Genomic DNA, 48,596 nt, shown 5'->3' on the forward strand with positions numbered 1-48,596 from the left:
TCTGCTTCCGCTTCAATCGGCGCTTTGCCATGGCTGAGATGACCGAGCGCATCGCCAATGCAGTCTGCTGCTGCATGCCTTGCACGGAGCGGGATCTCAGGCTTGCGGAGGCTTATGGGTAATCAAGAAGGTCGTTGATTGCCACCCCCCTTCATGAGCTGGGATTTCACCGAAGACGCGGCCTTCATGGCCCTGTGCGACGCCTACAAGGAGAGCGGTGAACCCTCCGCCATGGAGTTCCTGGCCCACGGCGAAGGAGCGTTTCACTTTCAGGAACTGACTCAGAACGCTGCCGGTGAGGGGGTTGATCTGAGTGACTCGACCGAGCTCGAGGAGTTCCAGCAGGAGGTGATCGACACGCTCGAGGCCATGTGTGCCGACTGAGCTGACCCGATCGCGTCCCTGACCGCCAGGGCCAGGGATCCGAGGCTGGAGCCCCAGGAGCGGCGCTCAGGAATAGAAGAAGGCAATCTCCTTGTCCTTGAGGCCGTCCCAGCCGGCAGCCTTGAGACGGGCATCCAGAGAGGCCTGATCGAAGTGCTTGGAGCCGGTCTTGACGATGCGGTTTCGCATCGACTTCTTGACGCCGCTGCGGGAACGCTGGCTTTCGAGCTCCATCACCTCGTTGTAGAGCTCCACCATCTCGACGGGAATGGGGGTGCCATCGAGATCAAGCCCGGAGGCAATGGCGGCATCAACACCACCGGGTCCGGCAATGGCCATGGATCGCAAACAGAGAGGCGGCAAAAGCCTGCCATGACCCTGGGGCAGCAGGCACGGCCAAGGGCAGACGGCCGAGATCAGGCGCTGAAGTAGCGGGCCTTGCTGTGCAGTGCCACCAGGGCTGTGGTGCTCTGCTCAGGATCCAGCTGATCACTCTCATCCATGGACAGACCAATGCGCTCGGCACCGAGCCATGCCAGCTGGGGACGGGAATCGGCCACATTGGGACAGGCCGGATAGCCGAAGGAATAGCGGCTGCCTTGGTAGCGCTGCGCCAGCACATCCCGAAGGGCCGCGGGTTCCTCGGCGGCGAAGCCGAGCTCCTTTCGGATGCGGGCATGGACCCACTCCGCCAGGGCCTCGGCCATCTGCACGGCAAGGCCATGGAAATAGAGGTAATCCGTGTATTGATCCGCTTGGAACAGCTGCTGCGCAAACGTGGTGGCTCCCTCCCCCATGGTCACCGCCTGCATCGGCATCATGTCGGCAGGCCTGGGCTCTCCATCGGCACCGATCACCAGATCGCGGTAGAAATCGGCGATGCAGTAGCGGTTGCCAGCCCGCTGACGCGGCAGTTCAAAACGGCCCAGTTCGCGGCCCGCCTGGCTGGGGCTATCCGATTCAGCCAGACCCGTGGGATCAAAGATCACCACGGCATTGCCGCTGCGGCCGCAGGGGAAATAGCCATACGCCACCCGCGGGGTCAGCAGAGATTCGTTGATGCACCGTTGCTTCCAGTGCTGCAGCACGGGCTCAGCCTTCTCGACCAGCATGGCTTCGTAGTCGGCACGTGATTGCTGCTGGGTTTTGCGCAATTGCCACTGGCCAGCGAACAGGGCCTGACGATCGAGGTAGGCAAACACCTCCTCTAGATCGATGTCGTTTTCGTTGAGGACTCTGCTGCCCCAGAACGGTGGGGTCAGGGCCGGCTCCTCGGGCACCATCTCAGAACGATGGTCGTTGGGGCCAGGGGAGATGGAGCCGGCAGGCTGAACAGCACCGGAGTGAAGCTGGGACGCAATGTCCGCAGATGTCTCAGACGAAGATGTCTGACTTGAAGACGTTTCAGCGGGAGTGGTGGCACCATCCTCAGGGCCCGCATTACCATCGGCACTGGCCAGACCAAGCCCTTCGGGAACGCCCGCCAGGAAACCCTTCTGATCATCCCAGGTGCCGGCTGATTTCGCATCCATCAAGGCATCCATGAAGCGCAGATCGGCAAACGCATCGCGGCCATAGACCACCAGGCCGCGATAGGCGGCGCGGCAGTCACCGTTGACGAAGCGCGGCGTCAGTGCAGCACCACCGAGAATCACGGGCACACCGATGCCGGCCTGATTGAAGGCCTCAAGGTTGTCCTTCATGAAGGCCGTGGATTTGACCAGCAGACCACTCATGGCAATGCAATCGGCATTGTGTTTCTGCTGGGCCTCAATGATGGCATCACAACTCTGTTTGATGCCGAGATTGATCACCTCATAGCCATTGTTGGTAAGAATGATATCCACCAGATTCTTGCCGATATCGTGGACGTCGCCCTTCACGGTGGCAATCAGAAACTTGCCCTTGCTGCTGCTCTCCCCCTCCTGCTTCTCCATGTGGGGCTCGAGATAGGCCACCGCCGACTTCATGGTTTCAGCACTCTGCAGCACAAAGGGCAACTGCATCTGGCCGGAACCGAACAGTTCGCCCACCACCTTCATGCCATCCAGCAGGAAAGTGTTGATGATCTGCAGCGGCGGATAACTGGCCAGGGCTTCATCGAGGCTTGGCTCCAGGCCGATCCGTTCCCCATCAATGATGTGCTGTTTCAGCCGCTCTTCCACAGGAAGATCGGTCAGCGATGGCCCCGAAGCCCGCGCCTCACGGGCGCTCACCCCTTCGAACAGGGTGGTCAACACCGTGAGCGGGTCGTAGTTGCAGACCGCTCCAGCTTTTGCCGCCTCCGTCGCCGAGATGCCAGCTTCGCTGGCATTCACAAAGCGACGGCGATCGTGAATCAGATCGCGGCAGACCTGCTGGTGCTCCTCACTGATCTTCACCAGCGGCAGAATCTTGGCCGGGCTGACTATCGCGGCATCCATGCCGGCCGCGCAGCAGTCGTGCAAGAACACGGAGTTCAACACGATACGGGCAGCTGGTGACAGTCCAAAACTCACATTGCTGACGCCCAGCACCACGTGCACGCCCGGCAACTGCGTGCGGATCCGGCGGATCGATTCGATCGTGGCGGCAGCATTGAGCCGATCCTCCTCGATGCCGGTGGAGATCGGCAGGGCCAGGGGGTCGTAAAAGAGTTCATGGGCAGGGATGCCGAACTCCAGGGCATCGCGGTAAGCGCGTTGTGCAATGGCGAACTTGCGCTCCGCCGTGCGTGCCATGCCCTCTTCATCGATGGTGCCGACCACCACACCAGCGCCGTAGGCCTTGGCCAGCTCCAGCACCTTGAAGAAACGCTCGTCGCCGTCTTCGTAGTTGGTCGAGTTGAGGATGCACTTGCCACCGGCCACCTTGAGGCCGGCCTCCATCTTCTGCCACTCGGTGGAATCGAGCATCAACGGCAGATTGACATTGGTCACCAACCGGCTCACCAGCTGGTGCATGTCGCGTTCACCATCGCGGCCCACGTAATCGACGTTGACGTCAAGCACGTGAGCGTTCTCCTTCACCTGGTTGCGGGCCACGGCCACCAGACCGTCCCAGTCTTCCGCCGCCAGCAGTTCGCGCACCTTTTTGCTGCCACTGGCATTGAGCCGCTCGCCGATGATCAGGAAGGAGTTGTCCTGGTGATACGGCGTGGTGCCATAGATCGAGGCAGCAGCGGGCTCGTAGCGCAACAACGGCCGCGGGCCGCTGTGGGTGGCATCGCCATCGGCAGCCTGGAGTGCATCGGAGCGACGCACCTCGCGGGGGGCTGGGCTGAGCTCGGCCGCCAGCTCCACCAGGGCGCCGATGTGGGCGGGGGTGGTGCCACAGCAGCCTCCGATCACCTGGACGCCGAGATCTTCGACGAAGTGCAGCAGCTGCAGCTTCATCTCCAGCGGCGTCAGCCGGTAATGGGCCACCCCGCCGATGTTCTCGGGCAGGCCGGCATTGGGGATGCAGCTCACCACAAAGGGACTGTTGGCGCTGAGGTAGCGGATGTGCTCCTTCATCTGCTCCGGGCCAGTGGCGCAGTTGAGGCCGAGCACATCAATCGAAAAGGGCTCCAGGATCGCCACCACGGCGGCTATGTCCGAACCCACCAGCATCGTGCCGGTGGTCTCCATGGTCACGCTGACCATCAGAGGCCTTCGCTCACCTGTGGCCTTGAATGCCGCCTCCAGGCCCTGCAAGGCCGCCTTGATCTGGAGAACGTCCTGGCAGGTCTCGACGATGAACAGATCCACATCTCCCGCCAGAAGGCCCTCGGCCTGCTCCTGGAAGGAGGCCCGCATCGTCTCGAAGGCAACGTGGCCCAGGGTGGGCAACTTGGTGGTGGGACCCATCGAACCCGCCACGAAGCGCGGTTTGTCGGGGGTGCTGTAGGCATCGGCCATCTCACGGGCCAACGCGGCGGCCCGTTTGTTCAGGGCGAAGGCCTGATCGGCGATGTCGTATTCAGCCAACACCAGGGACGTGGCACCGAAGGTGTCGGTCTCGATCACATCGGCGCCAACTTCAAGGAACTGGCGGTGCACCGCCTGCACGGCATCGGGCCTGGACATCACCAGAACCTCGTTGCAACCCTCCAGGGCAGCCCCACCGAAATCCTCGGCCGTCAGATTCATCTGCTGCAGCGAGGTGCCGGTGGCGCCGTCGAACACCAACACCGGACGATGGGGGCCATGAAGGCGCTCCAGAAATCCAGTGCGCTGCTGACGGGGCCCTGCGTTGGCAGAACCTTCGGTCGGAGAGGAGGGGGCAGTGATGACCATCTGCGGGTGTTCCTGTCGCTCAGGCCTCGAGGCGAATGCGCGTCACCCAATGGTCATAGGCGGGATCCCGGCCCTCCGTGATCAGGGTGAGGCGTTCGCGCAGCCGTTCCATGATCGGTCTCTGCACGGGAAGGTCGGTGGTTTCCACCCGCCGAACCGGTGTGACCCGCGCTGCGGTTCCACTGAGAAACACCTCATCGGCCACAAAGAGCTCGGTCTTGTCGACCGGTCGCTCCAGGGTGGGGATGCCCATGTCGCGGGCCAGTTCCAGCACACTGGCCCGGGTGATGCCCTCAAGGATATCCTGATCCACGCCGGGTGTGATCAGCACACCATCGCGCACGATGAAGAGATTCATACCGCTGGCTTCGCTCATCTTGCCGCGGCTGTTGAGCAGCAGAGCTTCATCAAAGCCACTGCGCACTGCCTCTGTTTTCGCCAGGGAACTGGTGATGTAGGCGCCGGAGATCTTGCCGCGCAGCGGCAGAGAGCGATCTTCCTGGCGGGTCCAGGAGCTGATGCGGCAGCTCACCCCTTCGGGAGACAGATAGTCGCCCAGCTCAATGCCGTAGATCAGAAAGTCGGTCTGGATGTCGTGCAGGCGCGGGGCGATGCCCAGATCGCTGGTGTAGACGAATGGCCGCAGATAAACCGGACAGGTGGGTTTGTTCGCCTGCAGAAACGCGTGGATGGCTGCGTGGATCGTTTCCTCGCTCAGTTCCGTGAGCAGCAGCCGCGCGCTCTGACTGAGGCGGCGCGCATGGCGATCGGCACGAAACAGCAGAATCTCACTGGAATCGCTTGGATTGGGGATCGCCCGCATCCCCCCGAACGCGCCGGTGCCGTAATGAAGCGCGTGGGTGGCCACCGACAGGGTCGCCTCTGCAAATGGCACGCACTGACCGCCGAACCAGGCATAGGGGAGGAACTGATGCATCGGACCGGCGTTTCTGGAGCGATCTTCTCACTGCCAGGCCCCGGCCGTGCCCGCAAGCACCCAGGATGAGGCCATGCATCGATTGGCCACGGTTCCAGGTTCAGCCGAGGAAGCGGCGCAGGGAGCGTTCGTTGAGCAGCCAGCGGCGCCGGTGCTGCTGCTCACCAGTGCCGACACCGACATCGTGGCGCTGGAAGCCCTGCTGGTGGCTGAGCCGGATCTGCTCGGCAGTGACCTTCGCGCCCTCAACCTGGCGGCGCTGGTCCATCCGGCCGTGATCGATCACTACGTCGCCAGCACGGTGGCAGCAGCCCGGTTGGTGGTGGTGCGCCTGCTGGGGGGGAAGGGTCACTGGAGTTACGGCCTGGAGCGCCTGCAGGACTGGTGGCAGCAGGATCCAGTCAGGCGAACGCTGGTGGTGCTGGCCGGCACCGCCGACGAAGACCGTGCCCTGGCGAACCTGGGCAGCGTCCCACCAGCTCTGGCCATCGGCCTGGCCGGCTGCCTGCGGGAGGGCGGGGCGGAGAACCTGCGTCGGATGCTGCGCAGCCTGCGCTGTCTCCTGGAGGGGCGGGAAGTGGTCCCGCCGCAGCCCAGCCCGCTGGCCGATCCCCTGCCCCACGACTGGCAGAACGATCCGGGCCCGCGGGTGGGGCTGCTGCTTTACCGGGCCCTGCACCAGGCCGGCGATCTGGCCCTGGTGGAGGACTGTCTCAAGGCCTTGCGGGGGCAGGGGCTCTGTCCCCGGGCCCTGTGGGTCAGCGGACTGCGGGATGCGGTCGTGCAACGGGGCGTGGCCGACCTCCTGAGCCGCGAACAGGTGCAGGCGGTGCTCTGTGCCACCGCCTTTGCCTCGGTGAGCGTCTCGGAGGCAGGGCTGGGGGCGCCGCTGTGGGAGGCCCTGAATGTGCCGGTGCTGCAGCTGCTCACCAGCGGCCAGCCGCGCGCCACCTGGCAGGCCAGCAGCATTGGCCTCGGGCCGGTGGATCTGTCGCTGCAGGTGGCGTTGCCGGAACTGGATGGCCGGCTCACCACCCGCATCGGCGCCTTCAAGGAAACCGAGCAAGCCAGTGAACGGTTATCCGTGGCCTTGACGCGTTACCGGCCCGACCCGGAGCGGTTGGCCTGGATCGCCCAGCTCACGGCCCACTGGATCCGCCTGCGAACGACTGCGGCCGCGGAGCGGCGCGTGGCACTCGTGCTGGCCAATTACCCCACGCGCAACAGTCGCCTGGCCAACGGTGTCGGGCTGGACACGCCAGCCAGCGCCGCCCTGATGCTGCAGTGGCTGGCGCAGGCCGGCTACGACCTGGCGGATCCCGACCAGGACCTTGCCCTTGGTGCTACCCGTCACGAGCCGGCACTGCCCGCCGATGGCGACGCCCTGATCCAGCGCCTGCTGGCGGGCCGCAGCAACGACCCCGAGAGCGGTCACCGGCCGGCCCTGGACCATCTTCCCCTGGAGTGCTACGTGCAGTGGTACGCATCCCTGCCGCCGGCAGGCCGGGAGCGGCTGGAAGCCGTCTGGGGTCCGCCGGAGCGGGATGGCGGCCTGGAGGCGGCCGGCTTTCCGATCCGTGGATTGCGCTTCGGGCGGGTGGTGCTGCTGATCCAGCCGGAACGGGGCTATGACCGCGATCCCAGCCTCAGCTATCACAGCCCCGATCTGCCGCCCACCCATGCCTACCTGGCCCAGTACCTGTGGCTGCGGCAGAGCTTTGCAGCCCAGGTGGTGGTGCATGTGGGCAAGCACGGCAATCTCGAATGGCTGCCGGGAAAGGGCCTGGGCCTCTCGTCCGACTGCTATCCGGAATGGGCCCTGGGGCCGATGCCGCACCTCTACCCCTTCATCGTCAATGACCCGGGCGAGGGGTCTCAGGCCAAACGCAGGGCCCAGGCGGTGATCCTCGATCACCTCACCCCACCGCTGGGGCGGGCCGGGCTCCATGGCGACCTGCAGGAACTGGAGGCACTGCTCGACGAATACTGGGAGGCCTGCCAACTGGGCAGCGAACGCGCCATCTCCCTGCGTAAGCGGCTGGCCGAACGTCTGGAGGGACTGGAATTTCCCCTGGAGCCCGGCAGTTGCCAGGAAGAGGAAGAATCGGCTGCCATCCGGACTCTGGAGGAGCGCCTTGAGGCAGCCGATGGCTATCTCTGCGAGCTGAAGGAGGCTCAGATCCGCCTGGGGCTGCACACCTACGGCACCCTGCCGTCGGCCGGCAAATTGACCGAACTGCTGCTTTGCCTGGCCCGCGCACCGCAGGACCGCCAACCGGGTTTCACGCAGGCGCTGGCCCGGGACCTCAACCTCGACCTCGACCCCTGGAGCGATCCGGAGGAGGCGCGCCTGAGCGAGCTCGACCGGCAACGTCTGCAGGCGCTGCAGGCTCAGCAGTGCTCGGTACCCCTGCGCCACGTGGGCGATGGTGTGGTGTTGCTGGAGCAGGCCGCTCTGGCGCTGCTCCAACCGCTGCTGAAGGACCCTGAAGACAGCGATTCCGGGGTCACAGCTGCAGCCCAGCCGCCGGTGTGGGGCGCCAGCACGGCAGCCGCCCTGGACAGGGTCCAGACCGTTCTGCTGCCACGGCTGCTGGCCTGTGGCGATGCCGAACAGCAGGCCTTTCTGCGGGGACTGGCCGGCGAGCGCATCGCCGCCGGGCCTTCCGGTGCCCCCACCCGGGGCCGCCCCGATCTCTTGCCCACGGGCCGCAACTTCTATTCGGTCGATCTGCGGGGCCTGCCCACCGAAGCGGCCTGGGATCTGGGACGCCGCAGTGCCGCCCTGCTGCTGGAGTTGCACCTCCAGGAGCAGGGCGACGACCTGCGCTGCCTGGCCCTGTCGGTGTGGGGCACAGCCACGATGCGCAACGGTGGCGAAGACATCGCCCAGGCCCTGGCCCTGCTGGGGGTGCAACCGGTCTGGGACGGACCCACCCGGCGGATGGTGGATCTCGAGCTGATTCCCCTGCGCGTGCTGCAGCGGCCACGGGTGGACGTGACCCTGCGGATCTCGGGGCTGTTCCGCGACGCCTTTCCCCAGCTGGTGGGCTGGATCAACCGGGCCACGGCCATGGTGGCGGCGCTGGATGAACCCGAGGAGTCCAATCCCCTGGCGGCGGCGGCCCGCCGCGAGGGCCACAGCGGCCGTGTCTATGGATCGGCGCCAGGGGCCTACGGCGCCGGTCTGCAGGGCCTGATCGACAGCGGCCACTGGGAGGAGCGCCGCGATCTGGGGGAGGCCTTCCTCAACTGGAGTCAGTGGCGGTATGACGGGGACGCCGGTCTGGGCAGCTCAGCCGGCTCGACGGCTCTGGCCCCCGGGGCGATTGACGCCCGCATCGATCGCAGCGGGCTGGAGCGGCGGCTGCGCCACGTTGAGGTGGTGTTGCACAACCAGGACAACCGCGAGCACGACCTGCTCGACTCGGATGATTACTACCAGTTCCAGGGAGGCCTCAGCGCCGCCGCTGAAGCGCTCAGTGGCTCAGCTCCGGCCCTGTGGTTTGGCGACCACTCCCGTAGCCAGCGGCCGCGCCTGCATCGGCTGGAACGGGAATTCGACAAGGTGCTGCGCAGCCGCGTGCTCAACCCCCGCTGGATCGATGCCATGCGCGAGCACGGCTACAAGGGGGGATTTGAGATGGCGGCGAGTCTGGATTACCTGTTCGCCTACGACGCCAGCACCGGCCGTGTACCCGACTGGAGCTACGGAGCTCTCTGTGACCGCTGGCTGGGGGATGCAGCCGTGCGCCAGTTCCTGCAGGGCGCCAACCCCTGGGCCCTGCGAGATATGGCCGAACGACTGCTGGAGGCCCACCACCGCGGACTCTGGGAGAGCGCGAACCAGAACCAGCTGGACCAGCTACGCCAGCTGGTTCTGGACAGTGAGGCCTTGATCGAAGCCCGTTAGGGCCTGATCAAGCGCACCAGCCTGCCGCTCAGGCGTTGAGATCCTTGACCATGGACTTGAACGGATCGATCGATCCGGGCTTGCCCTGCTGACGGGTGATCGCCGGTTGGTCGTTGGTGTCGGTGTCGTTCTGCTTCCTGGCGGCAGCGGCCCCACCCGGGACGTTCACCCCGGTCACGGCCGAGCCCTTGAGCCGCTGCTCCAGCTCAGCGGCGGACATCTGCTTGGCAAAGGTCTTCTTGACCGGCTTGGGCACACCGCCGGTGAGATTCATCTCAGCGCTGGCGGAAGCCATGCCGGGGAGTCCTTCCGAGGCCCGTTCCAGACGCGCCTCCATCGAGGCCACCTCCTGCACCATCTCCTTGTTGCCGGGGTTATCAGCCGTACCCGGGAAGGTATGGCGAATCGTGTTGGAGCGCCGCATGAAGTTCACATCCCCCATGCTGGTGGAGGCGTCTGGCTCCAGGAAGAACGCTTCGGCTTCCTTCTTGGGTTTGGAGGCCGGCTTCGAGGCCGCCGCAGCGTTACGGGAACCGAGCAGACGATCGAAGAGGCCCATCGGCGTTGAAGAAAGGCGTCAACTGAGCCTAGCGGCCCCGCAGCTCCAACCCATGGGTATCGGTACCACAACTCTGCAAAAGGCCACGTTCAGCCAGAGCGCCGGCGATTGCTTCGCACACCAGCGGTGTCGGCGCCCAGCAACCCTGCATGGCGTAGTCGTACCAGGCTTCGGCCCCGTCAAACCCCTGGGCGGCGGCGGCCGTCAGCAGACGCTGGTGGCTCAGGCGATAGCGGGCCGGATGGGCCAGCAAGGCCAGGCCTCCAGCGGCGCGGATGGCCGCCACCACGGCCTCGGAGCGAAGCGCCGGTCCCACCACCGCCTCGCCGCGCAGGTAGATCGCCAGGGCGGGATGGTCAGGGTTGAAGCCCAGGGCCAGCACATGCACCAGACAACCCTCCAGCAGGCAGCTGATCTCGACACCACTCCAGAGGGTGGGAACGGTCACCCCTTCAGACGCCAGTTCATTCAGGGCCGCCTGCACCTGCGGACAGGCCTCCATGGTGTGGTGATCCGTCACCGCGAAATGCTCCAGACCGATCGCAGCGGCCTGGCGAGCCAGCTCGCGGGGATGCAGGCTGCCGTCGCTGCAGGTGGTGTGGCAATGGAAGTTGAGCCGACCTGGACAGCTGTCTGCCGAGACTGTTCGGAGCACCCTGGCCAGAGGGTGGTTGGCCGCCTCGTCACGCAGCTGGGGGAACGACGTCACCATCAGCAGCGGGGCCGCGATCTCGACGCGGCAGGAAGAACGCGGGGTTCGAGGCCAGGCTGGCAGCGCATACCGTCAGCCCACCAGCGAGTCGGCCGCCGCCAGCCGTTCGGCCCGCAGGCGACGCCAGCGGGCATAGAACTGAATCGAGGCGGCCATGAACACCACCAGGGCCACGATGAACCAGGTGGCGGCGCCGGTGGGGAACTGGTTCTTGAACACCACCAGCATCACCACCACCACCAGCAGAAGGGTGGGCAGCTCATTGAGGGCCCGCAGCTGCTTCGGGCTCCAGCCGCAGTTGCCCTGCTGCAACTGGCCCATCAGCCGATAACAGAAGGCGTGGTACGCGAGCAGCGCCGCCACAAAGGCGAGCTTGGCGTGCATCCAACCCTGATGTAGCCAGGCAGGATTGACACTCAGCAGGCCAACTGCACAGACCACCGCCACCACCATCCCGGGGGTGGTGATGATGTTGGCCAGACGCCGCTCCATCAAGGCGTATTGCTGCTGGAAGGCAGTGCGCAGGCTGGGTTCGAGCTCCTCAGCCTCGCGGTGGTAGATGAACAGTCGCACCAGGTAGAAGAGCCCGGCAAACCACACCACCACCCCCACGATGTGGAGGGTCTTGAACCACAGATAGGCCTCGGGCGGCCAGGCGAGGGCCAGGGGCATGCGGCAGGGCGGTCGGGTCGATACAGGCTAGGGCCGGGGGTTCGGGATGTTCGGATGGGGTGCCGGTTGCCGGCAAGGCAGGAAGCGGCGCCCTGGCAACCCGGCATTGTCGAGGCGGCATTGGCACGAGCCCTTGCTTCTTGCTGGGGTTTCAGATCGAGGCCTGCGCCCTGGACCTGATGTCGTCAGTCCCAGCCCTGCGTACCCAGGGAGGGACAGCGGAGGAGTGTCTCTGCCCATGGAGGCGTCAGCTTCGATTGGGCATCGGTGCTTCCTCGCTGATTTCGTCCCATGCATAGGACGCGAACAGGATGCCACCGTCCTGATGATGCGTCCTGATGATGATGGTTGGCTGCGGGGCCAGGGGGGTTCTGGAACGACCAGAAGCATGGCTTCAGACTGCAGCAGGAACCTGTCTTCAGGCTGAAGAAGAAGAACACGGGTCTGAAGGCACTGACTCAATGGCTTTCGATCTGAATGGCTTTCCATGGTCTGGCTTCGCAGATTGTCGATATGGAGCTACCCACAGCGGCTGTTCAAACCAGAGACAGGGGAACCCAATCGAGGGGATGGGGCACCTGCATCTCGCGCCCTGCTCCCGGCGGCGTGGTCAGCGCCAGGTCATAGGACACCGAATACCGGCTGCTGCGACCTTCATAGGGGGTGACGCGATGGCGCAGATCGGAAGGGAAGATCAGCAACCGATGGGTCTGCGCAGCAAACACTCCCCCACTGACGGCAGCCTCCGCATAGGGCAGCGTCATGCTGTGACTGTAATAGGTCTCCGGAGCTTGGAACTCCAATTGTCCGGTGGGATTGTCGGGCTCCGTGCGGACGTAGAACACGGCACTGAGCTGGGCATTGGGATGGGTGTGGGCATCCAGTTCACCTCCCTGGGACGGACAGATCACCGACCAGGCCTTCTGGATGTGCAGCTCCAGTCCGTGATCGGGGCCAATCAGTGTCTCCAGAAACAGGCCGGCATAGTGGGCCAGCTGGCGGTTGAGCCACTGGAATTCGCCCAGGCGGTGCAGTTGATCCATCCCGAGCTCCGCCAGCACATCACCGGTGAGATTGTTGCGGCTGGAGAATCGTTCGTGCTGATACACGGTCCGGTCCAACTGAGCAAGGAAAGCCTCCATGGCCGCTGCGGTGGAAGCATCCGGCTCGAGATCCTCCTGCAGGACCGGGGTAGGAAAGAGCCAGTGCAGGGGCATGGTGCACTCAGGCGCCGCTTGGCTCACCAGGAGAGGGCTGCAGGGGCGGCCCTTGCTCGAAGCGCTCCAGCAGAACCTGGACCGGAATCTTGGAGCCGAAGCGGCAGGCGTGGGTCTCACTCGCCCGCAGGCTGCCGTGCTCCCAGAACTTGTTGCTGCCGTTCCCACCGCCGCAGAAGCCGAAAGTCTCACAGCTCTGATGGCAGTTCGCCACACCTGCCGTCATGTCTCTCCAGAGGCGGTGGAAGCGGTCGGTGGTGGTGGATTCCACCAGGGACATCTCTCGCAGATTGCCGAGGTTGAAACCGCCATAGGTGTCGCTGGCCACCGAGAGCAGCTCGGGATCGAAGGTGGAGAAATTCCCAAGCGCATCGACACTCAGGATCGAGAAGGGCCGGTTGAGTTCGTTCTGCTGCATGCGGCGTTGATCCTGGATCAGCCCGATCACCTGATCAAACTCCCGCAGGATGACGGGAAAGCCGTCCTGCTCACTCAGATCCCAGAACGTTCGCAGAAAGTGTCGGTATTGCTCCTCCCGGTCCTGCCCCTGCATCGAGGAGCTGGTGTGAATCCCCTCCTGTTCCTCCACGTTGAACCCCACGGCGCTGATGCCGTTGTCGCGGAAGAAGCGGTAGATCCGCTCCGGTTGCTCCATCGCTGCCGCCGTGATCACGGAGATGCAGTGGAAGGGCAGGTCATGGCGATGCAGGGCCTCGATCCCCTTCATTGCCAGGCCATGGGACCCGAGGCCGTTGCGGAAACGGCGGTTGGCGTCATGAATGTCCTCAGGGCCATCCACACTGATGCCCACCACGATTCTGTTGCGACGGAAGCACTCACACCAGCCGTCGTTGATCAGGGTGGCGTTGGTCTGCACATGCTGCGTGAAGTCGATCTCCTCCGCCTGCCACTCCAGCAACGACCGGCGGATGATCGCGGTCGCTTCGTCGTACCAGCTGCAGGGCAGAGTGAGCGGCTCACCGGCATGCCACACCAGGGCAAGCTCCGGTCCGCAATAGGGGCTCTCCAGAATGCGCTGCATCAGCAGCGGCAGCAGGCTGAGGTCGAAGTCCCGTTTCTTCTGTCGATCCGGTAGGTAGCAGTAGGAGCAGTCGAGGTTGCACAACGAGGTCGACTGCACCACCACCAGGCCGATGGGGCCGAAGCGGCTGAGATCAGGCCCGGCAGAAGAGGCTCGGCTCACCAGTTGATGAACGTACGACCAGACCCATTGCGCCAGGCATCACCGCCACCGTTGCGCCAGGCGGAGCTGCCCCCATTCCCCCAGCCGCCGCGGTAGGACCCATTGCTCCAGGTGGGGCGGCTGTTGCTCCACTTGGCGCCGCCTTTGCCATTGCTCCACTTGCCGCTGCCACGGGTGTTCTTGAAGGCGTGACCACCGCCGTTCCCCCACTTGCTCTTGGCAATCTGCTCGCCCTCGACGGCAGTGGGTCGCAGCAGATTGCTCCAGTCGCCATTTCTGACGGTCTCAATGCGGCTGTCGAGACTGTTGGCAGGATCCGGCTGGCCGTAGACAAGCGAGGCTTCGGCGCTCTGGCAGAGAGCGGCACTGCAGGCCAGCAGAACCTGGAAGGCAATCAGGGAGCGTTTCATCAGGACAGAAGGGTGCGGACGGTGATGGCACTCAGAGGGGAGGAATCAGAACGGGAGCATCACTCGGCACCCTGTTGGTCCGGCGGCTTCACGGTGGTGGAGATCTCCGCCGTGGAAGTCAGGATCAACGCGTAAAAGTCGCTGATCTGCTCTTCGGAGAGTTTGATGGCGCTGCCCGGTCCCACCCAGCGATTCACCATCTCACGGGAACCGCTGTCGCCGTCCACATAGGCCTGCATCATCTGGGCGATGGCCAGGTTGCCGGCGGTCAGCAAGCCAGGATTGTTCTGCGCCACGATGCAACCGATGCCGGTTCGGGCATAGGGGTAGTCGGGCACTAGCTTCTTGTTGCCAGACCCCCTGTTGGCGGCCAGCCAGAGGCTTGAACCTGCCAGGATGTCCACCGTGTTGTCATTCAAAGCGGCCAGGGCCTCTGCCGGAGTCTTGAATCCCCTGAGCTTGGCCGCAGGCACCACACTGGCGATCACCTGGGCGGCGGCGGAGTTGTCCACCACCCCCACGGTTCTGCCGCTCAGGGAGTCAGGTGTGCCATCGACACCGGCGGGTGCCAGCAGGCGGGTGCCACCAATGGCGAAGGGAAGGGTGAAGAGCGCCTGCCGGGTTCGGGGCCAGGTGAAGGCCACGCCGCAGGCAATGTCGGCCTTGCCGGTGGTGATGGCGTCGAACCCCTGATCGATGCTGGCCACCGGAATGAAGTGAAGGCTTGTGGCCCCCGCCTCGTCTTTCACGGCGCTCAGCACATCAACGGCGAGACCCACATAGCTGTCGCCCCGTTTCTCGATGAACGGCAGAACGGCATCGAAGACCACGGCCCTCAGTTCGCCCGTCGCGGGGCGGGACTGGGCGGCAGGCGGCATCAGACCGGCCAGCAGCACGAGGGCACCCAGGACGGGGACGAGCCGGGAACGCATCGGAATCCGCTGAACGACCATCCATGGATATCCGGTACCGCTGGGGCCAGTCGGCAGGACATACATATTGAAAGGAAGACTGGCTGAGTCAGGCATCATCGGTCCTGGCCAGGGCGGGCATCCTGCGGTGTTGATCGCACTGGCAACCGCCAGGGGAACGTTGCCCTGGTTCCCGATGCAATGTCAGGGGCGTGCCAGGCCCCATGGGTGCCATCAGTGCCGGTAGCGTCAGCTGATTCCCCCGGTCCCATGGATGGTGAACGGCTCTGAACGACCTGAGCGCCCGGCGCCCCAGGCCCCGGCAGGGCATCTGCCGGTCCAGCTGATCCACCGCTATTTCCGCCTGTTTGCCTTCTACGACCGCGATGGCGACGGACGCCACACCCTGCGCGGCGATTTCGAGCCGGTGGCTGCTCAGCTCGCTCAGCGCTGGCAGGGTCGGAGGACTCCCTTCCCGAATCTGCTGCAGCTTCTTCTCGACACCTACAGGCACGAAAACGCGCGTCGAGACAGCGACCATGACGGACTGGTGACTCAGGTGGAGTTCGTGGCCTCCCACGCGCGGGTGTTCGCTGCCTTCCAGGCCGATCCGGATGGTGCACGGCGGTTCATCGCCCGGTCCGCCGGTGGTTTTTTCGACGTGCTCGACCTCGATGGCGATGGCATGCTCTGCCTCGACGACCTGGCGGCCTTCGCCTCCGCCTACGGCCATCCCACCGGCAGCATCGCCGCCAACCTCGATGCAATGCTCGCCGGCCTGGGTTTGCCGGCAGGCCTGCTGCCGCGCGAGGCTTTCCTGACGCTGGTGGAACAGTATTGGTTCGATCCCTCCCCGGAGGCGCCCGGCCGCCACCTCTTTGATGGCGTGGGCCTGTCCGATCCATCCGATGCCCACACCGCAAGCATTGCCCCCCCATCAGTGGATGACAAGCCTGGACTGGATGGGCCTGAACGCTGAACGGATTGGAGGGGTGCACTGTTTGTTCCCCGATCATTCGATTCAGACATCGCTTGCTGATCACAGCAAAAAACCTCGCCAGGGATTGATCCAAAACATCCTCAATGGCCGCATTCTTCGCCATTGCATGCCTGGTTTACGGGCAAGGCAGTTCAACAGCAGTTATCAGCAATGGTCATCCTTGTCGACAGCAGCCATACAATGAAGGTTAGACGCTCTTGACAGCTGATCGCCCAAGAAAAGGTATCCTTAGAACTCACTCCTCTTTTCAGATCCATTCTCCTTAAGATCCATATTTCCGAAATCCCTCCCATTTAGTGCTGTTTCTCATTTGAGAGATCCAAGCTCTTGAATCCGCTAGTTTCAGCCGATCCAATCCTCCCTTTCAGCAGGGGTTGAACCATGGCTCACCCATTGAAGCGTTCGTTCGATAGGTAACGCCTTCCTCCATAGGATGACGTTGTCGTTGTCAGGTGGGAGGCGCCCCCAATCTGTGGCTCAACAAACTGGATGATGGGTTGCATCTGGCGGTGCTGTTCGTGCCCGACGATCGCGGCACACCACCACGCTGCGCTCAGGGCACTGCGGGATCTCTCCAATCACAACAACGACGAGGGCCGCCCCTTCATCGAAGGCCAGGCAGAGCTGCTGGGTGGCGGCCGCATTCCGGTTGGTCATGCCAACGTCAATGACCCGCCGCTGTATCGCTTCTTCCGCTACCTGGAGGCGATCACCGCCAGCCCGATCGCCGTCGGCCACAAACCACACCCCCCGCGATCTGCTGGTTCAGCGCAACTGAAGCAGATCCATCAGTCGCTGGCGCATCAGGGCGATCGGCTGGTCGGCTTCGATCAGATGCTCTCCTGTCGGCCAGGGCTCGAGCACGGCGGCCACGGCGGTGAGAATCGCCCGGTCCTGATCGATCAGGCCCCGCTCGAACCGCACCATGGCAGCAGCCGACACCTGCTTTTCGGTGTCGTTGCGGACGTAGAAGCGGCTGACTCGCGTGTCCTGGGGATTGGTGGGCACGGCGTGGAACACGATCCGCTGCCGCAGGCCCTACGGCCATTCCAACTCCAGGCTGAGGCCGGGCGGCGCAATCCAGCTCACCTGCCGCTCCAGCGATCTGGATCCCGGCAGATGTGGCATCTCGCGGTCTCGGGAGGGGTGGCTTTCAGCCCCGACCGCGACTCTGATCGCCGAGAGGCCAGCCGTCACTGTGCAGCTCCGCCGTCGCCCGGATCTCCGTCAGTTCCTCCGCAGGGATCTTCTCCAGTTGGCGCAGCACGAGCGTCATGCGGCCGTTGCGGCTCAGGTCGTGCTGGTGGCGGGCGAGGAAATCCCAGTAGTGGGCATTGAGCGGGCAGGCCTGCGGGCCGCTGCGCTGGCGGGGGTCGTAGCGGCAGCCCTGGCAGTAGTTGCTCATGCGGCGGATGTAGTTGCCGCTGGCGGCATAGGGCTTGCTCGCCAGGCGCCCGCCATCGGCGAACAGGGCCATCCCCAGCACATTGGTCTGCATCACCCAGTCGTGGCCGTCGATGAACATGCGATGGAACCAGGCGGTGAGGGCCTGGGGATCGAGGCCGGCGATCAGGCCGTAGTTCGCCAGCACCATCAGCCGCTGGATGTGGTGCGCGTAACCGGTGGCCTTCACCTCCGCCAGCACCGTGTCGAGGCAGGCCATGCCGCTGCCGCCCAGCTCCTCGAAGAACGCCGGCAAGGGTCGCTGGTGGCCGAAGTGATTGCTGGTGGCATAGGCCTCACCGAACCAGTGGTAGAGGCCATGGGTGTACTCGCGCCAGCCGAGGATCTGGCGGATCACCCCCTCCAGCCCCGCCAGGGGCGTCCCCCGCTCCAGGCCCGCCGTCTCCAGCCGGCGGATCACCTCCAGCGGATGGAGCAGCCCCAGGTTCAGATAGGGCGAGATCAGCGCATGCCAGAGGGTGGGCTGCCCCTGCACCATGGCGTCCTGATACGGCCCGAAGCCATCGAGGCGGGTGGCAATGAAGTGTTCCAGCACTGCCAGGGCCTGCTGCCGGCTCACCGCCCAGCCGAAGGGACGGGGACTGCCCGGCAGTGGCGGCAGCCCTTCCGCGCGCCGCTGCTCCTGCAGCCGCTCCACCCGCTCGATCACCGCCTCGGTGATCGCATCCGGGGCAAAGACCAACGGTGCCGGACCCTCCAGCCCCCGCGGCGGTGCCTTGCGGTTGTCGGCATCGAAGTTCCACTGGCCACCCAGGGGACGGGCCATCTTGCCCTCCCCCTCCAGCAGCACGCCGAAACGGCGGCGCCCCTCGCGGTAGAAGAATTCCAGGCGCCACTGCTTCTGGCGCCCGGCCCACGCCGAGAACGCCTCCCGGCTCCAGAGGAAGGCGTTACTGGGCAGCCACACCAGGCGCACCGGGAGCCGCAGGGCATCGATGGCCTGGCGAAACTCCCGATCCGCCGGCTCCATCAGACGCAGTTCCTCGATCCGGTGCTCGGCGATCCAGCCCCGCACCGCCTCACCGGAGCTGGCCGCCTCACGGTGATCCACCTCCCAGCCCACCTGCCGCAGCGCGATGGCGAAGTGCCGCTGGGCGCTCCACTGCAGCACCAGCTTCTGGCAATGAGACGCCCGGCGGCGGAGTCCCGCGGCGCTCTCGACCAACAGCACCCGCGCCTGCCCCGGCCCGGTGCTGGCCAGGGCGGCCTGATCGGCGCTGAGCTGATCGATCAGCACCCATACCCCCAGCCTGGGCGCGAGGTCAGCCAATCGGCTCACCGCTGAGACGGCAGGCGCGCCGGGTCACCGCCGCCACATAGCCCCGCTCCACCGGTCCGGTCGCCGGGCTGAGGCGCCCATCACGGCAATCCACCACCAACCGCTCGTGGTGCCCCTGCTGATCGCTCACCCGCAGGCGCAGCTGGAAATGGTGCTTGGCACTGCGGGTGATCTGATCTGCGCAGACCGGTCCGATGCACAGGCCCGGCTCCGCCAGGGCCTGCGGCATCAGAGCCTGGGGTGCCAGGGCCAGCGGGACAGGCAGAGGCAGGAGCAGCAGGGGAAGTGCCACCGTCAGAAGGCTCAGCAGCAGGCCAGCGATGTGCCTCAACCGGCGAGCTCCAGAGGGGTTCCATTCTCCTGGCTGCCGCAGTCAGGAGCGGAATCGGTGAGGCGTGGATCCGGATCCGATGCTGGTGCCGTGTCGGTGTCGGTGTCGCTGTTGATGTCGGGGGTGTCAGCATCCGCATCCGGGTGGAAATAGGCCCAGATCTGCTGCGCCAGGGCCGGCCCCACCCCCGGAGCCTCGGCAATCCGCTCGGCACTGGCCAGCTGAATGGCATCGATCGAACGGAAGTGAGCCAGCAGCTCCTTGACGCGCTTGGGCCCCAGACCCGGAATATCGGAGAGGCGGGAGCGTTTCATTCGCTCCCCCCTCTGCTGCCGGTGGAAGCTCACAGCGAAACGGTGGGCCTCATCGCGCAGGCGACGCAGCAGCTGGACACCCAGCTGCTCGGGCTCGCTTTCGAGCGGCTCCCGGGCACCGGGCAGGAAGACCTCCTCCCGCTGCTTGGCCAGGGAGCAGACCACCAGGTCCTCGTCGAGATTCAACTCCCGCAGGGCCTCCATCACCGCCGAGAGCTGCCCCTTGCCGCCGTCGATCATCACCACATCCGGCCAGTCATTGAGCCCGCCGGTGTGCAGCGCCGAATCGGCCGCCCGCCGCAGCTCACGCAGATCCGCCCCCTCGGCCTTGGCCTGGGCCCAGCGGCGGAAGCGGCGACGCATGATCTCGGCCATGGCCATGAAGTCGTCGGAGTGGCCGGAGCGGATCGAACTGCTCTGGATCTTGTACTTGCGGTAGTGCTGCTTGGCCGGCAGGCCATCGAGAAACACCACCTGCGACGCCACCGCATCGCTGCCCTGGATGTGGCTGATGTCATAGCCCTCGATGCGGCGGGGTGGATGGGTCAGATCGAGCAGCTGGGCCAGATCTTCCGTCGCCAGCGTGTTCTGTTCACTGCTGCGCTGGGCCCGCTCCAGTTCATAGCCGGCATTGCGAACCACCAGCTCGATCAGCTCGGCCTTCTGCTGCCGCTGAGGCACCACCAGCTTCACCCGGCGGCCGCGCCGCTCCGCCAGCCAGTCCTCAATCAGGCTCTGCTGAGGCAGGGGGTATTGCAGCAGCAGCTCCGGCGGAATCTCCACTGGTTCCACCTGGCTGTAGTGCTCCTCGATCACCCGCTGCAGGATCCGGCCCAGGGCCTGCTGCCGCTCCAGCGCGGCTGGCAACTCCCCGCCAGCTCCTTCCTCCGCAGCGGGAAGGGCCACCGCATCGGCGGTGAAACCGAGTCGACCCACCAGCTTGCCGGCACGCATCTGGAACAGCTGCACCGCCGCCAGCCGGTCATTCGCCGCCAGGGCCAGCACATCGCGGGAGACGGAACTGTCCCCCAGGCTCATCTTCTGATCGGCGGTGAGGTTGGCCAGACCCTGCAGCTGGTCTCGTACCCGAGCTGCCGCCTCGAAATCGAGCCGCTCGGCATAGCGCTCCATCTGGACCTGCAGCAACTCCAGGAGCTCATCATTGCGTCCCTGAAAAATCATCGCCACCTTGCGCAGGATGTGGTGATAATCGTCCGAGCTGATCTTCTCCTGGCAGACACCAGGGCAGCGGCCGATATCAAAGTTCAGGCAGGTGCGATCCCGATGCAGTGGCTGGGGCCGTTGCCGCAGTGGAAACACCCGCTTGACGAGGCCCAGGGTGCGGCGCAGCAGTCCTACATCCACATAGGGCCCGTAGAAACGATCCAGCGGGCTGCGGAGGCGGCGGCGGCGGGTGATGAACAACCGCGGATAAGCCTCACTCCAGGTGATGCAGAGATAGGGATACTTCTTGTCGTCCTTGAGCAGCACGTTGAAGTGCGGCTGGTTCTGCTTGATCAGGTTCGACTCCAGCGCCAGCGCCTCCGCTTCGCTGTCGGTGACGATGAACTCGATCTCACACACCTGCCGCACCATCAGGCCGATGCGGGGGCTGTGCCCCTGGGAGGCCTGAAAGTAACTGCGTACCCGGTTGCGCAGCAGCTTCGCCTTGCCGATGTAGAGGATGCGATCGTCGGCGTCGCGCATCAGATAGCAACCCGGCTCCGCAGGGACCGCCTTGAGGCGGGCCCGCAGACGCTCAGGCTGTTGGATCAGGGGGCGCTGGGTGGCCCCGGCGGGCTCGGGGAGGGACTCAGCCACGGGGCAAACCACCGGGTGCTGCGTGGGATCAGCCGCCGTACTGCCAGCCGGTGCTGCTCAGCTCCAGGGCACTGGCATCGCGGTGCAGCACAGCGCTCTTCACCTCACCCACGAAGACGGTGTGATCGCCGTGGGCCACCTGCCCCACCAGCTCACACTCCACGCCGCCCAGGGCGTCGTTGAGGATCGGCAGGCCGAGGGGGCCAAGACTGAAGGGTGCCGCATCAAAGCGGCCACCCATGGCCTTCTGGGGCTTGAAGAACACGGCCGCCAGATCCTTCTGATCGGAGCTCAGCACGTTCAAGGAAAACCGTCTGGTGCGCTGGATGATGCCGTTGCTGGTGGAATCGGCCCGCACGGCCATCACCACCAGCGGCGGCTCGAACGATCCCTGGGTGACCCAGCTGGCGGTGAAGCCATTCACCTCCTCGCCTTCGGTCACGCCGCAGATGAACACCCCATGGGGGATCTTGCGCAGGAGCACCTTCTTGGCTTCGGCGTTCAGGCCGGGCTGGTCGGACATGGCAGGGGAGGGCGCGGACGCCCGCGGCTGTCCTGACTCTAGAAAGCCATCCGCAGGTGAAGCAGCCCATAGGCTGGCCGCCAGCAGGAACCGAGCGATGCGCGCCCTCTACCCCGGCAGCTTCGATCCCCTCACCCTGGGCCACCTCGACCTGATCGAGCGATCCGCCGGCCTGTTCGACGGCGTGATGGTGGCGGTGCTGCAGAACCCGGGCAAGCGCCCCGCCTTCACTCTGGAACAACGCCTGGAGCAGATCCAGGCCGCCACTGCTCACCTCGCCGGTGTGGAGGTGGGCAGCTTCGACGGGCTCACCGTCGACTTCGCCCGCCAGTGCGGCACCGCCGTGATCCTGCGGGGGCTGCGGGCCCTGAGCGACTTTGAGTTCGAACTGCAGATCGCCCACACCAACAAGAGCCTGGCGCCGGCGGTGGAAACCCTGTTCCTGGCCACTGCAGTGCACCACAGCTTCCTGAGCAGTTCGGTGGTGAAGGAGGTTGCCCGCTTCGGCGGGGATGTGCGTCACATGGTGCCGGCGGGAGTGGCGGAAGATCTGGCCAGGCTCTTTAATCGGACATCCACGACAGCCTGAGATGTCCGAGTTGCGCATCACCGTGCTCGATCAGCTGGAGCAGCTTGAGGAGCTCATTCTGGATGGCAGCCGCATCCCCTTCAGCGGCGGGCGGCTGGTCAACGAGCAGGACGCCATCGAGCTCATGGATGCGTTGCGTGACGCTCTGCCGAGCCAGATCGAACAGGCGGACGAGCTGATCCGTCAGCGGGAGAGCTTCATCGAGAAGGCACGCCAGCAGGCCGAGGAGATCGTCAACCAGGCGCGACGGGAGCGGGAACAGCTGATCCAGAACGCGTCCGTACGACAGGAAGCCGAACGGCAGAGCGCCGAGATGCGCGAACAGGCCCGCCAGCAGTGCGAGCAGGTGCTGCTGCAAGCCCGCCAGCAGGTTGCCCAGGCAGAACAGGAGCACCAGGGGCGTCTCGCCGGGATGGAACAGCAGTTCGCAGCCAGGCGCCAGCACCTCGAGCAGGAAGCCCAGGGCCGACGCCAGCAGATGGAGCAGGAAGCGGCAGAACGCAACCGCCAGCTGGTCGAACAGCACGAACGGTCCCGTCAGCAGAGCCTGCAGGAACTGGAAGGCATTCGCCAGGAAGGCCTGCGGATCCAGCGGGAAAGCCAGGCGGAAGCCGAACGGCTGCAGAACGACGCTCTGCAGTTCCGCCAACAGACCCAGCAGCAGTGTGAGCAACTGATCACCCGCAGCCGTCAGGAAGCTGCCTCGGTGCAGGAGGGGGCCAATCGCTATGCCGAGCAGGTGCTCGGGGAACTGGAAGGCCGCCTCAAGGACCTCAGCCAGGTCGTGCTGGCCGGCCGCCGGGAGCTGGTGCGGATGCAGACGGAGGAGTCCGTCACCTCCAGCCGGCCAGCTGCCTCTGCGCCCGCTCCAGCGGAGGGTCCTGAGGGCTCTGGCGGATCGGTCAGCAGGGCCCGCCGGGCCGCCGGTCGGCTGCGGCAGGTGGCCGGCGGCAGGGGCTGAAGCCCCCTCCGCCACCCCCTCCCAGCCGGACTAGACCGCTGGGCACAGTCCAGCTGTCTGCGCTTGGCGCAGCACCTGACCGATGGTGGTGTTCGGAGCTGCCGCACCATTGGAGATCGCACTCACGTAGCGGGTGCCATCCGCAGAATCGAGCACGCCACTGATCGAGCGCACCCCGCTGATCGTGCCGGTCTTGCCGTGGAAATGGCCCTGCAGCGGGGTGCCCACATAGAGATTGCGCAGGGTTCCGCGTTGGCCTGCGATCGCCATCGAGGCCACGTACTGACGGCCATAGGGGTGCTGATCCATGCGCAGCAGCAGGGCTGCAAGCATCCGGCTGGTGAGGCGGTTGGCCCGGTCCAGACCACTGCCATCCACGACCCGCAACCCCTCGGTCGGCAGGCCCTGCTCGGTGAGCCAAAGGGTGGCCGCCTGACGGGCCTGATCAAGATCCCAGGTGCCGCTGGCCTGGCGCAGCAGCACCTCGGCCGTGAAATTGTGGCTCTCGGTGTTGGCCAGGCTGAGCAGCCCGTACATCGGCAGCGAGGCCTCCTCATGCAGCAGCACCGCATCGGCTGGCAGGGGTGTGGTGGCTGACACCACGGCCAGTCGAGCCTTGCCTCCCTGCTGAACCATCAGTTTCTGCAACAGCGCCTGAAGACGGGCCGGCGGGTTGGCCACAGCATCGTGAATGGCGTTGCTGGTGACCGCCAGGCGCGTGATCGGAGCGCCATAGGCGTAGGCCCGATCGGCCGGATGCCAACCCTTGGGCCACCAGGCCTGGGCCGGTTCCTCGGCCAGTTGCAGGGTGACCAGCCCAGGCGCGACACCAGGTCCACCACCAGCACCGAGAGCCAGCTTGGCGAAGCGCTGAAGCTGCGGCACCGCCAGGTCGGGATCACCCTCGCCGGTGAGGCGCAGGGTGCCATCGGGCAGACGCCACAGGCGGGTGCTGAGGTGATAATCCGGACCGAGTCGATCAAGGGCGAAAGCCGTGCTGACCAGCTTCTGGTTGGAGGCCGGAATACGGGGAAGAGTGCCGTTCACATCCGCCAGCAGACGGCCACTGGCATCCGCCACGGACACGCTCCACACCGATCGCTCAGCACCGATGACGGCCAGAAGTCGTTGTTGCAGTGCAGGGCAACTCACCTGGGCCTGAAGTCGCGGCAGACCCACCGGCTGCGGCGTGGCGGGCAGGGTCAGCGGCAGGGCCGGTTGCAGAGCCACCGGAGGCGGCGAGGCCAGGACCGCCGGGCGCTGCTGGGCAAAGGCGCTGAGCGGCGTGGCCAGCAGACTGAAGGCCGTCAGGGCCAGAGCAGACCGGTGCGACAGGCTGTGGCGCCGGGAGGACTGCTGAACCCAGTGCAGCTTGGACGAGAGATGGGAACGCATCTCAACCCTCCCCGACCTGGAGGCCGGTAACGACACCCTGCACCCTGTATTGCTTGCCCTCCAGCTCCACCGGAGCCCCGATCTTGAGGTTCTGGTTGCCGAAGACCACCCCACCCTCACTCCTGCGGCCCTGTCCCTCCAGCACAAACCGGGCATCAAAACGGCCGAAGACGGCCTGGTTGGGATCAATCGCCGTGACCACCGAGCCATTCGGCTGCAATGCCACGAGGCGGCTCTGAAGTGGGATCAGCTTCTGGATCGCCACGGTGCCATGAGGCTGGTTACGAATCACGATCGCTACCTTGCGCTCCGTCTCGATGGCGGAGATCAGGGCGCCGGGGTCAGCCACAGGGACACCCCTGACGTCCACCACGACTTTGACGGGCCGCAGATCACCGGTGGCCTTCGCCACGGCACTGCTCAACTTGGGGCTCCAGATCACGCCAGCGGCGGCCAGCAGCACGGCAACGGCTGCACCTGCATCCACCAGGCTCCAGCCGCGGGGTCGGGATGCGGGGGAATCAGCCATGGGCCTCCTTCTTTGGGGGAAGTGTAAGGAGGGCAACCATGGCCCTCAAGCCCCAACGCGAAAGCGGGGGTGCTGACTTCCGAGATAGAGACCTGTCGCCCCTCAGTTGCGCAGGCCTTCGATGAACTGATCCAGCACCCGCATCTGTCCGCCCAGATCAAGGCCCTCCTCTCCGGCCAGGGCCATAGCCTGCTGCTCGGCATCAGGCTTCTGCTCGAACGTCGTGCAGAGGCGGTAGCCATCGGGATCGAGGCGGTAGAGCTCCCAGGGGCCGGGATAGGCCCGCTTCAGGGCTGCCTCCGCCTGGGGAAGCAGCGCGTAGGCGCTCTGCCAGCCCGCCAGGAAGCCCCGCCGCCGCTCCCGGGCGACGCTGCCGATCCCCACCGCCGCATCCTCCAGGGACCCGTTCACCAGCACCACGGCGCCGCGATGGCCACCGCAGACCTGCTCCACCAGCTCATAGTCCGCCTGGCTGGCGCCCACGAGCAGCAGCAGCTCGTTGCCCGAGGCCTCGCTCTGACGACGGACCTGGTCGCTGAAACTGGCGATGCAACCGGCGAGCTCAGGAGCATCCCGCTTCGCCAGAGCAGTGGCACCGGCATCGCTGAACAGCAGCCGCAGCTCCTGGCCCGTCTCCAGCAACGCTGCGGCCAGCCGCAGCACCACCGGCAGCACCCGCAACCCTTCAAAGCGCCACTCCACGGTCCAGCGGCCCTTGGGGTCGGCGAGGAACGCGGCCTTCAGCGCCTCGAGGGCCTGCGACTCGGCGGCGCGCAGATCGGCGGGAAGCATCGGCAAGGGGCGAGATCGGCGCGACCCTACCCATCCCGACCGTCACAGCCGGCTGAAACCGCTGCGAGGTCGGCACGGGCCTGCTGCAATGCCGCCGGAAATCCTTCCAGATCCGCCTCGCACAGCCACGGGCCGAGACTGAGACGCAGGCCGCTGGCCGCCTCCTCAGGGCTGTACCCCATGGCCAGCAGTACGGGGCTGGCATCCGGGCGCAGCCGCTGAGGATCCCCGCCGGGACCTGCGGTGCTGGCAGAGCTGATGCGCACAGAACTTCCGCGTGCGGAACTGCTGCAAGCCGAACCACTGCTCACCGCATAGCCGTGGCGCCACAGCGCCCGCACCAGAGCCCGGCCCGCCAGCGGGCGGCCAGCGGCATCGGAAACCAGGAGACTGATGTGATGGGGCAGGCGTCCATCGGGATCGGCGGGATCGGGTCCGCTGAGGCGCACCCCCTCCAGACCCAGGAGTGTCTCCAGCAAACGGTCGCGCAGGGGGAGAAGCGGGTCGAGTCCTCCATGGCCGTACAGCCGCGCGGCCGCCAGATCGAGTGCGGCGGCGAAGCCGGCGGCGAGGGCAACCGACTCAGTACCGCCACGGCGTCCCCCCTCCTGGCCGCCGCCGCCGATCAAGGGATCGATCTCCACCCCTGGCGCCAGGACCAGAGCACCGATCCCGCGCGGCCCCTGCAGTTTGTGGGCGGTGAGGCTGAGCAGGTCGACCGGCAGGCGGCCCAGATTGACGCTGCGGTGGCCCACCACCTGCACCGCATCGGTGTGGAACGGCACTCCAGCCGCTCGGCAACGGGCGCCGATCGCCTCGATCGGCTGCAGCGCCCCCACCTCGCTCTGGCCCCAGATCATCGAGACCAGCCGGGTCGGGGCCTGTAGCAGCTCTTCAAAGCGATCCAGGCGCACCACCCCACGCCGATCAACCGGCAGGGCCCGCACCTGCCAGCCACGGGCCTGGAGACCGGCCGCCGCCGCCGCCAATGCCGGGTGCTCCACTGCGGAGATCAGCAGCCGACCTGGCTGCATCCGAGCCGCCATGCCGAGCAGGGCCGCATGGTTGGCCTCACTGCCGCCGGAGACGAACACCAGTCGATCGGGCTCCACCCCCAGATGGGTGGCGATTGAGATCCGGCTGCGCTCCAGTCGCTCGGCCGCCGCCAGGCCAAACCCATGCAGGCTGGAGGGATTGGCCCAGGCCTCCGCGGCAGCGTCCGCCATAGCCGCCAGCACCGCCGGAGCCGGCGGACTGGTGGCACAGGCATCGAGGTAGACCTCAGCCGCCAAGGGGACCATTCGCTTCGATCCGGGCCCGGGTGCGGTCGTCCAGGGAATTGGTGGCGATCGCGACCAGGTCGTCGAGGGAGCGGCTTTCCAGCAGGGCAGCCACGCGGGCGCGGGCCTCGGCGCTGGGGCAGGCATCCGGCCGCACACAGCCGTTCACGCAGGCCACCGCACAGTTGATTTCGGGCAGGGCAGAGGCCGGGTTGGAGGCAGCAACCTCTGGATCTTGATCCGCAGCAGAATCCTTGAGTGCAGCGGAGTCCGCACGGGGGGCTGGGGCCGGTTCGACAGCACCCTGCTGGTCCGGCTCGTGCTGCTCAAGATCCAGCAGGGCCGGAGCCACCACGCCGTCGAAGACGGCCTCGGCCGGGCCGGTCATGAACAGGTGGCCCGTGGCCTCATCCCAGTCGATCTCCAGGGGGCCGCCGGGCAGATCGAGCCGGGCGCGACGTTCACTGAGGCCAAGCCGGTGGCAGACCACCAGGGTGGCGCAGGCACCGGTGCCGCAGGCCAGGGTGGGCCCGGCGCCGCGCTCCCACACCCGCATCACCAGATGGGTGGGGGAGAGCACTTGTACGAAGTGCACGTTGGTGCGGGCGGGGAAGGCCGGATGCACCTCCAGCGCCGCGCCGAAGCTGTCCAGCTCCACCAGCGCCACATCGGTGACCGGGATCACCACATGGGGATTGCCCATGCCGGCAGCGCCGACCGAAAAGGTGTAACCAGCTGCCTCCAGATCCCCCTGGGGGATGCCGGCCTCGCCCACGGGCAGGGTGGTCGGGACCGCCTCGGGGTCGAGCAGGGGCCTGCCCATGTCCACCCGGATCGTGCCGTCCTCCTGAAGCTCCGGCACGATCCGGCCCGCCAGGGTCTCGATCTGCCACTGGCGGCCCGGTTGATCGCCATCGCTGTCCGCCAGGAAGCGGGCCAGACAGCGGATGCCGTTGCCACACATCTCCGGTTCGGTGCCGTCGGCGTTGAAGATCCGCATCCGCAGCTCTCCCCCCTGGCCCGGAGGCAGGGCCAGGATCACCCCGTCGCCGCCCACACCGAAGCGCCGATCGCAGAGACGGCGCACCAGCTCGGAGGTGAGGCCCAGGCTGTCGTCCTCCTCGGGGGCGTTGCGCCCGTCGAGCATCAGGAAATCGTTGCCCAGGCCTTGGTACTTGCTGAACTGGAGCACGATGGTGCGCGACAGGAGCTGAGGGTGATCCTAGGAAGGGCGCCCCACCAGCCCGGCAGCCGAACAGCCCGTGCGCCCGCCATGGACAACCCGTACACCGACCGCCGCGGACCGATTCTCGACACCACCCAGCCGGGCATCCGCCACATTCAGGACATGATCCGGGAACACAAGCCCGTCAGCGTGCTGATCCAGAGCGGCAGCGAACTGGAGGGCGTCATCCTCTGGCAGGACCTCGAATACATCGGGCTGCAGCACGAGGACGGCCGGCCACTGATGCTGATCAACCGCCGCTCCATCAGCATGCTCCGCGCCCTCGGCTGACCCACGGGATCAGCAGGGACCACCAGGCTGAGCCAGCAGGCCTGTGGCACGATCACAGGCTGCCCTGCGGCCCGTCTTCCACGGCCGGGCCCGCGCCGTGACCGATCCCGCCGTGACCGATTCCTCCCGTTACCAGCCGCAGGCCCTCGAAACGCGCTGGCAGGAGCTGTGGGATCGCCACCAGCTGCACCGCACGCCGGAGCCAGGCAACGGTGAGAATTTCTACGCCCTGTCGATGTTCCCCTATCCCTCAGGGAATCTGCACATGGGGCATGTGCGCAATTACGTGATCACCGATGTGATCGCCCGGGCGGCCCGGATGCGGGGCAAGGCGGTGCTGCATCCGATGGGCTGGGACGCCTTCGGCCTGCCGGCCGAGAACGCCGCCATCGAGCGGGGCGTGGAGCCCGGCACCTGGACCGACCAGAACATCGCCTCGATGCGCGCCCAGCTCAACCAGCTGGGCCTCTCGATCGACTGGGAGCGCGAGGTGGCCACCTGCCACGCCGATTACTACCGCTGGACCCAGTGGCTGTTCCTGCAGTTCCTCGACGCCGGCCTGGCGTACCAGAAGGACGCCACCGTGAACTGGGACCCGATCGACCAGACGGTGCTGGCCAACGAACAGGTGGACGGTGAAGGCCGCTCCTGGCGCTCCGGCGCCCTTGTGGAGAAGCGCAAACTGCGCCAGTGGTTCCTGAAGATCACCGCCTACGCCGACCAGCTGCTGGACGACCTCGACACGCTGCAGGGTTGGCCGGAGCGGGTCCGAACCATGCAGGCCAACTGGATCGGCCGCAGCACCGGAGCTGAACTCAGCTTCGAGGTCGTGGACGCCAGGGGAGAGCCCAGCGGTGAACGGATCACCGTGTTCACGACCCGGCCGGACACGATCTACGGCGCCAGCTATGTGGTATTGGCGCCGGAGCATCCCCTGGTGGCCCAGCTCACCACTGCGGAGCAGGCGATCCACGTGGAAGCCTTCTGCGATCTGGTGAGCCGCCAGAGCGAACAGGAGCGCACCGCCGAAGACAAGCCCAAACGGGGCGTGCCGATCGGTGCCATGGTGCGCAACCCCGCCACGGGGGGCCTGATCCCCCTCTGGATCGCCGACTACGTGCTGGCGGAGTACGGCACCGGCGCCGTGATGGGCGTGCCCGCCCACGACCATCGGGACTTCGTCTTTGCGCGCCAATACGAACTACCGGTGCGGCAGGTGATCATTCCCGAAGGCAGCGATGAGCACGCCTTCGAGGGAGGCGCCTGGACCGAATCGGGGGTGCTGATCCATTCCGGCCCGTTCGATGGGATGCCGAGCCGCGAGGCCAAACAGGCCATCACTGCGGCGGCGGAGCAACAGGGATGGGGCACGGGCAAGGTGCAGTTCCGCCTGCGCGATTGGCTGATCTCGCGTCAGCGCTACTGGGGCTGTCCGATTCCGGTGATCCACTGCGAAACCTGCGGTGTGGTGCCGGTGCCAGCCGAGCAGCTTCCGGTGGAGCTGCCCCAGGGCATAGCGCTGGCCGGCAGGGGCGGCTCGCCCCTGGCCCAGCTGGAGCACTGGGTGACGGTGGACTGCCCCTGCTGCGGCAAACCCGCCCGCCGCGAGACCGACACCATGGACACCTTCATGTGTTCCTCGTGGTATTTCCTCCGCTACAGCGACGCCGGCAACACGCAGGTTCCCTTCAGCCGCGAGGCGGTGGATGCCTGGTTGCCTGTGGATCAGTACGTGGGTGGCATCGAACACGCCATCCTGCATCTGCTCTACTCCCGCTTCTTCACCAAGGTGCTGCGTGATCGCGGTCTGCTGGGCTTCCATGAGCCCTTCAAACGCCTCCTCACCCAAGGCATGGTGCAGGGGATCACCTACAAGAATCCCCACAGCGGCAAGTACATCGCGCCGGCGGATGTGGCTGACCCCACCGATCCGCGCGACCCGATCTCCGGCGAGGTTCTGGAGGTCTTCTACGAGAAGATGTCGAAGTCGAAATACAATGGTGTTGATCCGGCCGTGGTGATCGACCGCTATGGGGCCGACACGGCGCGGATGTTCATCCTCTTCAAGGCGCCACCCGAGAAGGATCTCGAATGGGACGACGCCGATGTGGAGGGTCAGTATCGCTTCCTGCAGCGGATCTGGCGCCTGGTGGATGCCGCTGCGGAGCGAGGTCTGAGCCTGGCCGCTGGGGCCGGCAACGCGGAGGCCGTGGCAGAGGCGATCGCGGCGGCAGGGGGCAGCCCTGGCCTCCTGGACGACGAACGGGAGCTGCGCCGGGCAGTGCATACCGCCATCGCCGCCGTGACTGATGACCTGACCGGCGAGGAGCTGCAGTGCAACACGGCCGTGTCGGAGCTGATGAAGCTCAGCAATGCCATGGCCAGCCATCTGGCGGCCAGTGGCGACGCCTTCGCCGCCGAAGCCCTGCGCACCCTGCTGCTGCTGCTGGCGCCGTTCGCGCCGCATCTGGCCGAGGAGCTGTGGCTGAAACTCGGCGGCCGCCGCGACAGCGATGACCTGGCCACCACCAGCATCCACGCCCAGCCCTGGCCGACTGCCGACGCCTCAGCCCTGGTGCGCAGCACCATTCCCCTGGTGATCCAGGTCAAGGGCAAGGTGCGCGGCAACCTGGAGGTGCCGGCGGATGCCGATGCCGCCACCCTGGAACGCCTGGCCCTGGCCAGCGACATCGCCGCCAGGTGGCTCCAGGGTCAGGCACCGCGTCGGGTGATCGTGGTGCCGGGCAAGCTGGTGAACCTGGTGCCCTGAGGCTCAGGCGCGACGGAACACCAGGGAGGCCGGCTCGCCCCAGTTCCCATCCGCCTGATAGCCGCGGTCGTTGCCGCAGAGGTGACGCAGGATCCAGAAGAGTGGTTCGGGACTGTCCGATCCGAGTTCGTTCTGGAGGGCAGCCAGGGAGCGGGGCTGGCCATCGGCAAGGCGGCCTTCGAGCTGCTCCTGCAGCGACAGAATCACCGCGGCCGCCTTCTTGCCGGCCTCGACACCGGGCTGGTCGTAGGCATTGATGTTGACCAGTTCGGCGTAGAAGCCCACGGCCCGCTCGAACAAGGCAATCAGGGCACCGAGAGCTCGGGCATCGAAGCGACGCAGGGTGATCGCCATGGATTGCCGTCCTCCTTCCATCAGTGCTGAGCGGGTGCCCTGCAGGAAGCCCTCGAGAAAGTCACCGGGACGATCTCCCTGCACCGGTTCGATGTCGGCCGGATCATCGAGCGCTTCGATGAAGGTGACGAAGAAGTTGTCGACCCCATCGCGGAGCTGCTGCACGTAGGCATGCTGATCGGTGGAGCCCTTGTTGCCGTACACGGCAATGCCCTGGTTGACGATCTGGCCGGCGCGATCGCGCTGCTTGCCGAGCGACTCCATCACCAGCTGCTGCAGATAGCGGCTGAACACCTCGAGGCGATCGCGGTAGGGGAGCACCACCATGTCGCGGGCGCCATGGCCTTCACCCGCCTGGTACCAGGAGGCGGCCATCAGGGCAGCGGGATTGCTCTCGAGGCGGGCCACCCGCGTGGCTTCATCCATCGCGGCGGCGCCGCCGAGGAAGGAGCGGATGTCTGCACCCGCCAGGGCCCCGGGCAGCAGACCCACGGCGCTGGTGATGCTGGTCCGCCCGCCGACCCAATCGAACATGTCGAAGCGCTGCAACCAGCCCTCCTGCTCGGCGAGGCGGTCGAGCTGGCTGCCCTGCATGGTCACGGCCACGGCCTGGGCGGCCCAGGTGCCGCCGCGGCTCTCGAGGCGGGCGCGGGCCTGCTGCATGCCCAGCCTCGGTTCCGGCGTTCCGCCGGACTTGCTGACGACGATCACCAGGGTGGTGGTCAGCCGCTCCTCCAGGGCCCGCAGGGTGCGGCTCATCCCCTGGGGGTCGACGTTGTCGAAGAAGTGGAAGGGCAGGCCCGCCTCCTGCTCCTGAAGGGCGCGGATGATCAGCAGCGGCCCCAGCCCCGAACCGCCGATGCCGATCCAGAGCACATCCGTGAAGGGGCGGCCGCAGGGGGCCATCAGCTCCCCGGCGAGGATGCGGCGTCCAAAGGTCTCAATCTGATCAACCTCGCTGGCGATGTGGGCGCCGCTCTCGGCATCGGGGGCCAGCTGCGGTGCCCGCAGCCAGTAGTGCCCCACCATGCGCTGTTCGTCGGGGTTGGCGATGGCTCCGGCCTCCAGGGCCGCCATCGCCTCAAAGGCCTGGGCAAAGCGTGGACGAAGAGCGTCAAGGCCGGGCTGATCGAGCGCCATGCGGCTCACATCCAGCCAGAAGCCCAGGGCCTCGTCGTGCCAGAGCAGGGCGCAGAAGCGGTCCCACTGGGTCGCCGGATCGTGGCCGTTGAAAGCGGGAAGCTGGGACATGGGGCCTGGAACCGCCTGCGGTGATCAAATCGACGGTATCGGGGGGGCGAGAAGAACCGCAACCGCACACTCCTGCTCAGAGATGGGGCCGAATCTCTTTAAACTTTCTGTCAAAGACTCCCAGTTCCCCTTCAGGACTCTCCCCCTTCGTGCTGCGTTTCCTGCACCATCGTGTCTCCGGAGAAGTCTCAGGTGCTCCTTCGCTCTGCTCAGGGCCAGGCACCGCAGAACATTCCGCGTCTCCCGCCACCGGACGACCTGGTCGGAAGCGTCGACGTGAGCTTGCAGCCGCCACAGTGCTGCTCGCCACCGCCTTGGGTGGTGTTGGCGAAGCGCAACACCCCCTGGAATCCCTGATCAACGCTCCGGATCAGAGCAGCACCATCAGCGGCGACAGTCGCGCTGCTGTCGGCTCAGTCACTGAGGGCCAGCGGGTCAATCCGATCGATTTCACCCCCGAGGAACTGCGGGAGTTGCAGAAGCGCTTCGGGGTCCATGGACCTCAGCCACGCCTGGCCCAATTGCTCACCGAAGGCCTCGACCAGCTCGAACCGCTCCGCTCCCACACCCTCACCCGCCTGGAGGAGCTGCGGCCGGTGATCCTGAGTGAGTCCCTGCGCCGCCGCGTCAATCCGATGCTCGTGGCTGCCGTGCTGTTCGATGAGATGCAGCACGCCAAGCCAGGCGAAAGCCACCCGATCGCAGCCCATTCCGGCCTGTTCAGCACTCTCGGCCCAGCCCAGCTTGGATTAGGGGAGATGGTGCACCAGGGCCTGCTCCCTGCCGATGCGACACCGGAGCAATTGGAGGCGGCTCGCGATGCGTTGCTGGACCCGGAGCAGAACGTGACCCTCTTGGTGGGCAAGTTCGAGCGCCTCCAGAAGGAACTGGAACTGACCACTCCCCTCCCGCCGATCGCGAGCCGCTCCCCCCACGAAGCCAAGGCTCTCGCCACCCTGGCCTACCTGCACAACGGCAAGCTGGACTATCCCGCACGGGTGCTGCGCTATATGCAGGACCCTGAGCTCCACGCCCTCCTCTACGGCAACCGCCGCAAGCAGCTCCCTCCGCTGATCTGATCCAGCAGCTCTCAGGTTCAAGACCGCTGGGCTGGCCTCAGCGGGATGGACAGAGCATCCCGAGAGCCGCCAGCCGGACCTCAAGTGCCCGCCAGTCGAAGCTGCGGGGATCGCCCCGCTCACCGCCCAGATCCACGTAGCGGTGAGTGGTGATGTTCTGGGCCGGAAAGCCAAACCGCCGCATCCAGTCGGTCAGCACCACGGCCATGGCGTCGTACTGGGCGGAGCTGTAGCCGCTGTGGGCTGGGTCGTTGTCTTCACCATCCAGCGGCGTTTCGAGGCTGAGATGCAGAGCGAAGTTATTGACCGAGCCACTCACCCTGGGATTGGTGATCACCCAGAGGCCATTGAAGGCGGAATTGCCGGCCCCGAAGGCCCGCTGGGACGGATCCACCGTGTTCAGCACCGCGCCATCACCGCCGATCAGGGTGTGGTAGCTGACCTGGTCATCGTCGTTCGGATGGGGGGTGAGGAAGGTGTTGAGGGCCGAGCCGATGCCGTAAACCGTCTCATGCAGCACCACCACCTTCGGGGTGGAATCCACCGGATTGCCGAAGGCATCGTGATCGAAACGTTGGCCGAAATTGCTGGGATCAATGGCCACGCGATGGGGCGTGTTCTGCAGAACAACCAGGCGATTCTCCAGGCGCTGGCGCAGGGCCTCGGCAGGTGGCGCGCAGGAGGGGCGCAAAGGCGAACGCCAGGCCTGCCTCTGGGGTGGTGGTGGAGCCTGACGCCGGCCTGCTTCCGGCGCCATCGGCGGCTGGCGGACCTCCTGAAGAATCTCCAGCAGAGAGGGGCGTCCCTCCGCGCCGCTGGCAGAGGCGATCAGCTGGCGCGCCATCCAGCCCAGTCCGCCCAGGCCAAGCAGCCCGGCAGCAGCGATGGCCACCAGGGCCGGAGGGGCGATCACGGTGGCAGAGGGAGAGCTCCAGCGGCGCCAACGCCGCCGCAGCACCACGCGGGCCCGCCTCATGGCACCACCCCGAACCAGGCGGTGCGTTGGGCAAGGGCAGCGGCCCCGGCGGAGGGATCCGCTTGCAAAGACCAGCTCTTCACCGCCGGCGGCCCCGGCTGCAGCCAACAGGAACGGACCAGTCCATCGCGGCAGACCAGCAACTCCAAGGCTGGGATCGCTGCGACCGGAGGCCCAGCCTCGTCCGCAGCTGCATTCCAGGCAGGACGCAGGGGATCGTTCCAGATGGTCTCCAGATCTGCGACAGCCCGGAGACGCTGGCCATCCACCGCCAGAAGCTCATCGCCCACATCAAGGCCGGCCTGCTCGGCCGCGCCGCCCCGCACCACCCCCTTGACGCGGATCACCCCGGGGCTCGCCTCATCAACAGTGATCCCGAGATCGGGGTGATCCTGCAGTTCCGGCAGCAGCTGCAGGCCCACACTGGCAAGGTAGCCATCCAGATCCGGTTCCTCCGCCTCGGTCGTGCCCTCAAGCCAGCGAGGCAGCAGGGCAGCCAGATCGGCAGCCTCAGCAGTGAAGGCTTCAAGCAGATCGGCCTCGCGGTATCCCCGTCCGCAGCGACCGAGCATCATCCAGAGCCTCCGAAGCACCCGGGCCAGGCAGGAGCCGGAGCGCCGCAGGTGCAGATCGAGCACCAGGGCGAGCACAGCACCCTTGAGGTAGTAGCTCACCTGGTTGTCGGGGGAATAGGCATCGGCTCGATAGAGCTTGACCCAGGCCTCCTCACTACTACTCCGCAGGCTTTGCACCCGCCGCCCTCGATTGAGGCGGTACCGGCTCAGGTCGGCACCGAGATCCTCCAGCAAGGCGGTTTCGTCGCTGCAGCCGGCCAGCAGGGGCAGGAATTGGTCGAAGTAACTGGTCACGCCCTCGGCAAACCAGAGGGTAGGCACGATTGCAGCAGTGCCGTAATCGATCGGCGTCAGTTCCGCCGGGCGCAGGCGCCGCACGTTCCACTGGTGCAGGTATTCGTGCGCCACGAGCTGCAGCAGCTTGCGCCGGCCATCGGGCCTGGCCAGGGCACGGCGGCCGTACTGCAGCACGGTGCTGCGGTCGTGCTCCAGGCCGCCATAGCCATTGTCCAGCAGATGGAGCACGAACAGATAGTCCGGCGCTGCCGGTGCCGCTTCGCCCATCAGGCGGCAGCAGGCCAGGCAGACCTTCTCCACATCGCTCAGCCAGGCCTGATCCAGTGCCGGCAGATCACCGCCCCAGCCCACCCAGCGGTGGGGCACCCCAGCCACCGTGAAACCATGGCAGGGGTGGGGACCGGCTTCGACCGGCGTGTCGATCAGCTGATCAGCATCGGAAGCGCACCAGTGGCCCCGGTCGTTGCGCGGCAGGGGCACAAAGGGCTCCCACCCGTCCGGCAAGCGCAGCTCCAGGTCATGGGGAGACCAGCGTTCGCCGTCCACCAGCAGGAGCACCGCCGCCAGAGCGAGAAAGCCGTGGTCGCCGGAGAGGTGACAGGTTCGCACCGTCAGCTCGGTGGCCTGGAGCGTGTACGCGATCGTCAGGTCTTCCGGACCCACCCCATCAAGCTGCCAGAGACTCGGCCCCAGCCGGCGGGGCTTCAGAACTCGGGCGGCCTGCAGCACCTGCAAGCCCTCCAGGTGGCGCACGTACTCCCGCAACAGATAGGAACCGGGTGTCCAGCGCGGCAAGCTGAAACGCAGGCAATCCGTTCGCGGTTTGAACGACAGCCTGGCCCGCACCAGGTGCTGATGGGGCTCCGAAAGATCCAGCGTCAGCAGAGGCACCGGCAGCCGCGGATCAGGGAACGAGCGTCACGCTGGCACCATCAAAGGAGGCCTGGGCTTCCAGCAGGGCCAGGCGGCTGGCGTAGTGGCGGGTGAGCTCGGAGAGCAGGCGCTGCAGCGTTCGCGAACGGCTGATCCGCTGGAGATCGCCCACAAGGGCGAGGCTTCCATCCGCAGCTGGAGCCCAGCCCAGAACGCCGTGAGGACCCAGCTTCACCTGCAGTTGCACTGGCTCACTCTCGCCGGCGAAACCCTTGAGAACACCCCCCCAGCGGGGCTCAAAACCCATGGAAGTCAGACTGGCTGCCAGGCAATCGACATCGCGCAGCACCGTGGGCAGGATGGAGAGATGGGACATGGACACCAGGCCCGCTTGGTCGAACACTAGCGATTCCGGACTGGCAATCCAGTGGCCATTGCCACAACCGCCGTCCCAATCCCAGCCCCGATCCGAGTCTGAGCGGCACCCTCCCCTGCGGCTGGGGGTGATGGCCTCGGGCAACGGCACCAACTTCGAGGTTCTGGTGCACGCCTGCCGCAGCGGGGTGCTGCACGGCACGGTGGAGCGTCTGGTGGTGAACAACCCCGGTTGCGGCGCGGCGCAGCGGGCTGAGCGGCTGGGCATCCCCTGCCACACCCTCGACCATCGGCTTCAGCCCAGCCGCGAAGCGCTCGACAGGGCCCTGAGCGAGAGCTTCCAGGACGCGCAGGTGGACCTGGTGGTGATGGCAGGCTGGATGCGGATCGTCACACCGGTGCTGATCGCCGCCTATCCCGATCGACTGGTCAACATCCACCCTTCACTGCTGCCCAGCTTCCGCGGCGTCGATGCGGTGGGGCAGGCCCTGGATGCAGGGGTGCGACTGGCGGGCTGCACCGTTCACCTGGTCTGCGAGGAGGTGGACAGTGGCCGGATCCTGATCCAGGCCGCCGTTCCGGTGCTCGACGGTGATGATCGCGCCAGCCTCGCTGCGCGTATTCAGATCCAGGAGCACCGCATCCTGCCGCTGGGGGTCGCCATCGCCGCCCAGCGTCTCAGGGGTAGAACGGCAGCAGGGGGAGCCCAGTGGCGGCCGGCAGGCCCGCCATCAGGTTGAGGCACTGCACCCCCTGGCCCGCCTGGCCCTTGATCAGGTTGTCGACGGCGCTCATCACGATCAGCTGGCCGGTGCGCGGATCCACCTGCACGCTGATCAGAGCTCGGTTGGTGCCCCGCACCCATTTGGTGGAGGGATAGGTCCCCACCGGCAGCACCTCGACGCAGTCGGCATGGCGGTAGGCGGCGGCCAGCACGGTGGTGCAGTCGTCGGCGGTGAGGCCCGGATCCCGCAGCCGCCCGTACACCGTGGCGAGCAGACCCCGCACCATCGGCATCAGGTGCGGCGTGAACTGCAGCTGGATGGCACGCCCGGCAGCTTCACCGGCCAGCTGCTCGATCTCACTGGTGTGGCGGTGACCCACCACGCCGTAGGGGGCCACCGCTTCGCTGGCCTCCGCCAGCAACAGGTGCTCCTTGGCGGCCCGACCACCGCCGGAGGTGCCCGTCTTGGCATCGATCACAATGCCGCGGGTCTCGATCAGACCCTGCTGCAGAAAGGGAAGCAGGCCCAGCAGGCTGGCGGTGGGGAAGCAGCCGGGCGCCGCCACCAGCCGGGCGCCGCGAATGCGCTCTTCCGCCCACTCCACCAGCCCATAGACCGCCTCCTGGCACAGATCGGTGTCGCTGCGGGGAACCTGGCGCGCTTCGGTGGCGTAGACCTCCTGCCATTGGCTGAGGGAGCGGTAGCGGTAGTCGGCGGAGAGATCGACCACCTTCACGCCCCGCTCCAGCAAAGGCGGCACCAGTTGGGCTGCCAGGCCATTCGGCAGGCTGAGCACCGCCAGATCCGCCGCCGCCGCGATCGCCTCGGGATCGGGTGACTGGACCACGGGATCCCCCGGCAAGGGAAGGAACGGCACCAGATCGCGCCAGCGCTTGCCGGAACTGCGTTCACCGCCGAGGTAGGTCACCTGCAGCTGCGGATGCTGATGCAGCAACCGCAGGGTCTGCAGACCGCCATAGCCGGTAGCTCCGATCACCGCCACCCGGGCAATGGTCGCGGCAGGGACTGAGGAGGGAGCCATGCCGAATCGGCGGGAACGCCAGATCGTACCGGGCTCTATAAAGGACTATTGCGACTCGGTCGCTGGCCTTGACCGCCCTTTCCGAACCGTTCCAGCTCGAGGCCATCGCCTTCGACGCCATCGCTGACGCCCTGGCGGCCATCCGCAACGGCGAATCGATCGTGGTGGTGGACGACGAAAACCGCGAAAACGAAGGCGACCTGATCTGTGCCGCCCAGTTCGCCACCCCCGAACAGATCAACTTCATGGCCACCGAGGCCCGGGGCCTGATCTGCCTGGCCATGGAGGGGGAGCGGCTCGATGCCCTCGATCTGCCCCTGATGGTGGATCGCAACACCGACAGCAACCAGACGGCCTTCACGGTGAGCGTCGACGCCGGCCCGGAGAACGGCGTCAGCACCGGCATCTCCGCCGAAGACCGGGCCCGCACCATCCAGGTGGCGATCCATCCCCACTCCCGGCCAGCGGATCTGCGGCGCCCGGGCCACATTTTTCCCCTCAGGGCCCGTCAGGGCGGGGTGCTGAAGCGGGCTGGCCACACGGAAGCGGCCGTGGACCTGGCCCGCCTCTCCGGCCTGTATCCCGCCGGAGTGATCTGCGAGATCCAGAACCCCGACGGCTCCATGGCCCGCCTGCCCCAGCTGGCGCGCTACGCCCGGCGGCATGGCCTGCGGCTGATCTCGATCGCCGATCTGATCCGCTACCGACTCGACACCGAACGCTTCGTCCGCCGCCAGGCGGAGGCCGCCCTGCCCAGCGCCTTCGGCACCTTCCGCGCGATCGGCTACCGCAACGAGCTCGACGGCAGCGAGCATGTGGCGATCGTCAAGGGCAGCCCGGAGACCTCCACTGGCCCGGTGCTGGTGCGGGTGCACTCCGAATGCCTCACCGGCGACGCCTTCGGCTCGCTGCGCTGCGACTGCCGGCCCCAGCTGGAGACCGCCATGCAGATGATCGAGGCCGCCGGTGAAGGCGTGGTGGTGTACCTGCGCCAGGAGGGCCGCGGCATCGGCCTGATCAACAAGCTGCGGGCCTACAGCCTCCAGGATGGGGGCCTCGACACTGTGGAAGCCAACGAACACCTGGGCTTTGCGGCAGACCTGCGCAACTACGGCGTGGGAGCCCAGATTCTCAGCGACCTGGGGGTGCAGCGACTGCGGCTGATCACCAACAATCCCCGCAAGATCGCCGGCCTGGGCGGCTATGGGCTTGAGGTGGTGGATCGGGTGCCCCTGGTGATGGATGCGGGCCAGCACAATGCCGCCTACCTCCAGACCAAGCGCACCAAGCTCGGCCACCTGATGGGCCGCGACTCCCACAAACCCACGGCGGTGCTGGCCTGGCGCGGACAGAGCGATGAAGCCGTCCTTGCCCGGCACATGGAGTCCCTGGAGGTCTGGGCCAGCCGCCGGGAGGTGCTGCTGGAACGGGAGGAACACGTGCGTCTGCTCGCCCTGCTGGATCAGCCGCAGCTGGCGGTGTTGCTCACCGCCACGGCGGGCGAAGCCCTGGAGGCAGGGGTGCTGATCGAGGCCTTACAACTGATGGCCAGCTGGGAGGCCACCGCGGCGGTGAGCCTTCTCCTGGCCCCGGACGCTCAGCGCACCGCCCACCCCAGCGCCCTGCTCGAGCCAGAGCATCGGGACCTGGTGGCCCTGCGCAACGCCCCGGCCCCCCGGCTGACGCTCGAACCCAATGCCTTCCTGCACTGGGCCGCGCCGGTCACTTCTGAATGGTGACCGTGTTGATGCGGCTGCCGTTGCGCAGCGCCATCACCACATCCATGTTGCCGGTGTGACCGAACACGGTGTGCACCCCATCGAGGTGGGGCTGGGCGCCATGGCAGAGAAAGAACTGGCTGCCACCGGTGTTCTTGCCTGCATGGGCCATCGAAAGGCTGCCGGCCTGGTGCTTGTTGCCGTTGATCTCGCAGGGGATCGTGTAACCGGGGCCACCGGTACCGGCCATGCCACGGGCACCTTCGCGGGAATTGGGGCAACCGCCCTGGGCCATGAAGCCATCAATGACGCGGTGGAAGGCAAGACCGTCGTAGAAGCCCTCTTCGGCCAGCTTGACGAAATTGGCGACGGTGCCCGGTGCATCGGCATCGAACAGTTCCAGCTCGATCGTGCCGGCGTCGGTCTCCATCACGGCTTTGGTCACAGGGAAGCAAGCAGAAAAGAGGACTGTATCGAGCTCGCCCTGCTCCGCCGGGTCGTCGCAGCGGGGGATCACCGCCCGGTCGCCGGACTCCGGTGCCGTGGGGTAGAACAGCCGGAGTGATTCTCCCAGTTTCGGCCCGCAGGGCTTGACGATTCCAGGCACTAAGGCCCTCCCCTCGCCAGATTTCTTTTCGATGGCCCCACTCTCTGCAAGCACCTCCTCACGGGACGATCTGGCCAGTGCCCGGATCGGCGTTCTGGGCGGCAGCGGGCTCTATGCCATGGATGGGCTGGAAGACGTGCGTGAGATCACGGTCGACACCCCCTACGGTCCCACCTCGGACGACCTTCGGCTCGGGCGGCTGGGCAACGCCGAGGTGGTGTTTCTGGCACGCCACGGCAGGCATCACACCTACACCCCCACGGAGGTGCCTTACCGCGCCAACCTCTGGGCCCTGCGCTCGCTCGGGGTGCGCTGGATCGTGTCGGTCTCGGCGGTGGGGTCACTGCAGGAGCACTTCCGCCCGCTCGACATGCTGGTGCCTGATCAGTTCATTGATCGCACCCACCAGCGGCCGCTCACCTTCTTCGGTGAGGGCGCCGTGGCCCATGTGGGCGTGGCTGATCCGTTCTGTCCCACCCTCAGCCGCCTGCTCTCCGATGTGGGTGACAGCCTGATGCCCGGTGGCCGGGCCCTGCATCGCGGCGGCACCTATCTGTGTATGGAGGGACCCGCCTTCTCCACCCGGGCTGAATCGGAGCTTTACCGCAGCTGGGGCTGCTCGGTGATCGGCATGACCAACCACAGCGAGGCCCGCCTGGCCCGGGAAGCGGAGATGGCCTACGCCACCCTGGCGATGGTGACCGACTACGACTGCTGGCACAACGACCATGCCTCGGTCAGCGTCGAAATGGTGATCGACAACCTGCGGGCTAACGCGACCCTGGCCCAGCAGATCGTGCGCATGGCCGTGGAGCGGCTCGGTGAACTGCGCCCGCCCAGCACCGCCCACCATGCGCTGCGGCATGCGCTGATGACGCCCGCCGATCAGGTCCCCCCGGAAACCCGTCGCCGGGTCGATCTGTTCACCACCCCCTACTGGGGAGCCTTCGAGGCGGCGGCCTGAACCTCAACCCCTGGCGCCAGGTCCACCCCTGCAACGGCCAGAGTGGCCCGCAGGGAGGGACCATGCTGATCCAGCAGGCCACGGGCCACCTCAAGGGTTGATGCTGCGGCAGAGGCGGCAGAACCCTGTTCAGGGGCGGCATCACCGGCTGCGTCTCTGTTGGCTGTGATCAGGGCCGCCAGCAGCAGGGCCAGCTTCACGGATCCACCGGTCAGATCCAGCAGCTCGGCACCCTGCTGCCGGTCGACGCCAGCCAGATCCCGCAGGATGCGCAGGGCCCGATCCTCAAGCTTGCTGTTGGTCACCGCCACATCCACCATGCGGTTGCCGTGCACCTTGCCCAGCCGCACCATCACGCCGGTGGAGAGGATGTTGAGCGCCATCTTCGTGGCTGTGCCGGCCTTGAGACGGGTGGAGCCGGTCAGCAGCTCCGGTCCCGTGAGCAGGCGGATATCGAGGTCGCAGGGCATGGGGGCCTGGGCGGCGGGCACGCAGGCCATGGCGATGGCCATGGCACCGATCTCGCGGGCATAGGTGAGGCCGCCATGCACGTAGGGGGTGGTGCCTCCCGCGGCGATCCCCACCAGGCAATCGGCGCCGCTGAAGCCGCGGGCCTCAAGATCCTGGCGGCCCGCCTCGGCCAGATCCTCCAGGCCTTCCGAGCTGCGCAGCAGGGCCGCGGCTCCGCCGGCCAGAATCCCCTGCACCAGCTCGGGCGGGGTGCAGAACGTGGGTGGGCACTCCGCCGCATCGAGCACACCGAGACGGCCTGAAGTGCCGGCACCCAGATAGAAGAGGCGGCCGCCGGCACGCAAACGATCGGTGATGGCATCGATGGCCTGGGCGAGGACCCCGGCGGCGCCGGCCACAGCCCGCTGAGGGCCGCGCTCGTTCTCGCAGAACAGGTCCACCAGGGCATCGGTAGACAGCCGGTCGAGCCCCTCGCTGGCGGGGTTGGGCTGCTCGGTGAGCAGATGACCCCGATCGCTGCCCGTGCTGGATGGCTCCAGACTCACAACAGCCCCTCCAGCTGGCGGCGGAAGGCCTCCAGGTCGGCATTACCGGAGCTGATCGGTTCTGGAATCGCCTGCTCCAGCGCCTGCTCCTGCCACTGGCTCACGTCCATGTTGCGTTCAGGTGGAGCGATCAGCAGCCGCTCCTCGGCGGACTGGGGCAGGAATCCGGCCGGAACGAAGCGGGCCTCGTAACCGGACTGGTCACAGAACAGTTCCATCTCCTCCCGATCCAGCGCTTCCACCGTGGGAGCGGGGAAATCCTGGGCTTCGAGCAAACCGGCATAGCGCTCAGCGTCGTCGCGGTCCTCAAACAGCAGCACCACGGTGCGACCGCTCACCTCCAGGGAGTGGATGCCTTCACTCTCGCTACCGGCATCGAAGAGCAGAACGTGCACCGCCATGGCAGGCCAACCAGAACCTGGTCAGTGTCTCACTGATCCGAATCTGCCTGATCGGCACTTCAGTGATCCGAGGCGGCCTCGGCGGCCAGCTCCCGCAGCCGGCGATAGAGCGCCTGCTCCGCATCGCTGAGCAGCTCGGGCACCAGCACCCGAACCTCCACGATCTGATCGCCGCACTGCTCCCCGAGGCGCAACCCCCGGCCCCGCAGGCGCAGCAGCCGCCCCGACGACGACCCGGGCGGAACCCGCAGCTTCACGGGTCCGTTCAGGGTGGGCACGACCGCCTCACAGCCCAGGGCGGCATCGGGCGGCTGGAGCTCCAGGGCGTAGGACACGCGCAGCCCATCGACCCGTAACCCCTCGGCGGTGCGAACGCGCAGCTGCAGGAAATGGTCGCCGCCACCGGGAGCCACTCCGGCCAGCCGCAGCCGCCAGCCATCCCCGGCCAGGGGCGGCGTGCTCACCTCCACCACCGTGCCGTCTGACAGCTCCAACTGCACCGGTGCCCCGCTGAGGGCCTGTTCAGGGGTGAGATCGAGCACCGTTTCCTGATCTTCGGCAAACAGCACCGGCGGCGGCGACGCGGCGGCGGCCGTCACCTCACCGCTCTGGCCATCAAGACCGGGATCCTCGGAATCGAGATCCCCATCCCTGCTGCGACCGGCACCGAACGGCCCTCCCCATGACGCGACCGAATCGGAAGGTTGGGGACCCGGAGCGTGGGCGGGGCCTGGAGCGTCCACAGGTTCCATGTCCTCAACCTGCCTGCGCCGGTTGCGCCCACGACCGAACAGGGTCTCAAGGTAGTCATGGAATTCCGGAAAGCCCGTCGCAAAGGGATCAGATGACGACGCCCCGGCCGCATTTCCCTCGCCGGCTTCCCAGGCCCGGCGGCGCTGCGGATCGGACAGCACCGCGTAGGCCTCATTGACCAGCTTGAATCGCTCCTCGGCCACCGGATCATTGCCGTTCAGGTCGGGATGCCAACGGCGCGCCTGAGCCCGGAACGCCCGCTTCAGGCTGGAGGCGTCGCTGCCAGGCTCCAGCCCGAGCACCGCCCAGTGGTCAGGGGCGCTGCCGGCACCCATCATTGGCATCCCCATCGCTGGCATCCCGGTCTGCGCGTCTCCCAGGCTCAGATCTCGCCCCAGGGGTCATCGTCGCGCCACTCGGAGCGCGGCGGCCGGCCGGGGGGACGGGGTGCAGCGCGCCGGCGGCTCTCGTCCAGGCGGTTGTCTGGATCCTGGCGGTCGGGATCGCGATAGGCAGGTTCGCGGAGGTCATTGCCGCGGTACGGGGGAGGCTCTGGGTAGGCGGACTGGGAGTAGCCGGTCTCGGAATACGAGCGGTCCCTGGGAGCACGATCCATGCGCAGGCCCTGCTCACTCGGGAAGCCGCCGGAACCCCCCCAACGGCTCTCGCGAGGCATGGCCGGTTCCCGATCGAGCCCCACGCCGCCAAGTCCGCCATAGGCGCCGGAGCCCCAGCGATCGGCATCGGAGCGGCCAGCACGGCCGGGACCATCCCAGTCGTCCCAGTCGTCATCGGAAAACAGCTCATCCTTGAGGGAGCCGAGCGTGTTCTTGAGGCCCTGCAAGGGGCCGCTCTCGGCCTTGCGTTCACTCAGCAGACGGCGATTGAGGCCGAACAGGGCCTCCTGCAACTGGCTCACCGCCAGATCCAGTTCGCCGAGATCACCACCCGCCAGCAGATCCTGCACATCGCGAACCGCCAGCTCCACAGCCCGTTGCTGCCGCTCCGCCCCATAGGGCCCAAGCTCCAGGGCCGCATCCCGCAGTCGCCGTTCGGCCTGGGCCACCAGGGTCTGGGCGCGGTTGCGGCGATCGACCTCGGCCCGTTTGCGGCGATCCTCGCCAGCCTTCTGCTCGGCCTCCGCCAGCAGGCTCTGAATCTCATCCTCGCTGAGGTTGGAGCCCCCCTGGATCGACACACTCTGCTTGCGGCCCGTGGTGCGGTCGGTGGCTGACACCTGCAGCAATCCATTGGCGTCGATGTCGAACGAGACCTGCACCTGGGGCACCCCCCGCGGCGCTGGCGGAATGCCGGAGAGGCGAAAACGCCCCAACGACTTGTTGCCCTCGGCCATCTGCCGCTCCCCCTGCAGCACGTGGATCTCCACGGAGCTCTGGTTCGATTCCGAGGTGCTGAACACATCGCTCTTGCGCACCGGAATCGGCGTGTTGCGCGGGATCAGCACCTTCATCACCCCGCCGATCGTCTCGAGGCCAAGCGACAGCGGCGTGACGTCGTTGAGCATCAGATCGCGCAGCTCACCGGTGAGGATGCCGGCCTGAACAGCGGCTCCGATCGCCACCACCTCATCGGGGTTGACCGACTGGCAGGGTTCCCGCGGGATCAGGGTGCGCACCATCTCCTGCACCATCGGCATGCGGGTGGAGCCCCCCACCAGCACCACGTCGTCGATATCTTCTGAGGCAAGGCCGGCATCCCGCAGAGCCCGCTGCACCGGTCGTAGCAGGCGATCGAGCAGATCCGGGCAGAGGCTTTCGAACACCCGCCGCTCCAAGGTGGTCTCGATATGGAGGGGGCCATCCGGGCCCGTGGCAATGAAGGGCAGGGAGATGGGCGTGCTCTGCACGCCGCTGAGCTCCTGCTTCGCCTTCTCTGCCGCCTCGGTGAGCCGCTGCAGCGCCTGACGATCGCGGCGCAGGTCGATGCTGTGATCGCTCTGGAAGGCATCAGCGAGCCAGTCGACGATGCGGCGATCCCAGTCGTTGCCACCCAGCTGGGTGTCGCCGCTGGTGGCCTTGACATCGAAGACCCCGTTGGCGATCCGCAGCACCGACACATCAAAGGTGCCGCCTCCCAGGTCAAAGACCATAACCCGCTTGGCACTGCTGCGATCGAAGCCGTAGGCGAGGGCAGCGGCGGTGGGTTCGTTGAGGATTCTCTCCACGGCGATGCCCGCCAGCCGGCCGGCATCACGGGTGGCCTGGCGCTGGGCGTCGTTGAAATAGGCGGGCACGGTGATCACCGCCGCCTCCACCGGCTCGCCCAGGTAGGTGGCGGCATCGTCCACCAGCTTGCGCAGGATGCTGGCAACCAGCTCTTCAGGGGCGTACTCCCGCTCGGTGGCAGGGCAGACAACCCGCACATTGCCGGCCTCGTTGGCCCGCACCGTGTACGGCACCGCCAGGCTGCCCTCATCGAGCTCATCCCAGCTGCGTCCCACGAAGCGCTTGAGGTTGGCAAAGCTGTTGCGCGGGTTGAGCACCAGCTGACGCCGCGCCAGCTGGCCCACCAGCAGCTCCTGGTCCCGGCTGAAACCCACCACCGAGGGGGTGGTGCGACCGCCTTCGGCACTGGCGATCACCTGGGGACGGCCACCTTCCAGCACCGCCACCACCGAATTGGTGGTGCCCAGGTCGATGCCCACGATGCGGCCCATGAATTCCCGTTGCGTGCCCCAAAGCTACCGACTCCCGCTGTGGGCACTCCGTTCAAGGGGAGCCGGGCCGTTAATCGGGCTTTAAACGGTGTGGACAACCCATTTCCTTAGATTCGAGGGGCGGTGCCGTTCGCACATCACCGTGATCTGCTCCGCCCCCCCATGACGACGGATTCCAGTAACGACGCCTTCACCCTCCGTCGTCGTCCGGCGTTCGAACGGTTTCTGGACATCGGCTTCCGCCAGCTCACCCTGGCCCTGGCTTCCGTGGTGGCCCTGTTGCTCCTGGGCATTTTCCTCACGATCGCCGAGGGCGCCCACGAGGCCATTGCCACCTTCGGCGCGAGATTCCTGGTCAGCTCCGCCTGGGATCCGGTCAACAATCAGTACGGAGCATTGGTGGCCATCTACGGCACGATGGTGTCGTCCCTTCTGGCCCTGGCCATTGCCGTGCCACTGGGCGTGGGAACCGCGATCTTCATCACCGAAGACCTGATCCCCACCGGGCTGCGCAGTGCCATTGGTCTGATGGTCGAGCTCTTGGCTGCCATCCCCTCGGTGGTCTTGGGGCTGTGGGCGATTTTCGTGATGGAGCCAGCCATCCGCCCAGCCCTGCAGTTGCTGCATCGGCTGCTGGGTTGGACGCCGTTTTTTGACACGGTTCCCCAGGGACCGGGCATGGCTCCAGCGATCCTGATTCTGGTGGTGATGATTCTGCCGATCATCACGGCCATCTCTCGCGATGCGCTCAACCAGGTTCCCCTTGAGCTGCGTCAGGCCGCCTACGGCATTGGCAGCACCCGCTGGGGCGCGATCTTCAACATCATTCTTCCAGCAGCGATCTCGGCCATCGTCGGGGGGGTGATGTTATCGCTGGGCCGGGCCATGGGCGAAACCATGGCCGTGACGATGATCATCGGCAATTCGCTCAACTTCAGCTTCTCTCTGCTCGCTCCCGGCAACACAATCTCCGCCATGCTCGCCAACCAGTTCGGTGAGGCCTCCGGCATTCAGGTTTCGGCACTGATGTATGCGGCCCTGGTGCTGATGGTGCTCACCTTCGCTGTGAACGTCCTGGCGCAGTTGCTGGTACGACGCCTCAGCCTTCGCTACTGAGCGTCCTGCTTCGGCTTGATTCAGTGGTTTTCGCCCCAGCTCCCCCCACCCCCCTTGC

The 48,596-nt window shown here is 66.5% G+C and carries 42 protein-coding genes; 12 read left to right on the forward strand and 30 right to left on the reverse strand.

Features of this window, described 5'->3' with window-relative positions:
* Positions 1-153 precede the first annotated feature (153 nt).
* Positions 154-384: a hypothetical protein gene (locus VB716_RS12145; RefSeq protein ID WP_197159286.1), complete on the forward strand. Its 231-nt coding sequence runs from the start codon at positions 154-156 to the stop codon at positions 382-384.
* A 66-nt stretch (positions 385-450) separates the two neighbouring features.
* Here VB716_RS12145 and VB716_RS12150 read toward each other — a convergent pair whose 3' ends face one another.
* The 3 genes from VB716_RS12150 to VB716_RS12160 all read right to left on the reverse strand — a co-directional run bounded on the left by VB716_RS12150 (position 451) and on the right by VB716_RS12160 (position 5,577).
* Positions 451-723 carry a DUF4090 family protein gene (locus VB716_RS12150; RefSeq protein ID WP_197155811.1) on the reverse strand — a complete coding sequence of 91 codons (273 nt, stop codon included), beginning with the start codon at positions 721-723 and terminating at the stop codon, positions 451-453.
* A 77-nt stretch (positions 724-800) separates the two neighbouring features.
* A complete protein-coding gene (gene metH / locus VB716_RS12155) occupies positions 801-4,640 on the reverse strand; it encodes a methionine synthase (RefSeq protein WP_323270620.1) in 3,840 nt (1,279 codons plus the stop codon).
* A gap of 19 nt (positions 4,641-4,659) precedes the next feature.
* Entirely contained in the window at positions 4,660-5,577 is a 918-nt protein-coding gene (locus tag VB716_RS12160) for a branched-chain amino acid transaminase (RefSeq protein WP_197155815.1), read from the reverse strand.
* A 73-nt stretch (positions 5,578-5,650) separates the two neighbouring features.
* On the opposite strand from VB716_RS12160, the gene cobN reads away from it, so the two are divergent.
* Entirely contained in the window at positions 5,651-9,490 is a 3,840-nt protein-coding gene (cobN, locus tag VB716_RS12165) for a cobaltochelatase subunit CobN (protein WP_323270633.1), read from the forward strand.
* A 28-nt stretch (positions 9,491-9,518) separates the two neighbouring features.
* Here cobN and VB716_RS12170 read toward each other — a convergent pair whose 3' ends face one another.
* The 7 genes from VB716_RS12170 to grrP all read right to left on the reverse strand — a co-directional run bounded on the left by VB716_RS12170 (position 9,519) and on the right by grrP (position 15,196).
* Positions 9,519-10,049 carry a hypothetical protein gene (locus VB716_RS12170; RefSeq protein ID WP_322758728.1) on the reverse strand — a complete coding sequence of 177 codons (531 nt, stop codon included), beginning with the start codon at positions 10,047-10,049 and terminating at the stop codon, positions 9,519-9,521.
* Positions 10,050-10,077: 28 nt separating this feature from the next.
* Entirely contained in the window at positions 10,078-10,761 is a 684-nt protein-coding gene (locus VB716_RS12175; protein WP_323270621.1) for a PHP domain-containing protein, read from the reverse strand.
* 72 nt (positions 10,762-10,833) lie between these two features.
* The gene (gene hemJ / locus VB716_RS12180) at positions 10,834-11,433 is read right to left on the reverse strand and encodes a protoporphyrinogen oxidase HemJ (RefSeq protein ID WP_322758726.1); all 600 of its coding nucleotides are present in this window, start codon (positions 11,431-11,433) and stop codon (positions 10,834-10,836) included.
* A gap of 536 nt (positions 11,434-11,969) precedes the next feature.
* Complete coding sequence (locus tag VB716_RS12185) at positions 11,970-12,650, reverse strand: TIGR02466 family protein (protein WP_322758725.1); 681 nt, start codon at positions 12,648-12,650, stop codon at positions 11,970-11,972.
* A gap of 7 nt (positions 12,651-12,657) precedes the next feature.
* Complete coding sequence (gene grrM, locus VB716_RS12190) at positions 12,658-13,854, reverse strand: cyclophane-forming radical SAM/SPASM peptide maturase GrrM/OscB (protein ID WP_416223878.1); 1,197 nt, start codon at positions 13,852-13,854, stop codon at positions 12,658-12,660.
* Positions 13,851-14,264: a GrrA/OscA1 family cyclophane-containing rSAM-modified RiPP gene (gene grrA, locus VB716_RS12195; RefSeq protein ID WP_197155825.1), complete on the reverse strand. Its 414-nt coding sequence runs from the start codon at positions 14,262-14,264 to the stop codon at positions 13,851-13,853. Before grrA ends, grrM begins: the two co-directional genes overlap by 4 nt.
* Positions 14,265-14,323: 59 nt before the next feature.
* Complete coding sequence (grrP, locus tag VB716_RS12200) at positions 14,324-15,196, reverse strand: extracellular substrate binding-like orphan protein GrrP (protein WP_322758724.1); 873 nt, start codon at positions 15,194-15,196, stop codon at positions 14,324-14,326.
* A 253-nt stretch (positions 15,197-15,449) separates the two neighbouring features.
* Here grrP and VB716_RS12205 point away from each other — a divergent pair, with 253 nt between their 5' ends.
* Positions 15,450-16,154 carry an EF-hand domain-containing protein gene (locus VB716_RS12205; protein ID WP_323270622.1) on the forward strand — a complete coding sequence of 235 codons (705 nt, stop codon included), beginning with the start codon at positions 15,450-15,452 and terminating at the stop codon, positions 16,152-16,154.
* Between the two features lie 786 nt (positions 16,155-16,940).
* Here the strand turns inward: VB716_RS12205 and VB716_RS12210 are convergent.
* The 5 genes from VB716_RS12210 to VB716_RS12230 all read right to left on the reverse strand — a co-directional run bounded on the left by VB716_RS12210 (position 16,941) and on the right by VB716_RS12230 (position 21,907).
* A complete protein-coding gene (locus VB716_RS12210; RefSeq protein WP_197170255.1) occupies positions 16,941-17,195 on the reverse strand; it encodes a hypothetical protein in 255 nt (84 codons plus the stop codon).
* Positions 17,196-17,328: 133 nt separating this feature from the next.
* Positions 17,329-18,918, reverse strand: a complete 1,590-nt coding sequence (locus VB716_RS12215; RefSeq protein WP_323270623.1) for a cryptochrome/photolyase family protein — start codon at positions 18,916-18,918, stop codon at positions 17,329-17,331.
* Positions 18,902-19,147, reverse strand: a complete 246-nt coding sequence (locus tag VB716_RS12220) for a hypothetical protein (protein ID WP_197172467.1) — start codon at positions 19,145-19,147, stop codon at positions 18,902-18,904. The genes VB716_RS12215 and VB716_RS12220 overlap by 17 nt, the downstream gene beginning before the upstream one ends.
* A gap of 98 nt (positions 19,148-19,245) precedes the next feature.
* Positions 19,246-21,384 (reverse strand): excinuclease ABC subunit UvrC, encoded by a 2,139-nt coding sequence (uvrC, locus tag VB716_RS12225; RefSeq protein ID WP_322758720.1) that lies wholly within the window; start codon positions 21,382-21,384, stop codon positions 19,246-19,248.
* 28 nt (positions 21,385-21,412) lie between these two features.
* Positions 21,413-21,907 (reverse strand): flavin reductase family protein, encoded by a 495-nt coding sequence (locus VB716_RS12230; protein ID WP_322758719.1) that lies wholly within the window; start codon positions 21,905-21,907, stop codon positions 21,413-21,415.
* Positions 21,908-22,004: 97 nt separating this feature from the next.
* On the opposite strand from VB716_RS12230, the gene coaD reads away from it, so the two are divergent.
* Complete coding sequence (coaD, locus tag VB716_RS12235) at positions 22,005-22,496, forward strand: pantetheine-phosphate adenylyltransferase (protein ID WP_197170258.1); 492 nt, start codon at positions 22,005-22,007, stop codon at positions 22,494-22,496.
* Between the two features lies 1 nt (position 22,497).
* Positions 22,498-23,457, forward strand: coding sequence for a hypothetical protein (locus VB716_RS12240; RefSeq protein WP_197170259.1), 960 nt, complete (start codon positions 22,498-22,500; stop codon positions 23,455-23,457).
* 30 nt (positions 23,458-23,487) lie between these two features.
* Here VB716_RS12240 and dacB read toward each other — a convergent pair whose 3' ends face one another.
* From dacB to dapF, 5 genes are all read right to left on the reverse strand, one after another.
* Positions 23,488-24,852: a D-alanyl-D-alanine carboxypeptidase/D-alanyl-D-alanine-endopeptidase gene (gene dacB, locus VB716_RS12245; RefSeq protein WP_323270624.1), complete on the reverse strand. Its 1,365-nt coding sequence runs from the start codon at positions 24,850-24,852 to the stop codon at positions 23,488-23,490.
* 1 nt (position 24,853) lies between these two features.
* Positions 24,854-25,381 (reverse strand): DUF4330 domain-containing protein, encoded by a 528-nt coding sequence (locus VB716_RS12250; protein WP_197170261.1) that lies wholly within the window; start codon positions 25,379-25,381, stop codon positions 24,854-24,856.
* Between the two features lie 102 nt (positions 25,382-25,483).
* Entirely contained in the window at positions 25,484-26,173 is a 690-nt protein-coding gene (locus VB716_RS12255; RefSeq protein WP_323270634.1) for a DUF1995 family protein, read from the reverse strand.
* Positions 26,174-26,199: 26 nt separating this feature from the next.
* Entirely contained in the window at positions 26,200-27,474 is a 1,275-nt protein-coding gene (locus tag VB716_RS12260) for a cysteine desulfurase family protein (protein ID WP_322758717.1), read from the reverse strand.
* Positions 27,455-28,645, reverse strand: coding sequence for a diaminopimelate epimerase (dapF, locus tag VB716_RS12265; protein ID WP_322758716.1), 1,191 nt, complete (start codon positions 28,643-28,645; stop codon positions 27,455-27,457). The genes VB716_RS12260 and dapF overlap by 20 nt, the downstream gene beginning before the upstream one ends.
* Before the next feature lie 81 nt (positions 28,646-28,726).
* Between dapF and VB716_RS12270 the strand changes: the two genes are divergently transcribed.
* Both VB716_RS12270 and leuS read left to right on the forward strand, forming a co-directional pair.
* Positions 28,727-28,969, forward strand: coding sequence for an Hfq-related RNA-binding protein (locus tag VB716_RS12270; RefSeq protein WP_197155852.1), 243 nt, complete (start codon positions 28,727-28,729; stop codon positions 28,967-28,969).
* A 64-nt stretch (positions 28,970-29,033) separates the two neighbouring features.
* The gene (leuS, locus tag VB716_RS12275; RefSeq protein WP_416238111.1) at positions 29,034-31,739 is read left to right on the forward strand and encodes a leucine--tRNA ligase; all 2,706 of its coding nucleotides are present in this window, start codon (positions 29,034-29,036) and stop codon (positions 31,737-31,739) included.
* Between the two features lie 3 nt (positions 31,740-31,742).
* Here leuS and VB716_RS12280 read toward each other — a convergent pair whose 3' ends face one another.
* Positions 31,743-33,344, reverse strand: a complete 1,602-nt coding sequence (locus tag VB716_RS12280; protein WP_323270627.1) for a glucose-6-phosphate isomerase — start codon at positions 33,342-33,344, stop codon at positions 31,743-31,745.
* 296 nt (positions 33,345-33,640) lie between these two features.
* On the opposite strand from VB716_RS12280, the gene VB716_RS12285 reads away from it, so the two are divergent.
* Positions 33,641-34,423: a helicase DnaB gene (locus tag VB716_RS12285; RefSeq protein WP_370594764.1), complete on the forward strand. Its 783-nt coding sequence runs from the start codon at positions 33,641-33,643 to the stop codon at positions 34,421-34,423.
* 37 nt (positions 34,424-34,460) lie between these two features.
* Here VB716_RS12285 and VB716_RS12290 read toward each other — a convergent pair whose 3' ends face one another.
* From VB716_RS12290 to VB716_RS12300, 3 genes are read right to left on the reverse strand one after another with little or no spacing between them, the layout of a single operon-like run.
* On the reverse strand, positions 34,461-35,399 hold the full coding sequence (locus VB716_RS12290) for a peptidoglycan recognition family protein (protein WP_323270628.1): 939 nt from the start codon (positions 35,397-35,399) through the stop codon (positions 34,461-34,463).
* The gene (locus VB716_RS12295; RefSeq protein ID WP_323270629.1) at positions 35,396-37,162 is read right to left on the reverse strand and encodes a M61 family metallopeptidase; all 1,767 of its coding nucleotides are present in this window, start codon (positions 37,160-37,162) and stop codon (positions 35,396-35,398) included. The genes VB716_RS12290 and VB716_RS12295 overlap by 4 nt, the downstream gene beginning before the upstream one ends.
* Before the next feature lie 13 nt (positions 37,163-37,175).
* On the reverse strand, positions 37,176-37,520 hold the full coding sequence (locus tag VB716_RS12300) for a DUF1257 domain-containing protein (protein ID WP_323270630.1): 345 nt from the start codon (positions 37,518-37,520) through the stop codon (positions 37,176-37,178).
* A gap of 130 nt (positions 37,521-37,650) precedes the next feature.
* On the opposite strand from VB716_RS12300, the gene purN reads away from it, so the two are divergent.
* Positions 37,651-38,259 carry a phosphoribosylglycinamide formyltransferase gene (purN, locus tag VB716_RS12305; protein ID WP_323249864.1) on the forward strand — a complete coding sequence of 203 codons (609 nt, stop codon included), beginning with the start codon at positions 37,651-37,653 and terminating at the stop codon, positions 38,257-38,259.
* Here the strand turns inward: purN and argC are convergent.
* Positions 38,198-39,286 carry an N-acetyl-gamma-glutamyl-phosphate reductase gene (gene argC / locus VB716_RS12310; RefSeq protein WP_197155862.1) on the reverse strand — a complete coding sequence of 363 codons (1,089 nt, stop codon included), beginning with the start codon at positions 39,284-39,286 and terminating at the stop codon, positions 38,198-38,200. The two genes, purN and argC, sit on opposite strands and share 62 nt — an antisense overlap.
* A gap of 68 nt (positions 39,287-39,354) precedes the next feature.
* Between argC and ribBA the strand changes: the two genes are divergently transcribed.
* On the forward strand, positions 39,355-41,025 hold the full coding sequence (gene ribBA / locus VB716_RS12315; RefSeq protein ID WP_231597917.1) for a bifunctional 3,4-dihydroxy-2-butanone-4-phosphate synthase/GTP cyclohydrolase II: 1,671 nt from the start codon (positions 39,355-39,357) through the stop codon (positions 41,023-41,025).
* Here the strand turns inward: ribBA and VB716_RS12320 are convergent.
* The gene (locus VB716_RS12320; protein ID WP_197155864.1) at positions 41,009-41,449 is read right to left on the reverse strand and encodes a peptidylprolyl isomerase; all 441 of its coding nucleotides are present in this window, start codon (positions 41,447-41,449) and stop codon (positions 41,009-41,011) included. The genes ribBA and VB716_RS12320 overlap by 17 nt on opposite strands.
* 193 nt (positions 41,450-41,642) lie before the next feature.
* Here VB716_RS12320 and mtnP point away from each other — a divergent pair, with 193 nt between their 5' ends.
* On the forward strand, positions 41,643-42,575 hold the full coding sequence (gene mtnP, locus VB716_RS12325; protein ID WP_197170269.1) for an S-methyl-5'-thioadenosine phosphorylase: 933 nt from the start codon (positions 41,643-41,645) through the stop codon (positions 42,573-42,575).
* Here mtnP and murQ read toward each other — a convergent pair.
* The 4 genes from murQ to dnaK are packed head-to-tail and all read right to left on the reverse strand — an operon-like array spanning position 42,545 to position 47,422.
* Complete coding sequence (gene murQ / locus VB716_RS12330) at positions 42,545-43,591, reverse strand: N-acetylmuramic acid 6-phosphate etherase (protein ID WP_323270632.1); 1,047 nt, start codon at positions 43,589-43,591, stop codon at positions 42,545-42,547. The genes mtnP and murQ overlap by 31 nt on opposite strands.
* Positions 43,588-43,992: a DUF3110 domain-containing protein gene (locus VB716_RS12335; RefSeq protein WP_197155869.1), complete on the reverse strand. Its 405-nt coding sequence runs from the start codon at positions 43,990-43,992 to the stop codon at positions 43,588-43,590. The genes murQ and VB716_RS12335 overlap by 4 nt, the downstream gene beginning before the upstream one ends.
* 59 nt (positions 43,993-44,051) lie before the next feature.
* Complete coding sequence (locus tag VB716_RS12340; protein WP_322758820.1) at positions 44,052-45,080, reverse strand: DnaJ domain-containing protein; 1,029 nt, start codon at positions 45,078-45,080, stop codon at positions 44,052-44,054.
* Positions 45,081-45,127: 47 nt separating this feature from the next.
* The gene (dnaK, locus tag VB716_RS12345) at positions 45,128-47,422 is read right to left on the reverse strand and encodes a molecular chaperone DnaK (RefSeq protein ID WP_197170271.1); all 2,295 of its coding nucleotides are present in this window, start codon (positions 47,420-47,422) and stop codon (positions 45,128-45,130) included.
* Between the two features lie 162 nt (positions 47,423-47,584).
* Here dnaK and pstC point away from each other — a divergent pair, with 162 nt between their 5' ends.
* The gene (pstC, locus tag VB716_RS12350) at positions 47,585-48,538 is read left to right on the forward strand and encodes a phosphate ABC transporter permease subunit PstC (RefSeq protein WP_197170272.1); all 954 of its coding nucleotides are present in this window, start codon (positions 47,585-47,587) and stop codon (positions 48,536-48,538) included.
* The last annotated feature ends 58 nt before the right edge of the window (positions 48,539-48,596 follow it).

Source organism: Synechococcus sp. CCY9201 (assembly GCF_034931105.1).
GTDB lineage: Bacteria > Cyanobacteriota > Cyanobacteriia > PCC-6307 > Cyanobiaceae > CBW1002.

Excerpts from the sequence above, each read along its gene's own strand:
- VB716_RS12145 (WP_197159286.1), top strand. The coding sequence starts at position 154 with ATGAGCTGGGATTTCACCGAAGACGCGGCCTTCATGGCCCTGTGCGAC.
- VB716_RS12255 (WP_323270634.1), bottom strand. The coding sequence starts at position 26,173 with ATGCTTCCCGCCGATCTGCGCGCCGCCGAGTCGCAGGCCCTCGAGGCG.
- purN (WP_323249864.1), top strand. The coding sequence starts at position 37,651 with ATGGCCTCGGGCAACGGCACCAACTTCGAGGTTCTGGTGCACGCCTGC.
- VB716_RS12185 (WP_322758725.1), bottom strand. The coding sequence starts at position 12,650 with ATGCCCCTGCACTGGCTCTTTCCTACCCCGGTCCTGCAGGAGGATCTC.
- VB716_RS12250 (WP_197170261.1), bottom strand. The coding sequence starts at position 25,381 with ATGGCTGATTCCCCCGCATCCCGACCCCGCGGCTGGAGCCTGGTGGAT.
- dacB (WP_323270624.1), bottom strand. The coding sequence starts at position 24,852 with ATGCGTTCCCATCTCTCGTCCAAGCTGCACTGGGTTCAGCAGTCCTCC.
- VB716_RS12240 (WP_197170259.1), top strand. The coding sequence starts at position 22,498 with ATGTCCGAGTTGCGCATCACCGTGCTCGATCAGCTGGAGCAGCTTGAG.
- hemJ (WP_322758726.1), bottom strand. The coding sequence starts at position 11,433 with ATGCCCCTGGCCCTCGCCTGGCCGCCCGAGGCCTATCTGTGGTTCAAG.
- VB716_RS12270 (WP_197155852.1), top strand. The coding sequence starts at position 28,727 with ATGGACAACCCGTACACCGACCGCCGCGGACCGATTCTCGACACCACC.
- VB716_RS12150 (WP_197155811.1), bottom strand. The coding sequence starts at position 723 with ATGGCCATTGCCGGACCCGGTGGTGTTGATGCCGCCATTGCCTCCGGG.
- grrP (WP_322758724.1), bottom strand. The coding sequence starts at position 15,196 with ATGCGTTCCCGGCTCGTCCCCGTCCTGGGTGCCCTCGTGCTGCTGGCC.
- pstC (WP_197170272.1), top strand. The coding sequence starts at position 47,585 with ATGACGACGGATTCCAGTAACGACGCCTTCACCCTCCGTCGTCGTCCG.
- VB716_RS12300 (WP_323270630.1), bottom strand. The coding sequence starts at position 37,520 with ATGTCCCATCTCTCCATCCTGCCCACGGTGCTGCGCGATGTCGATTGC.
- VB716_RS12175 (WP_323270621.1), bottom strand. The coding sequence starts at position 10,761 with ATGGTGACGTCGTTCCCCCAGCTGCGTGACGAGGCGGCCAACCACCCT.
- VB716_RS12280 (WP_323270627.1), bottom strand. The coding sequence starts at position 33,344 with ATGTCCCAGCTTCCCGCTTTCAACGGCCACGATCCGGCGACCCAGTGG.
- mtnP (WP_197170269.1), top strand. The coding sequence starts at position 41,643 with ATGGCCCCACTCTCTGCAAGCACCTCCTCACGGGACGATCTGGCCAGT.
- VB716_RS12220 (WP_197172467.1), bottom strand. The coding sequence starts at position 19,147 with ATGCCGCAGGCCCTGGCGGAGCCGGGCCTGTGCATCGGACCGGTCTGC.
- metH (WP_323270620.1), bottom strand. The coding sequence starts at position 4,640 with ATGGTCATCACTGCCCCCTCCTCTCCGACCGAAGGTTCTGCCAACGCA.
- VB716_RS12260 (WP_322758717.1), bottom strand. The coding sequence starts at position 27,474 with ATGGTCCCCTTGGCGGCTGAGGTCTACCTCGATGCCTGTGCCACCAGT.
- dnaK (WP_197170271.1), bottom strand. The coding sequence starts at position 47,422 with ATGGGCCGCATCGTGGGCATCGACCTGGGCACCACCAATTCGGTGGTG.
- cobN (WP_323270633.1), top strand. The coding sequence starts at position 5,651 with ATGCATCGATTGGCCACGGTTCCAGGTTCAGCCGAGGAAGCGGCGCAG.
- VB716_RS12205 (WP_323270622.1), top strand. The coding sequence starts at position 15,450 with ATGGTGAACGGCTCTGAACGACCTGAGCGCCCGGCGCCCCAGGCCCCG.
- VB716_RS12170 (WP_322758728.1), bottom strand. The coding sequence starts at position 10,049 with ATGGGCCTCTTCGATCGTCTGCTCGGTTCCCGTAACGCTGCGGCGGCC.
- VB716_RS12290 (WP_323270628.1), bottom strand. The coding sequence starts at position 35,399 with ATGAGGCGGGCCCGCGTGGTGCTGCGGCGGCGTTGGCGCCGCTGGAGC.
- argC (WP_197155862.1), bottom strand. The coding sequence starts at position 39,286 with ATGGCTCCCTCCTCAGTCCCTGCCGCGACCATTGCCCGGGTGGCGGTG.
- VB716_RS12340 (WP_322758820.1), bottom strand. The coding sequence starts at position 45,080 with ATGGGTGCCGGCAGCGCCCCTGACCACTGGGCGGTGCTCGGGCTGGAG.
- grrA (WP_197155825.1), bottom strand. The coding sequence starts at position 14,264 with ATGAAACGCTCCCTGATTGCCTTCCAGGTTCTGCTGGCCTGCAGTGCC.
- VB716_RS12230 (WP_322758719.1), bottom strand. The coding sequence starts at position 21,907 with ATGTCCGACCAGCCCGGCCTGAACGCCGAAGCCAAGAAGGTGCTCCTG.
- VB716_RS12335 (WP_197155869.1), bottom strand. The coding sequence starts at position 43,992 with ATGGCGGTGCACGTTCTGCTCTTCGATGCCGGTAGCGAGAGTGAAGGC.
- coaD (WP_197170258.1), top strand. The coding sequence starts at position 22,005 with ATGCGCGCCCTCTACCCCGGCAGCTTCGATCCCCTCACCCTGGGCCAC.
- VB716_RS12160 (WP_197155815.1), bottom strand. The coding sequence starts at position 5,577 with ATGCATCAGTTCCTCCCCTATGCCTGGTTCGGCGGTCAGTGCGTGCCA.